At 39.0% G+C, this 57,671-nt stretch carries 48 protein-coding genes and 2 pseudogenes (1 of these 50 running past the window's edge); 32 read left to right on the top strand and 18 right to left on the bottom strand.

The window, feature by feature from the left end:
- Positions 1-2 carry a 2-nt sliver of a hypothetical protein gene (locus I6F65_RS13755; RefSeq protein WP_197113377.1) on the bottom strand. It extends 445 nt beyond the left edge of the window, so only 2 of the gene's 447 nt are visible here; only part of the start codon is in view: it crosses the left edge, with 2 bases visible at positions 1-2; its stop codon lies off the left edge, out of view.
- A 6-nt stretch (positions 3-8) separates the two neighbouring features.
- A complete protein-coding gene (locus I6F65_RS13750; protein ID WP_024612659.1) occupies positions 9-347 on the bottom strand; it encodes a hypothetical protein in 339 nt (112 codons plus the stop codon).
- Between the two features lie 487 nt (positions 348-834).
- Between I6F65_RS13750 and mraZ the strand changes: the two genes are divergently transcribed.
- The 16 genes from mraZ (at position 835) to lpxC (ending at position 18,581) form a co-directional block, all read left to right on the top strand.
- On the top strand, positions 835-1,293 hold the full coding sequence (mraZ, locus tag I6F65_RS13745) for a division/cell wall cluster transcriptional repressor MraZ (protein ID WP_197113375.1): 459 nt from the start codon (positions 835-837) through the stop codon (positions 1,291-1,293).
- A gap of 33 nt (positions 1,294-1,326) precedes the next feature.
- Positions 1,327-2,265 (top strand): 16S rRNA (cytosine(1402)-N(4))-methyltransferase RsmH, encoded by a 939-nt coding sequence (gene rsmH, locus I6F65_RS13740; protein WP_024612661.1) that lies wholly within the window; start codon positions 1,327-1,329, stop codon positions 2,263-2,265.
- The gene (gene ftsL / locus I6F65_RS13735) at positions 2,262-2,591 is read left to right on the top strand and encodes a cell division protein FtsL (protein WP_024612662.1); all 330 of its coding nucleotides are present in this window, start codon (positions 2,262-2,264) and stop codon (positions 2,589-2,591) included. Before rsmH ends, ftsL begins: the two co-directional genes overlap by 4 nt.
- Positions 2,588-4,405 (top strand): penicillin-binding protein 2, encoded by a 1,818-nt coding sequence (locus I6F65_RS13730; protein ID WP_024612663.1) that lies wholly within the window; start codon positions 2,588-2,590, stop codon positions 4,403-4,405. The genes ftsL and I6F65_RS13730 overlap by 4 nt, the downstream gene beginning before the upstream one ends.
- Positions 4,398-5,876, top strand: coding sequence for a UDP-N-acetylmuramoyl-L-alanyl-D-glutamate--2,6-diaminopimelate ligase (murE, locus tag I6F65_RS13725; RefSeq protein ID WP_197113373.1), 1,479 nt, complete (start codon positions 4,398-4,400; stop codon positions 5,874-5,876). Before I6F65_RS13730 ends, murE begins: the two co-directional genes overlap by 8 nt.
- Positions 5,873-7,255: a UDP-N-acetylmuramoyl-tripeptide--D-alanyl-D-alanine ligase gene (gene murF / locus I6F65_RS13720; RefSeq protein WP_166109678.1), complete on the top strand. Its 1,383-nt coding sequence runs from the start codon at positions 5,873-5,875 to the stop codon at positions 7,253-7,255. The genes murE and murF overlap by 4 nt, the downstream gene beginning before the upstream one ends.
- Positions 7,255-8,337, top strand: a complete 1,083-nt coding sequence (gene mraY / locus I6F65_RS13715; protein WP_024612666.1) for a phospho-N-acetylmuramoyl-pentapeptide-transferase — start codon at positions 7,255-7,257, stop codon at positions 8,335-8,337. The genes murF and mraY overlap by 1 nt, the downstream gene beginning before the upstream one ends.
- Positions 8,338-9,672: a UDP-N-acetylmuramoyl-L-alanine--D-glutamate ligase gene (murD, locus tag I6F65_RS13710; protein WP_197113371.1), complete on the top strand. Its 1,335-nt coding sequence runs from the start codon at positions 8,338-8,340 to the stop codon at positions 9,670-9,672.
- Complete coding sequence (ftsW, locus tag I6F65_RS13705) at positions 9,669-10,844, top strand: cell division protein FtsW (protein WP_024612667.1); 1,176 nt, start codon at positions 9,669-9,671, stop codon at positions 10,842-10,844. Before murD ends, ftsW begins: the two co-directional genes overlap by 4 nt.
- Positions 10,841-11,917 carry an undecaprenyldiphospho-muramoylpentapeptide beta-N-acetylglucosaminyltransferase gene (murG, locus tag I6F65_RS13700; RefSeq protein WP_197113369.1) on the top strand — a complete coding sequence of 359 codons (1,077 nt, stop codon included), beginning with the start codon at positions 10,841-10,843 and terminating at the stop codon, positions 11,915-11,917. The genes ftsW and murG overlap by 4 nt, the downstream gene beginning before the upstream one ends.
- Positions 11,918-13,369, top strand: coding sequence for a UDP-N-acetylmuramate--L-alanine ligase (murC, locus tag I6F65_RS13695; RefSeq protein WP_166109687.1), 1,452 nt, complete (start codon positions 11,918-11,920; stop codon positions 13,367-13,369).
- The gene (locus I6F65_RS13690; RefSeq protein WP_024612670.1) at positions 13,366-14,286 is read left to right on the top strand and encodes a D-alanine--D-alanine ligase; all 921 of its coding nucleotides are present in this window, start codon (positions 13,366-13,368) and stop codon (positions 14,284-14,286) included. The genes murC and I6F65_RS13690 overlap by 4 nt, the downstream gene beginning before the upstream one ends.
- A gap of 1 nt (position 14,287) precedes the next feature.
- Positions 14,288-15,067 (top strand): cell division protein FtsQ/DivIB, encoded by a 780-nt coding sequence (locus I6F65_RS13685; RefSeq protein WP_024612671.1) that lies wholly within the window; start codon positions 14,288-14,290, stop codon positions 15,065-15,067.
- On the top strand, positions 15,064-16,296 hold the full coding sequence (gene ftsA, locus I6F65_RS13680; RefSeq protein WP_024612672.1) for a cell division protein FtsA: 1,233 nt from the start codon (positions 15,064-15,066) through the stop codon (positions 16,294-16,296). Before I6F65_RS13685 ends, ftsA begins: the two co-directional genes overlap by 4 nt.
- Before the next feature lie 21 nt (positions 16,297-16,317).
- Entirely contained in the window at positions 16,318-17,565 is a 1,248-nt protein-coding gene (ftsZ, locus tag I6F65_RS13675; RefSeq protein ID WP_197113367.1) for a cell division protein FtsZ, read from the top strand.
- A gap of 104 nt (positions 17,566-17,669) precedes the next feature.
- Positions 17,670-18,581: a UDP-3-O-acyl-N-acetylglucosamine deacetylase gene (lpxC, locus tag I6F65_RS13670; RefSeq protein ID WP_024612673.1), complete on the top strand. Its 912-nt coding sequence runs from the start codon at positions 17,670-17,672 to the stop codon at positions 18,579-18,581.
- 127 nt (positions 18,582-18,708) lie between these two features.
- Here the strand turns inward: lpxC and yjjG are convergent, their stop codons facing one another.
- The 3 genes from yjjG to I6F65_RS13655 form a co-directional block, all read right to left on the bottom strand.
- The gene (yjjG, locus tag I6F65_RS13665; protein WP_024612674.1) at positions 18,709-19,383 is read right to left on the bottom strand and encodes a pyrimidine 5'-nucleotidase; all 675 of its coding nucleotides are present in this window, start codon (positions 19,381-19,383) and stop codon (positions 18,709-18,711) included.
- 13 nt (positions 19,384-19,396) lie between these two features.
- Positions 19,397-19,942, bottom strand: coding sequence for an inosine/xanthosine triphosphatase (gene yjjX, locus I6F65_RS13660; RefSeq protein WP_197113366.1), 546 nt, complete (start codon positions 19,940-19,942; stop codon positions 19,397-19,399).
- A 78-nt stretch (positions 19,943-20,020) separates the two neighbouring features.
- Positions 20,021-20,920 (bottom strand): phosphoribulokinase, encoded by a 900-nt coding sequence (locus I6F65_RS13655; RefSeq protein ID WP_166109696.1) that lies wholly within the window; start codon positions 20,918-20,920, stop codon positions 20,021-20,023.
- A 116-nt stretch (positions 20,921-21,036) separates the two neighbouring features.
- Here I6F65_RS13655 and I6F65_RS13650 point away from each other — a divergent pair, with 116 nt between their 5' ends.
- Complete coding sequence (locus I6F65_RS13650; protein ID WP_197113365.1) at positions 21,037-21,912, top strand: hypothetical protein; 876 nt, start codon at positions 21,037-21,039, stop codon at positions 21,910-21,912.
- 105 nt (positions 21,913-22,017) lie between these two features.
- Positions 22,018-22,383: a hypothetical protein gene (locus I6F65_RS13645; RefSeq protein ID WP_007579906.1), complete on the top strand. Its 366-nt coding sequence runs from the start codon at positions 22,018-22,020 to the stop codon at positions 22,381-22,383.
- 81 nt (positions 22,384-22,464) lie between these two features.
- Here the strand turns inward: I6F65_RS13645 and I6F65_RS13640 are convergent, their stop codons facing one another.
- The 6 genes from I6F65_RS13640 to I6F65_RS13615 all read right to left on the bottom strand — a co-directional run bounded on the left by I6F65_RS13640 (position 22,465) and on the right by I6F65_RS13615 (position 27,966).
- Positions 22,465-25,038: a M1 family aminopeptidase gene (locus I6F65_RS13640; RefSeq protein WP_197113363.1), complete on the bottom strand. Its 2,574-nt coding sequence runs from the start codon at positions 25,036-25,038 to the stop codon at positions 22,465-22,467.
- Between the two features lie 127 nt (positions 25,039-25,165).
- Positions 25,166-25,846 carry a hypothetical protein gene (locus tag I6F65_RS13635; protein WP_024612679.1) on the bottom strand — a complete coding sequence of 227 codons (681 nt, stop codon included), beginning with the start codon at positions 25,844-25,846 and terminating at the stop codon, positions 25,166-25,168.
- A 170-nt stretch (positions 25,847-26,016) separates the two neighbouring features.
- Positions 26,017-26,367, bottom strand: coding sequence for a DUF2750 domain-containing protein (locus I6F65_RS13630; RefSeq protein WP_197113361.1), 351 nt, complete (start codon positions 26,365-26,367; stop codon positions 26,017-26,019).
- A 17-nt stretch (positions 26,368-26,384) separates the two neighbouring features.
- A complete protein-coding gene (locus I6F65_RS13625; protein WP_197113359.1) occupies positions 26,385-26,963 on the bottom strand; it encodes a glutathione S-transferase family protein in 579 nt (192 codons plus the stop codon).
- Between the two features lie 62 nt (positions 26,964-27,025).
- Entirely contained in the window at positions 27,026-27,307 is a 282-nt protein-coding gene (locus tag I6F65_RS13620) for a peptidylprolyl isomerase (protein ID WP_024612682.1), read from the bottom strand.
- A gap of 83 nt (positions 27,308-27,390) precedes the next feature.
- Positions 27,391-27,966, bottom strand: a complete 576-nt coding sequence (locus tag I6F65_RS13615; RefSeq protein ID WP_166109708.1) for a glutathione peroxidase — start codon at positions 27,964-27,966, stop codon at positions 27,391-27,393.
- Positions 27,967-28,048: 82 nt separating this feature from the next.
- On the opposite strand from I6F65_RS13615, the gene I6F65_RS13610 reads away from it, so the two are divergent.
- From I6F65_RS13610 to I6F65_RS13600, 3 genes are all read left to right on the top strand, one after another.
- Positions 28,049-28,537: a GNAT family N-acetyltransferase gene (locus tag I6F65_RS13610; protein ID WP_024612684.1), complete on the top strand. Its 489-nt coding sequence runs from the start codon at positions 28,049-28,051 to the stop codon at positions 28,535-28,537.
- 119 nt (positions 28,538-28,656) lie between these two features.
- Positions 28,657-30,651 carry an ATP-binding protein gene (locus tag I6F65_RS13605; protein ID WP_197113356.1) on the top strand — a complete coding sequence of 665 codons (1,995 nt, stop codon included), beginning with the start codon at positions 28,657-28,659 and terminating at the stop codon, positions 30,649-30,651.
- A gap of 50 nt (positions 30,652-30,701) precedes the next feature.
- The gene (locus I6F65_RS13600; protein WP_024612686.1) at positions 30,702-31,829 is read left to right on the top strand and encodes a PleD family two-component system response regulator; all 1,128 of its coding nucleotides are present in this window, start codon (positions 30,702-30,704) and stop codon (positions 31,827-31,829) included.
- A gap of 47 nt (positions 31,830-31,876) precedes the next feature.
- On the opposite strand, the gene queG is transcribed toward I6F65_RS13600, so the two are convergent.
- From queG to I6F65_RS13580, 4 genes are all read right to left on the bottom strand, one after another.
- Positions 31,877-33,010 carry a tRNA epoxyqueuosine(34) reductase QueG gene (queG, locus tag I6F65_RS13595; RefSeq protein ID WP_197113355.1) on the bottom strand — a complete coding sequence of 378 codons (1,134 nt, stop codon included), beginning with the start codon at positions 33,008-33,010 and terminating at the stop codon, positions 31,877-31,879.
- Between the two features lie 66 nt (positions 33,011-33,076).
- Entirely contained in the window at positions 33,077-34,294 is a 1,218-nt protein-coding gene (locus I6F65_RS13590) for a methyl-accepting chemotaxis protein (RefSeq protein WP_166109717.1), read from the bottom strand.
- Between the two features lie 49 nt (positions 34,295-34,343).
- Positions 34,344-35,048: a glycerophosphodiester phosphodiesterase family protein gene (locus tag I6F65_RS13585; RefSeq protein WP_166109719.1), complete on the bottom strand. Its 705-nt coding sequence runs from the start codon at positions 35,046-35,048 to the stop codon at positions 34,344-34,346.
- Complete coding sequence (locus tag I6F65_RS13580) at positions 35,045-35,911, bottom strand: DMT family transporter (protein ID WP_024612690.1); 867 nt, start codon at positions 35,909-35,911, stop codon at positions 35,045-35,047. Before I6F65_RS13580 ends, I6F65_RS13585 begins: the two co-directional genes overlap by 4 nt.
- Before the next feature lie 318 nt (positions 35,912-36,229).
- Between I6F65_RS13580 and I6F65_RS13575 the strand changes: the two genes are divergently transcribed.
- The 5 genes and pseudogenes from I6F65_RS13575 (at position 36,230) to rlmB (ending at position 42,140) form a co-directional block, all read left to right on the top strand.
- On the top strand, positions 36,230-37,318 hold the full coding sequence (locus I6F65_RS13575) for a sensor histidine kinase (protein ID WP_197113353.1): 1,089 nt from the start codon (positions 36,230-36,232) through the stop codon (positions 37,316-37,318).
- Positions 37,319-37,348: 30 nt separating this feature from the next.
- Positions 37,349-37,963, top strand: coding sequence for a DNA-binding response regulator (locus I6F65_RS13570; RefSeq protein ID WP_024612691.1), 615 nt, complete (start codon positions 37,349-37,351; stop codon positions 37,961-37,963).
- Between the two features lie 155 nt (positions 37,964-38,118).
- Positions 38,119-38,708 (top strand): annotated as a pseudogene (locus tag I6F65_RS22065) (enoyl-CoA hydratase/isomerase family protein).
- A gap of 199 nt (positions 38,709-38,907) precedes the next feature.
- Complete coding sequence (gene rnr / locus I6F65_RS13560; RefSeq protein WP_166109727.1) at positions 38,908-41,400, top strand: ribonuclease R; 2,493 nt, start codon at positions 38,908-38,910, stop codon at positions 41,398-41,400.
- Positions 41,397-42,140, top strand: a complete 744-nt coding sequence (gene rlmB / locus I6F65_RS13555) for a 23S rRNA (guanosine(2251)-2'-O)-methyltransferase RlmB (RefSeq protein ID WP_024612694.1) — start codon at positions 41,397-41,399, stop codon at positions 42,138-42,140. The genes rnr and rlmB overlap by 4 nt, the downstream gene beginning before the upstream one ends.
- Positions 42,141-42,588: 448 nt before the next feature.
- On the opposite strand, the gene I6F65_RS13550 is transcribed toward rlmB, so the two are convergent.
- Together I6F65_RS13550 and I6F65_RS13545 are read right to left on the bottom strand one after the other, a co-directional pair.
- Positions 42,589-44,745, bottom strand: coding sequence for a TonB-dependent receptor (locus tag I6F65_RS13550; RefSeq protein ID WP_197113350.1), 2,157 nt, complete (start codon positions 44,743-44,745; stop codon positions 42,589-42,591).
- Positions 44,746-44,957: 212 nt separating this feature from the next.
- The gene (locus I6F65_RS13545; protein WP_024612696.1) at positions 44,958-45,803 is read right to left on the bottom strand and encodes a LysR family transcriptional regulator; all 846 of its coding nucleotides are present in this window, start codon (positions 45,801-45,803) and stop codon (positions 44,958-44,960) included.
- 126 nt (positions 45,804-45,929) lie between these two features.
- On the opposite strand from I6F65_RS13545, the gene I6F65_RS13540 reads away from it, so the two are divergent.
- The 5 genes from I6F65_RS13540 (at position 45,930) to I6F65_RS13520 (ending at position 55,618) form a co-directional block, all read left to right on the top strand.
- Positions 45,930-46,529 carry a hypothetical protein gene (locus I6F65_RS13540; RefSeq protein ID WP_197113348.1) on the top strand — a complete coding sequence of 200 codons (600 nt, stop codon included), beginning with the start codon at positions 45,930-45,932 and terminating at the stop codon, positions 46,527-46,529.
- A 97-nt stretch (positions 46,530-46,626) separates the two neighbouring features.
- Positions 46,627-47,709, top strand: coding sequence for a glycine cleavage system aminomethyltransferase GcvT (gene gcvT, locus I6F65_RS13535; RefSeq protein ID WP_197113346.1), 1,083 nt, complete (start codon positions 46,627-46,629; stop codon positions 47,707-47,709).
- Positions 47,710-47,782: 73 nt separating this feature from the next.
- On the top strand, positions 47,783-48,172 hold the full coding sequence (gene gcvH, locus I6F65_RS13530) for a glycine cleavage system protein GcvH (RefSeq protein ID WP_024612783.1): 390 nt from the start codon (positions 47,783-47,785) through the stop codon (positions 48,170-48,172).
- A 175-nt stretch (positions 48,173-48,347) separates the two neighbouring features.
- Positions 48,348-51,239, top strand: a complete 2,892-nt coding sequence (gene gcvP, locus I6F65_RS13525) for an aminomethyl-transferring glycine dehydrogenase (protein WP_197113344.1) — start codon at positions 48,348-48,350, stop codon at positions 51,237-51,239.
- Positions 51,240-52,933: 1,694 nt separating this feature from the next.
- Positions 52,934-55,618: an NACHT domain-containing NTPase gene (locus tag I6F65_RS13520; protein WP_197113342.1), complete on the top strand. Its 2,685-nt coding sequence runs from the start codon at positions 52,934-52,936 to the stop codon at positions 55,616-55,618.
- A gap of 214 nt (positions 55,619-55,832) precedes the next feature.
- Here the strand turns inward: I6F65_RS13520 and I6F65_RS13515 are convergent.
- Positions 55,833-56,612, bottom strand: a pseudogene (locus tag I6F65_RS13515) (hypothetical protein); the annotation flags it as partial.
- A 319-nt stretch (positions 56,613-56,931) separates the two neighbouring features.
- Here I6F65_RS13515 and I6F65_RS13510 point away from each other — a divergent pair.
- Entirely contained in the window at positions 56,932-57,273 is a 342-nt protein-coding gene (locus I6F65_RS13510) for a hypothetical protein (protein WP_166111746.1), read from the top strand.
- The last annotated feature ends 398 nt before the right edge of the window (positions 57,274-57,671 follow it).

Below are 57,671 nucleotides of genomic sequence, written 5' to 3'. Positions count from 1 at the left end.
ATCACAAGTTACTTACGGCGAAATAACGATGTAATAAGCATGCCCGCAGCAAAGGCGATACCTGCAGTTGCTAATGGATTTTCAGAGGCAAAGGCGCGTGTTTTTGCTGTACATTCACTTAGCTTTTCACGAGCAATAAGTTGCTTTTCGCTTAATGCTTCAGCTGAACTAGACGCCCCTTTTCTCATACTACTTTCTGCTGTTGCAGCTTTTCCAGATAGAGCATCCACTGCATCGTGTGCAGCTGATGTGGCTTTATCGGTCAAAGGTGCTTCACTATTTGTTTGCTTAATCTCAGACTTCGCATCTGTAGGTACAGTCGATTTAGTATTTGTTGCAGTAGCCATAATCAATCCTTAATAAATTAAAATATTTAAATAGTGATTTTAGATATGCAATGACTGATCCAAATATGTTTTTAATTTTAGTTTATTGATTATATTAGTTTTTATTTTTACTTCTCGTTTTTTATATTTTGTAATTAAAAATAAATCGTAACTATTACTACCTATCTGGGTAAATTTTACAAAATAGTGAAAAAGGGTTAAAAATTTATAAATATTCACTGTTTATTCAGTAAGCAGAGCTTGTAAACAAGAAGTTATCAAAAGCGAGAAAAGTTTTTTCTGCGTTGTTATTCCACTTTTTCCCACGTAATTCAATCGCTTTGCTTAAACCCTTATTTTTTCTAGCTTTGGGACTTGTTAAAGCTGGTCAGCTTACTTGACAAAAAGGCTTGTCAAGCCATAAACTGGAGCACTGTGGTGAAAAGTGGTTTTTAGTGGATCAAATTGGATCAAATGTTGATTAAAATAATTTTAAAATAGGCTTTTTATGTTTCGTGGCGCAAGTTCGCTGAGTTTGGATGATAAAGGACGCTTTGCGGTACCCACTAAGTACCGAGAATCCTTGTTATCTGAAGATCAGGGAACAGTGATCTGTACCGTTGCATTAAATGAGCCCTGTTTATGGTTATATCCACTAGCTGAGTGGCAAGAAATAGAGAATCGCTTAGCTAAAATTTCTAATATGGATCCACGAGCCCGTCGAATGCAGCGTATGTTGCTCGGGAATGCTACTGAATATCAACTTGATAAAAATGGTCGAATTTTGTTAGCGCCTTCGTTGCGCGCACATGCAGAGCTTGGCAAAAAAATCATGCTGGTTGGTTTGATGAATAAATTTGAAATATGGGACGAGGCGCGTTGGAACGAACAGATGCGTCAAGATACTGAGTTAGAAAGACTTGGTGATTTTGAGCCAAACCCAATTTTAGATAACTTTACACTTTAACTAACAGCACAATAAAAAGGCAAAGAATAGCTAATGACAGCGCAATTTGAACACGTATCCGTTTTGATGGACGAGACCATAGATGCCCTTGCAATTAAGCCAGACGGCATATACATGGATGGCACTTTTGGACGTGGTGGTCATTCAGGCCAAATTTTAGCGCGCCTTGGTGACGAAGGACGCTTGCAAGCAATAGATCAGGATCCACAAGCTATTCAATCAGCTGAAAAGTTTGCTGATGACCCGCGTTTTGCAATTGCACACTCTCGCTTTTCAAAACTTTACGAAGTAGCAGAGCAAAACGATCTCATTGGCAAAGTAGATGGTATTTTATTAGACATTGGTGTGTCGTCGCCACAACTTGATGATGCCGAACGTGGTTTTAGCTTTATGAAAGATGGCCCACTTGATATGCGCATGGATCCTACTTCGGGTCGCAGTGCAGCACAATGGTTAGCCGAAGCTGAACTAGATGATATAACCCATGTTATTAAAAAGCTGGGCGAAGAAAAGTTTGGCAAACGTATTGCGCATAAAGTACTCGAAATACGTGAACACACACCAATCACAACTACAAAGCAGCTTGCTGATTTAGTTGACGAAGCGGTACCAGTAAAAGATAAATTTAAACATCCAGCTACACGTACCTTTCAGGCTATTCGTATTTACATAAACAGCGAGCTCGAAGAGATTCAAACTGCATTGCAGTCCGCAGTTAAAGTACTAAAGCCAGGTGGGCGTTTAGTGGTTATTTCGTTCCACTCATTAGAAGACCGTATCGTAAAACAATTTATTAGAAAACAGAGTCGGGGAGAGATTTTACCTAGAGGTTTACCTTTAACTGATGCACAAATAAATAAAAATTTGACGTTAAAAGCAGTGGGTAAAGCAATTAAACCAAGTGCTGCAGAAGTTCAGCGTAATCCACGTTCTCGTAGTTCAGTACTTAGGATTGCACAGAGGCTTGGATGAGTAATAAAGCGAATCATCGTCAACCACCCAATTTATTCTTTGAAATAATTAAAGGCCTGGGAGCTAACAAGCTTACCTCGGTTTTGTTGGTTGTGATATTCGCTTCAAGTTTAACGGTTGTACAAACAACTCATCTTGCTCGTGGGCAGCTAATTGAGCAAGACACGTTATTAGAAGAGCGTGATGAGCTTGATTTAGAGTGGCGTTATTTATTAGTTGAAGAAGAATTTTATTCGCAGCATGCGCGCATTGAAGAAGTGGCTATATCGCAGCTAAAAATGAAACGGCCAACAAGCCAAGATGAACAGGTAATAGTATTACAATGAGAACTCGAGGCAAAAAACCAGCAAATAATTTAATCACATGGCGCTTTATGTTGGTGTGTGGCGTTGTGTTTATGGTGTTTGTAACACTGGTATCTCGAGCTGCTTACTTACAAGTAATTGAACCAGATAAGGCGCGTTCGGAGAGTGACAAGCGAACTGTACGTGTCGAAAAACTTCATGTGCAACGCGGAATGATTTTTGACCGCAACGGTAAAGAACTTGCTGTTAGTGTACCTGTAGTAAGTGTGTATGCTGATCCTAAAGCATTGCGTAAGTCACTTGTTTCTAAAGTGGTTAAACAAGCGCGCAAAGATGGCGAAGATCAAGTGTCTTTAGCTGAAAACGCAGTTGAGCTTGATAAACGCACTGCGCTTTATTATAAAAATGATCTACGTTGGCGTGAACTTGCCGATGTTTTACGCACTGATCCTAAAAAAATAAATACTCGACTTTTAGACGATCCTACTCGTCGTTTTGTGTATTTAAAACGCCAAGTTACACCTGCCGTTGCAAATTACATTGCTGATTTGCGCTTACCGGGTATTCACTTATTAGATGAATCTAAACGTTATTACCCTGCGGGTGAAGTTACTGCCCATGTTATTGGCTTTACCAATATTGATGGCAAGGGAATCGAAGGCATTGAAAAGCTTTATGAAAATGCATTAACGGGCGAAGAAGGCCGTCGTACTATTCGTAAAGATGCACAAGGGCGTGAGGTAGAAGTACTCGATGAGCGCGAACGTGTAGAGCCCGAAAGTATTCAGCTTAGTATTGATCAACGTATTCAGGGTATTGCTTACAAAGCAGTAAAATCTGCTGTACTTACTTATAAAGCGACATCGGGATCGGCCATGGTGGTTGATGTTAAAACTGGTGAAGTACTTGCAATGGTTAATAGCCCATCATTTAACCCTAATAATTTAAATGATGCTGCTCCTCACAAGCGCCGTAATCGCGCAATTACCGATTTGTTTGAACCAGGCTCAACTGTTAAGCCACTAGCCATTTTAGCTGGGCTAGACTACGGCGCAATTAAAGCAGATGACACAATTGATACCTACCCAGGTTGGATGCGTTTAGGCGGAAGCCTAGTACGAGATACTCGTAACCATGGCGAACTAACCTTACGTGAAATATTAAAGTATTCCTCAAACATGGGTGTTGCGAAAGTGACGCAACTTGTACCTAAAGACTACTTAGTCGGTTTATACCAAAAAGTAGGATTTGGAAGTGACACAGGTACGGGCATGGTGGGCGAAAGTAGTGGATTATTTTATCCAAACCGTCGTTGGTCTGACTTTGAAATTGCGACCTTATCGTTCGGGTATGCTATTTCGGTAAGTACTGCTCAAATGGCACGTTTTTATACCATGTTAGGTGCAGGTGGGGTTAATCGCCCTTTGACTATTTTAAAACAAGATAGTGTGCCTGAAGGCGAACGCATTTTTAAGCAAAAAGACGTAGAAGCCGTAGTAAGCATGATGGAAAGTGTGTTTGAAAAAGACGGTACTGCACGAAATATAAAAGTTGATGGTTACCGTGCAGCTGGCAAAACAGGTACTTCTAAAAAAGCTGTTGCTGGTGGTTATGGTGATGAATACGTAGGTTATTTTGCGGGTGTAGCACCGGCGAGTAATCCTCGTTTAGCAGTGGTAGTTATGATTAATGAGCCAGGCGGTGATGTGTACTATGGAGGTGCCACTGCGGGACCTGCATTTGCAGAAATCATCTCTAACGCATTAAGAATATTAAACGTAGCGCCAGACAAGGAAGAGGTTGCGTACGTAAAAGGTAAAGATAACGATGCGTGATTTAAAGGATATTTTAAAATACATCGAAATAGATGCACCCTCGCAACAGGTTAAGCATTTGCGTCTAGATAGTCGTGAAGTAACTCCTGGCGATGTATTTGTTGCAATTAAAGGTCATGAATTAGATGGCGGTCACTTTATTGCCAAAGCAATTGAAAATGGCGCAATAGCTATCATAGCTGATAGATTATGTGAGTTTGAAACAAATTTTGAACCGCTGTTTCTAGTAACAGAGCTTGATAAAAAACTGCCAGAATTGGCTAGTCGTTTTTACAATCAACCAAGTCGGAATCTTGATTTAATTGGTGTAACTGGAACTAATGGTAAATCGACGACCACTGCAATGATTGCCCATTTGGCGCAATTTTGTAGTACTGAATCAGCTATTATTGGCACACTAGGTTATGGGCATCCCGATAGCCTAATTCCGCTTATTAATACCACACCTTCTACGGTCGACTTACAACACATTTTAAATGACTTAAGCTCGCAAAATAAAAAACTAGTGGCGATGGAAGTATCATCCCATGGTTTAGTGCAGCACCGTGTTGCAAAGTGTGAGTTTAAAGCCGCTGTATTTACAAACCTTTCTCGCGATCACTTAGATTACCACGGTGATATGGCAAGTTATGGTGACGCTAAACTAATGCTGTTTCGTGATTTTGAGCCAGAGGTTGTAGTACTCAATCAAGACGATTCTCAAGCTGAGCAATGGCTTGAAAAATATGATTTTGAGAACCTTATTTGTTACGGGCGTAAAAGCCTGCCTCCTAAAAATGCGAAATTTGTATATTTTTCTGACGTTAAATATTCAAGTGAAGGTATTTCGGCGCAATTAACTACAAGCTGGGGTGATGTTGCAATCAAATCTCCATTGTTTGGGGAATTTAACTTATACAACCTGACTGCGGCTATTGCCACATTATTAGGTTTAGGTTATTCGCTTGAGCAGTTAATTGCTGGTTGCGCGCAATTACAACCAGTTGCTGGGCGAATGCAATCATTTAGCCAAGCAAATATGCCAACGTGTGTTGTTGATTACGCACACACTCCAGATGCACTTGCACTTGCATTACAAGCATTGCAGCAACATGTGCCAGGTGGAGTTAGTTGTGTGTTTGGTTGTGGTGGCGACAGAGATAAAGGTAAACGGGCATTAATGGCACAAGCCGCAGAGCAAAATGCGAATAAAATAATTATCACAAGTGATAACCCTCGCTCAGAAAACCCGAATGATATTATTGCTGATGTAGCTGGCGGTTTAACACATCCTGAAAAAGCGCATTTAGAAGCAGATAGAGCCACAGCAATTAGCTACGCCATTGAAAATGCAACGGCAGATGATGTGATTTTGATTGCAGGTAAAGGTCACGAAGATTATCAAATAATAGGCGATAAGCGCATCGATTTTTGTGATCGCCGTTATATACAAGAACAACTAAAAAAAGCAGTAAGAGGGACTCAAGCATGATCCCAATGGATTTTGATTGGTTAGCCAATGTGCTAGCAACCGATTATCAAGGTGATAATCAACAAGTGCTAAATATAAATACTGATACTCGCACAGTATGCGAAGGCGAAGTGTTTTTAGCGCTTAAAGGACCAAATTTTGATGGTCACAAATTTATAGCAGAGGCTAAACAAAAGGGCGCTATTGGCGTTATTGTTCAGCATAAAGTAGATGTAGATATTCCACAATTTATAGTTAGCGATACGCGTATTGCACTAGGTGTAATTGGCACAGCAGTTATGGCGCAAGTTGCGCCTAAAACAATTGCCATTACAGGAAGTGTAGGCAAAACCACGGTAAAAGAAATGTGTGCGGCAATTTTATCGGTGCACGGTGATGTACTTGCTACTAAAGGCAATTTTAATAACGATATTGGCGTGCCACTAACATTGTTACGCTTAGAGCCACAACATCGCTTTGCTGTTATTGAGCTTGGCGCAAACCACTTAGGCGAAATAGCATATACCACAGCAATGACAAAGCCAGATGTAGCGGTAGTATGTAATGTAGCTGCAGCCCACTTAGAGGGTTTTGGTAGTTTGATGGGGGTCGCGAAAGCAAAAGGTGAGATTTTTGATGGTCTTAAAGGCGATGGTGTCGCCATTGTTAATTGTGACAGTGAATTTAGTCAATATTGGTTAGATAAACTTAAAGGGCGTGATGTTAAGCGCTTTTCAACAACCGAAAAACTCGATATTTGGGCAGAAGATATAACACTTGATGCCAACGCTCGCGCAAGCTTTACGCTTTGTACTAAAGATAAGCAGGTCCCTGTTACTTTAGCATTGCCTGGTAAACATAATATTGGTAACGCGCTTATTGCAGCCGCATTAACTAGCGAGTTTGATGTAACTCTTGAAGACATAGCCAATGCACTTGCCACTATGGGAGATGTAAAAGGTCGTGTAAATTTAATTGAAGTATCTGATTTACTTACCGTAGTTGATGATACATACAATGCCAATGTTAAGTCGGTAAAGGCAGCTATTGATTTGTTAAGCGATATGCAGGGTCATCGTATTTTAGCACTCGGAGACATGGGAGAGCTCGGTGAAGATGCACGTAAATATCATCAAGAAGTAGGTGAATATGCACTGCAAAAAGGTATTGATGAGCTATTTACGTTAGGTGTATTGAGTAAATATGCTAGTGATGTATTTGAAATACCTAATCGCCATTTCTCGAGTCGAGAGCAAATGCAACAAAGAATACAAACGAGTATTAATGAAGTGAATAAAAAAACAACGATAGTAGTGAAAGGATCGCGTAGTTCTCGCATGGAATTATTAGTAACAGATTTAGTTAATGGCCAGCAACAAGCCATCAATGGAGTATCATAATGTTAGTTTGGCTGGCTGAGTATTTAACACAATATTTTAGTGGTTTTCATGTTTTTTCGTATTTAACGCTCCGTGCTATTTTAGGTATTTTAACTGCGTTGGTTATGTCTCTTTATTTAGGTCCTAAATTAATCCGTGGCTTGCAGCGTATGCAAATAGGTCAAACAGTTCGTGATGACGGTCCACAATCGCATCTATCTAAGTCAGGTACACCGACTATGGGTGGCTTACTTATTTTAGCGGCTATTTTTACCAGTACATTACTGTGGGCTGATTTATCGAATAAGTATGTATGGGCAACACTGTTTGTAATTGGCTCGTTAGGTATTGTTGGTTTTGTTGATGACTACCGTAAAGTTATTCGTAAAGACCCTAAAGGTTTAATTGCTAAGTGGAAGTACTTTTGGCAATCGGTAATTGCGCTAGTTGTGGCTACTGCATTGTACTTTACCAGCGCACAAGCTTCTGAAACATCGTTAGTTGTACCATTTTTTAAAGATGTATTACCGCAATTAGGTTTGTTTTACATAGTACTTACGTATTTTGCGATAGTAGGTACTTCTAATGCTGTAAATTTAACAGATGGACTAGATGGACTTGCAATTGTACCCACTATTTTAGTGGCTTCTGCACTGGCTATTATTGCGTATTTAACGGGTAATATTAACTTTTCAGCTTACTTACATATTCCGCATTTACCACTAGCGAGTGAGCTTGTAGTTGTGTGTACTGCTATTGTTGGTGCCGGGCTTGGCTTTTTATGGTTTAACACTTACCCAGCCCAAGTGTTTATGGGCGATGTAGGCTCATTAGCCCTTGGTGGTGCATTAGGTATTATTGCTGTGTTAGTTCGCCAAGAATTACTGCTTATTATTATGGGCGGTGTGTTTGTTATGGAAGCATTGTCGGTAATTTTACAAGTTGGTTCGTATAAACTGCGAGGGCAACGAATTTTTAGAATGGCACCAATCCATCATCATTACGAATTAAAAGGTTGGCCAGAGCCGCGTGTTATTGTGCGTTTTTGGATTATTTCTATTGTGCTAGTACTTGCTGGCCTAGCGACATTAAAGATTCGATAAATGCAGTATTTAAACGAGATAAAAAGCAAACAAATAACAGTGCTCGGACTCGGTGTAACCGGTCTGGGCATTGTGCGTTTTTTATTATCTCAAGGCTTTACACCCAAAGTAGTTGATAGCCGAGCAAACCCACCAGGGATTGATTGGCTAAAAGAGCATGCACCAATGCTAAATACGCACTTTGGTAATTTAGATGACGCAGCACTTAGCTCAAGCGATATAATTATTGTAAGTCCGGGGCTTAGCTTAAAAATACCGGCTATTGCGCACGCAATTAATAGCGGTGTTGAAGTTATTGGTGATGTTGAATTATTTGCACGTATAAACACCAAACCTGTAGTTGCAGTAACGGGCTCTAATGGTAAATCAACCGTAGTTACACTTGCTTATGAAGTACTAAAAGAAGCTGGTTACAAAGTTGCATTAGGTGGAAATATTGGCACTGCGGTACTTGATTTACTTAGTGATGATTTTGATGTGTATGTACTTGAGTTATCAAGTTTTCAGCTAGATACCACTACAAGCTTAAAGCCAATTAGTGCGACTGTACTTAATGTGTCGGAGGATCACCTTGATCGATACGATAGTTACCAGGCTTATATTGACTCAAAACTAAGTATTTATAACTCTGCAGAGCGTGTTGTTGTAAATACCGACGATATACAAACATACCCAATTAATAGCGGTGTAGCACCTCAAGTTAGCTTTGGGGCTCAACATGGTGATTACCATTTAGCGCCACACAATGGTGAAACTCATTTTATTGTTAAAGGCGAAGCTTTTTTACCTGTGAGTACACTTGCGGTAGTGGGTAAGCACAACTATTTAAATGCGCTTGCAGTAATGGCACTTTTAAGCTCGTTTGAAGTAAATAAAGAGCAATATAAAAACGCGTTAAGTCAATTTAACGGCTTGGCTCATCGTTGTCAGTTTGTAGCTGAGCAAAATGGCGTTAAGTATTTTAACGATTCAAAAGCGACTAATGTTGGGGCAACTATTGCAGCAATAGATAGTTTAGCAAGTGACGGTGAGAATCTTATTGTTATTGCGGGTGGAGATTCTAAAGGTGCTGATTTAAATGCCCTTAAGCCTTACATAAAACAACATGTTAAAGCGCTAATTTGTTTTGGTAAAGATGCAAATGAGCTAGCTGCAATTACTAATAAAAGCTACTTAACTAATAATATGGAAGAAGCCGTTACTTTGGCTAAAGTACTTAGCCGTAATGGTAATATTGTTTTATTGGCACCGGCTTGCGCGAGTATTGATATGTACAACAATTATATGCAGCGTGGTGAGCATTTTGTTGAGTGTGTTATGGCGGAGCAATTATGATTGCTTTTGCCGATATTAAAGATGCATTAACACCTAAGCCTTCTGGGCAGCTATACGATGTACCGCTGTTGTACTGCGTAATAATGCTAATTGGTGTTGGTTTTATAATGGTAACCAGTGCATCAATGCCGACAGCTGAGCGATTGTTTAATGACCCTTACCACATAACAATTCGTCATAGCATGTTTTTAGCGATGGCTTTTGTACTTTTTTGGATCACTGTTTGTGTACCAATGGATTGGTGGAAACGGTCAAATCCTTATTTACTAATATTAGGAATGGTGCTGTTAATAGCAGTATTAATTATTGGTAGAGAGGTTAATGGTGCAAAACGATGGATCCCCATTGGACCGGTTGGATTTCAGGTGGCTGAAGCCGCTAAGTTATACTTTTTTAGTTATATAGCGGGCTACTTAGTTAGAAAGCGCGAAGAAGTACAAGAAAATATTAAAGGGTTTGCAAAGCCAATTGCTGTTTTTGCTGTGTACGCACTGCTTATTTTATTACAGCCAGACTTAGGCACCGTGGTTGTTATGTTTGTAACAACTGTTGGTTTATTGTTTTTGGCAGGCGCTAAGCTATGGCAGTTTTTTGTACTTATCCTAACCGGCATTGGTTTGGTTGTATTACTTATAATTGTTGAACCGTATCGAATGGCGCGTGTTGTTGGCTTTTTAGATCCCTGGGATGATCCCTTTGGCAAAGGCTATCAATTAGTACAATCGTTAATGGCGTACAGCCAAGGCGGTTGGTTTGGTCAAGGCTTAGGTAACAGTGTGCAAAAGCTCCAATATTTACCAGAGGCGCATAATGACTTTATTTTTGCTGTAATAGGCGAAGAACTTGGCTTAATCGGCGTAGTAAGTATTTTAGTTGTACTAGGCACTTTAGTGTTTAGAGCATTATTAATTGGGCAGCAAGCACTTAAATGTGGCAAAGAATACGAAGGTTACTTTGCGTTTGCCATTGGTATTTGGTTTGCGTTTCAAACCATGGTTAATGTAGGCGCAAGTGCAGGTATATTACCAACAAAAGGGTTAACGCTGCCGTTTATTTCTTATGGTGGATCAAGTCTATTAATAATGACAATAGCCACCGGTATTTTATTGCGCGTAGATTTTGAAACCAAAATGGCAACCAAACAAGCCACCTCACGCGGAGGTAAACGATGAGTAAAAAATTAGTAGTAGTGGCTGGTGGTACCGGCGGACATATTTTCCCAGGTATTGCAGTGGCTGATTATTTAAAGCAGCAAGGCTGGCAAGTTAGCTGGATTGGCACGCCCGATAGAATGGAAGCGACAGTTGTTCCTAAGCATAATATTGATATTGATTTTATTAATGTTAAAGGCGTTCGTGGCAACGGTTTAAAGCGCCTTATTAAAGCCCCATTCATGGTACTTAATGCAATATTGCAAGCGCGTAAGGTATTGAAAGAACAGCAACCAGATGTAGTACTTGCAATGGGCGGTTATGTTACTGGTCCAACAGGTATTGCTGCTAAAAGTTTGGGTATTCCATTGGTTATTCATGAGCAAAATGCAGTTGCCGGTATGAGTAACAAATGGCTTGCTAAGTTTGCTAATCGAGTATTAGCTGCTTTTCCTAGCGCGTTTGCAAAGGGACAAGCTGAGCTAGTAGGTAATCCGGTTCGCCAAAGCGTTATTGATATAGTTAAGCGCGATGTATCAAGCCCTATCAATATTTTAGTGGTTGGTGGTTCGCTTGGCGCACAAGTGCTTAATCAAACATTACCAGAAGCATTTAAAGTACTTGGTAATACCACGCCAATAAGTGTGTGGCACCAAACAGGTAAAGGGCACTTAGACTCTGTAGAAACGGCTTATAAAGCGCATGAGTTTGCTGATGCAGGTATAAAAGCAGCAGAATTTATTGATGATATGGACGCCGCTTATAGTTGGGCTGACATTGTAATTTGTCGCGCAGGCGCATTAACGGTTAGCGAAATTGCCGCTGCAGGAAAAATGGCTGTTTTTGTACCATTTCCTCATGCGGTGGACGATCATCAAACAGCAAATGCACAATATTTAGTGATGGCTAATGGTGCATTGTTAATGCCACAAGGGCAGTTCAATAAACAATCAATAGTTGAACTTTTAAGCCCATATTTAGCCCAACCTTCATTAATCACTGAAATGGCTGCTAATGCTAAAAAACAAGCCATTTTAGATGCCACAGCAAGCGTAGCTGCGCACTGTGAGCAAGTATCAAATAAGAGAGTGTAAGTGAAACAAACGTCAGTACAAGAAAAACACACACGACCTGCAATGCGTCGAATCGAGACTATCCATTTTATTGGTATAGGTGGTGCGGGTATGGGCGGTATTGCTGAAGTACTCGCTTTTGAAGGCTACCGTATTACAGGTTCAGACATTGCTCACAGCGCAATGACTGAGCGCTTAATTAAAGCGGGCGCAGAAGTATTTATTGGTCATCATGAAAATAATGTAAAAGATGCCAACGTGGTTGTTGTTTCAAGTGCTATTGACGAAACAAACCCTGAAATTATTGCCGCTAAAGCAGCAAGAGTTCCCGTTGTACGCCGTGCAGAAATGCTAGCTGAACTTATGCGTTTTCGACACGGTATAGCTATTGCGGGTACGCATGGGAAAACAACAACAACAAGTTTAATTGCAAGTATTTATGGGCAAGCAGGGCTCGATCCAACATTTATTATTGGCGGTTTGCTAAATAGCGCAGGTAGTAATGCCAAAGTTGGTAAAAGCGACTTTTTAATAGCAGAAGCTGATGAAAGTGATGCGTCGTTTTTACATTTACAACCAATGGTATCGGTGATCACAAACATTGAAGAAGATCACATGGAAACCTATGGCGGTAGCCTTGAGAAAATGAAAGACACTTACGTGGATTTTATTCATAACTTACCGTTTTATGGTTTGGCCGTTGTATGCATTGACTCTGAAGTTGCTAAAGATTTAATTCCTCGTTTTGGTCGCCCTGTAATTACTTACGGTGAGGCGAGTGATGCAGACTATCGCATGAGCGATTTTAGCCAATCGGCTAATACGTGTAAGTTTACGGTTACTAACAAACAAGGCGAGAGCTTAACGGCAACCTTGAACATGCCAGGTAGGCACAATGCACTTAATGCAACCGCTGCTATTGCGGTTGCAAAAGATCAAAATATTGCTAACTATGCAATTTTAGAAGCGTTGCAAAAGTTTGAAGGGATCGGTCGACGTTTTCAGCATTACGGTGACTTTGAAAACGAACGTGGCAACATTATGTTGGTTGACGATTATGGTCATCATCCATCAGAAGTAGCTGCAACAATTGCAGCAGTACGTGAAGGCTGGCCCGATAAGCGCTTAGTAATGGTTTATCAACCACATCGGTTTACGCGTACTCGCGATTTGTATGAAGACTTTGTAAAAGTATTAGCTGATGTTGATCAGTTATTATTACTTGATGTGTATAGCGCTGGTGAAGAGCCAATTGTAGGTGCAGATAGCAAAAGCCTATGCCGTAGCTTACGCCAACGTGGTAAAGAGCCGTTACATGTAGCTTCAAGTTCAGAGCTTGCAGGCGTGTTGGCTGACTGTTTGCAAAATAATGATTTAGTATTAACCCAAGGTGCAGGTAATATAGGGCAATTAGTAAAAGCTTTAGCTGCAACGGGTATGTCGATAGAAAAACTTAAACAAGGTGAAGTATGACTCAGGCAAATGCACAATTTGGAAAAGTAGCGGTGTTGCTAGGTGGAAACTCAGCAGAGCGTGAAGTGTCATTAAAATCTGGTCAGGCTGTTCTAAATGCACTGCAAAATTGCGGTGTTGACGCGATTGCGTTTGATCCACAAAGTCGTTCTTTATGGGAATTAAAAGAGTTAAATGTAGAGCGTGTGTTTATTGCTCTGCATGGTCGTGGTGGCGAAGACGGTACGGTACAAGGTGCACTTGAATTTATGAACCTACCTTATACAGGCAGTAACGTATTAGGTTCGGCACTTGCTATGGATAAAATTCGCTGTAAGCATCTATTTAAATCAGCGGGCTTGAGTACCGCGCCTTACGCGGTAGTTGATGCCAAAAAAGGTTTTGATGCAACCGCGATAATGAATAAATTTAAAAAAGTAATGGTTAAGCCATCGCACGAAGGTTCAAGTATAGGCATGGCACAAGCAAGTACAGCACAAGAACTTGAAGATGCACTTGTTAATGCATTTAAGTTTGACAGCCAAGTACTTGTTGAACAATGGATTACAGGCAGAGAATTTACTGTCACAGTGTTAGGTGACGATGTACAGCCTGTGATTGAAATGACGACACCAAATGGTTTTTACGATTACCAAGCTAAGTATCAGTCAAGTACAACGCAATATCATTGCCCTGCTAATTTATCAGAGCAAGATACCAAGTATTTACAAGCAATATCGCTTGATGCATTTGACCTTGTAGGTGCAAGTGGCTGGGGTCGGGTAGATGCAATGCAAGACGAGGAAGGCAACTTTTACCTGTTAGAGGTAAATACAGTGCCAGGAATGACTGAGAAATCGCTAGTGCCTATGGCGGCAAAAGCAAATGGGGCAAGTTTTGAGCAATTAGTTGTTCGCATTTTGGAGCAAACGCTTTAATATGCATCCCCTTTTAGAAAAAGCGCTACAAATCAAACAGCAACTAAATTGGTCGCTGATTTTTGGGGTCAGTTTTTTTCTGGTTGTCGTTATTAGTTTGGTACAAATAACCACGGGTGTATCTGATTGGTTAGTAGAAAATAAAGATGCCCAAATAAAGCATTTAACGGTGCAAGGGAACCCAAAGTACACAGACGAAACTGCAATAATAAAAGCTATAAAAAAAGCAGACTTAAGTAGTTTTTTTGAATTAGACGTAAAGCACGTGCAGCAACTTGTACAAGATTTACCTTGGGTTGCTACTGTTTCGGTACGCAAACAGTGGCCCGATACAATACAAGTATATGTGGTTGAACATGAAGTAGTTGCACATTGGAATAGTGATTTATTGCTTAATCAAAGTGGTGAAGCTTTTCAAGCGAGTAGCGATAAGTTGAGTGATGATTTACCTCAGTTATTTGGACCTGAAGGCAGCGAAGAAGAAGCGTGGGTTGCCTTTAAACAGTTTGATGAAATGCTTAAGGTAAACTCTTTAAAATTAAAGAGTTTAGCGTTATCAGAGCGTTTCTCGTGGCAGTTGTGGTTAGATAGCGGAGTGCGTTTAAATTTAGGGCGCAAAGATAAAGCCAAGCGTGTACAACGTTTTATAGACGTTTACCCACGAATGGAACAACGTGCAGATGCACAAGTAGATACAATCGATTTACGGTATGATACCGGCCTTGCAGTGAGCTTTAAGCCAGTGCAAGAAGAACAATTACAAAATAAGAGTAAGGCATGACTAAGTCAGCAGAAAGAAACCTCGTGATTGGATTAGACGTTGGTACCTCGAAAGTGGTTGCCACGGTAGGTGAAATCACCGCAGATAACAAGCTCAGCATTGTTGGTGTGGGTAGCCAAGTATCCCATGGTATGGATAAAGGTGGTGTTAACGATTTAAACTTAGTGTCTGAATCTATTCGCCGAGCAATAGACGAAGCCGAATTAATGGCTGACTGTCGTATTAGCTCTGTGTACCTTGGTATTTCTGGCAAGCACATACAATGTCAAAACGAAAGCGGTGTGGTGGCAATTAACAACACTGAAGTAACTGATGAAGACATTGAAAATGTGATTCATATTGCGCGCTCTGTGCCTATTTCGGCTGAGCGAAAAATGCTGCATGCATTACCACAAGAATACAGCATTGATATGCAAGAAGGGATTAAAAACCCACTAGGCATGAGCGGTGTTCGAATGGAAGCACGTGCACATATTATTACGTGTTCAAACGATATGGCTAAAAATATCGAAAAATGCGTAGAGCGTTGTGGCTTAGAAGTAGACCAGCTTATTTTTACTGCGTTAGCTTCATGTTATTCAGTGCTTACTGCAGATGAAAAAGAATTAGGTGTAGCGGTACTTGATATTGGTGGCGGTACAATGGATATCACCATTTATATTAATGGTGCACTTCGTCACTCAGCTGTAATACCTGTAGCGGGCAATCAAGTTACTGGTGATATTGCAAAAATATTTCGTACACCTATATCACATGCAGAGTCACTCAAAGTACAATACGCATGTGCTAGTAGCCAAATGGCCAGTAGTGAAGACACAATTGAAGTGCCAAGTGTAGGCGGACGTCCAGCACGACTTATGTCTCGTCACACATTATCAGAGGTTGTAGAGCCTCGCTTTAGAGAATTATTTGAACTAGCGATGGAAGAAATTCGTCGTTCAGGTTTAGAGGATCAAATTGCAGCAGGTCTCGTTATTACTGGCGGGACAGCTAAAATGACTGGTGCGATGGAAGTGGCTGAAGACATTTTCCAAATGCCAGTAAGAATAGGTAAACCAATCGGGATAGTTGGTTTAACAGACTACGTAGATGATCCCTCGTACGCAACCGTTGTTGGTTTGTTACAATACGGGCGTACTATGCGAACGATGAATGCACAAAAATCGAAAGCAGAGGACAACAATAATTGGTGGAACCGCATTACTAAATGGTTTCAAGGCGAGTTTTAGTACTCAAGTCGGAGAGTAAACATGTTTGATATAATGGAACAACACAGCGAAGAAGCTGTAATCAAAGTAATTGGTGTGGGCGGCGGCGGCGGTAATGCTGTTGAGCACATGGTAAAACAACAGATTGAAGGCGTACGTTTTATTGCTGCAAATACGGATGCGCAAGCATTACGTAATTCATCTGCAGATATTACAGTACAACTAGGTACGCAAATAACCTCTGGGTTAGGTGCGGGCGCAAATCCTGATGTAGGTCGTCAATCGGCTGAAGAAGATGCAGATACTATTCGTGCAAGCCTTGAAGGCGCCGATATGGTATTTATTGCGGCCGGTATGGGTGGCGGTACAGGTACTGGTGCAGCACCAGTAGTTGCAAAAATTGCTAAAGAGCTTGGTATTTTAACTGTAGCTGTAGTAACACGTCCTTTTGATTTTGAAGGTAAGAAGCGTGCAGCAGCAGCTGAACAAGGCATTAATGAATTGTCAGAAATTGTAGACTCTCTTATTACAATTCCGAACAATAAACTGCTTAAAGTTTTAGGAAAAGGGACTACACTTCTAGATGCCTTCGCTAAAGCAAATGACGTATTATTTGGTGCGGTTCAAGGTATTGCAGAATTAATTACACGTTCTGGTTTAATTAACGTGGATTTCGCCGACGTAAGAACTGTAATGTCAGCGATGGGTACTGCAATGATGGGGACGGCGTCTGCGTCTGGTCCTGATCGTGCACAAGAAGCTGCTGAAGCGGCTATCTCAAGCCCACTACTAGAAGACGTTGATTTAACAGGTGCTAAAGGTATCTTAGTTAATATCACCGCTGGTATGGATATTGCGATTGAAGAATTTGAAATTGTCGGTAACCACGTTAAAGCGTTAGCATCAGAAAACGCAACAGTAGTTGTTGGTGCAGTAATTGACCCAGAAATGACAGATGAACTACGTGTAACTGTTGTTGCAACTGGTTTAGGCGGCGATCGTCGTCCACAGTTTGGTATTGTTGATAACGGCTTTAAAAAAGCATCAGGTTCTGATGTCGATAGCTCATCAAACCAAACAAGTAGCATGTACGTACCAAGCTTTGCAAGTCAAGGTACAAGTTCTGAAGAAAGTACTACTAATGCGCAAACGCAAAGCAAAGAGAAAGTTGCTTCAACTAGCTCAAGTAGTAATACAGGTTCTTCAGCACAAAATAGCAAAAAAGCGGATAAATCAGAAGGCGGTGATTATTTTGATATTCCAGCTTTTTTACGTAAACAGGCTGATTAATAAAAATAGCACTTTTGTTTGTAATTTGAACAAACATTGGAAATTAAGCTTATTTATGTTAATATCTGCCGTCTAACTGTAACTAATTTTAAGTGAGCGAACCTATGATTAAACAGCGTACGATTGCCGAAGTAGTCAAAGCCATAGGAATTGGACTTCATAAAGGTGAGAAGGTCACAATAACTCTCCGACCTGCGAGCGCAAATACTGGGATTGTATTTCGTCGTGTCGACCTTGATCCGGTTGTTGATTTTGAAACAACACCTGAAGCCGTTGGTGATACGCAGTTGTGTACCTGTTTAATTAACAAAGATGGTGTTCGCTTATCGACTACTGAGCATCTTATTGCCGCTGTTGCTGCAATGGGAATTGATAATCTAATTGTAGAATTAGATAGCTCAGAAGTACCAATAATGGATGGTAGTGCATTACCATTTATTTACTTGTTACAAAAAGGCGGTATTGAAGAGCAAAACGCTGCCAAGCGCTTTTTACGTATTAAAGAAAAAGTACGCATTGAAGAAGGTGATAAATGGGCTGAAGTTGAACCATATGATGGTTTTCATATCGACTTTGAAATTGCCTTTGATCACCCAGCTATCAACGAAAGCCGTCAACGTGTTGCTTTAGATATTACAACACGTAGCTTTACAGAAGAAATTAGCCGTGCGCGTACTTTTGGTTTTATGAAAGATATTGAATATATGCATGCAAATAACCTAGCTTTAGGTGGCAGCATGGATAGTGCAGTAGTGCTAGACGAGTTTAAAGTTTTAAACCCGAACGGTTTACGCTACAGCGATGAGTTCGTTAAGCACAAGATACTAGACTGTGTTGGTGACATGTTTATGACAGGTCACAACCTTTTAGGTAAAGTAACTGCGTTTAAATCAGGTCATGATTTAAATAACAAATTACTTCGTAAAATTATGGCTACAGAGTCAGCATGGGAGTGGGCTACATTCGAAACGCCTGTGACGATGCCTGCACCCGGCCTTGAATTAGCGCCAGCCTAATTTACTACCTGTACTTAATAAATACAGAGCTCACAAACAGTTATAAAAAAGACGCTAATTAGCGTCTTTTTTTTGCCTTAAATTTAATAATTTATAACATTATTCGTTTTTATATTTTATTTCAAAATTACAGTTCTAAAATAGCCTGTAACTGATTTAAATTAGTGACTGAATATGTAGGCTTTATTCCTTCAGGTAATTGCTCACCAGGGTGTTGTAACCAACAGGTATCAATACCGGCATTGTTGCCGCCAAGTATGTCACTTGCGGCTGTATCGCCCACCATTAATATTTGGCTTTTATCTGGGTTGCCCATTAATTCAAATGCATGTTCAAAAATAGCTTTATTAGGTTTTGCTATACCTACTAGTTCAGATATTACTAACCATTCAAACATATCTTTTAAGCCTGTGTGCTCAAGGCGTACGGTTTGTAAACGAGCAAAACCATTAGTGATAATACCCAGCTTAGCATTCGGCTTAAGCTTATTTAAAAGCTCAATAGCACCAGGCAAAGGTTCACAAATTTGCGCCATTGCATCTAAAAATGCATCGTTTAGCTCTTTTGCTGGCACACTTAGTTTTGCCGCCCATTCGTTAAAGCGGGTTACTTGTAAGTAATCAGCAGTTATAGAGCCGTTTTGATAATCCACCCATAGTTGCTTATTAGTTTTTTGATAATGAATGTAATCGTCTTGGCTAAAATTTACATCGTAGGCTTTAAACATACGAGTCATGCCCGCTAAAATATCAAACTTAAATAAGGTTTCGTCTGCATCAAACAATACATAGCTGTATTTCATTAAACTTCCTAAATTAATTTGTTTGGCTGTAAAGCTCAGAATGTAAAAAAGGTGCCATTGCTAAAGTCAGCGCTTGAGTGTAAGTACTTTCACGCGTGGCATGATGATTAGTGAGTAGACCTATTGCGCCACCTTGTTGCTTAATATTGGTGGTATTAAATGCTTTATCCATTACATCACCAAGTTCTTCACCTTTAAGTAATGCGTTATAAAGTATTTGGGGTAAGGGGAGGTTACTACTACGCCCTACAACTTGATTTAAGCCATTATCAATTACTACATAAGCAAACGTTGTGGGTCCATAGCTAAATTGCTCTGCACCGCCTTCCATTGCCACATAGTAGTGAGCCTGATGGTCAGTTTTGCAGTAATTTACACGGTTTTGAGCGCCGATTCGGGTTTCGTCTTCACCAATAGGTTGATCAGGTACATTAGAAGGAGCGTTAACACCTTCGCAATCAATAATGTGTTCTGGAAAATACATAGTAAAAATATGTTTGGCTGCATTTATTTTTACAGGATTTTTAGAACCGACAATAATTTTTAATTGTTGCGACATACTGATCTCACTTTAAGCAAAATCAGCAGTGTACGTGAGTTAGCTTTAACAAAAAAGAGCAATACGACTAACTTAATATTAAATCGGTAAATCCAGAGGAGCTAGGTTTTCTAATGCGCGTTTCTTTAAAATAATATCTTTAATAAGTGGTGTAAGTACAAGTTCCATAGCTAAACCCATTTTACCACCAGGCACTACAAGTGTATTAATACGTGACATAAAGCTGCCTTCAATCATGCGTAAATAATAAGGAAAATCAACATCCTCAATCCCTCTAAAACGAATAACTACAAAGCTTTCATCTAGCGATGGAATATCTTTCGCGCTAAATGGGTTTGATGTATCAACTGTTGGTACTCGCTGAAAATTAATATGGGTGCGAGAAAACTGAGGGGTTATATGATTAATATAATCATCCATACTGCGTACAATAGAGCCCATAACCGCTTCGCGAGAATGCCCTCGCTCCGAAGTATCGCGTATTAACTTTTGAATCCATTCAAGGTTAATAATAGGCACCATGCCTATTAGTAAATCGACATGCTTAGCCACGTCTACATCTTGATCGACTACACCACCGTGTAGTCCTTCATAAAATAAAATATCAGTACTGTGATCAAGCTCTTGCCAAGGAGTAAATGTGCCTGGCAGTTGATTGTAAGGAACAGCTTCATCGAACGTATGTAAATAACGGCGCAGCTTACCTTGCCCTGTATCACTGTAATGACCAAAGAGGGTTTCTAAAGCGCTAAAGTCATTGGCTTCTCGACCAAAGTAGCTAATATGCTTACCTTCTTGTTGAGCTTCTCGTACTTTTTTATCCATTTCAGGGCGAGTGTAACGGTGAAAGCTATCCCCTTCGATAAAAGCCGCTTTAATATTTAGGCTACGAAAAATATGTTTAATTGCATTGGTCGTGGTAGTTGTACCCGCACCAGAGGAACCCGTTATTGCAATGATAGGATTTTTAGCTGACATGTTATTTCTCTTTTTTAGGACCAAGTTAGTTATAAAGAGCTTACTGACTCAGGTCAAGTGACGTCATCAGCAAATAACGTTATCATGAGGTGCTTAAAATTAAAACGAGAGAAAGCATGAAACTTATTAAACCACTGATTGGCTTCTTTTCATTAAGTGCTTTAACCTTAGGTGTAGCACAGGCTAGCATGCCAAAAAGCCAAATATTACTTGCAGATTTAAACACCCCTTATGGGTTACAAGTAAGCATAGTAAGCGACAAAAACAGTTATAATAATCAACCTAATTTAATTGATAATGGCGTGTATTTTACGCATGAAGTAATTACTAATGGGCAAAGTCAAACCGATATCGTCTATTACGATTTAACAACAAAGCAAATTACCAACATAACAAACTCGCCTGTAAGCGAATATTCGCCAACCATTATGCCAAATAAAAATAACTTATCAGCTATTGTTGTAGAAGCTGACGGTAAGCAAAAACTGTGGCAATACCCTCTTAAAAGCGAAAATGCACCAAGTCGAATTTTTGATTGGATTGAACCTGTTGGATATCATGCATGGGGTGTTCAAAATGATTTAGTGATGTTCATTTTAGGCAAGCCCCATACACTTCAATATACTTCTGTTGAAGAAGCTAAGGGACAAGTAGCTGCGAGTAATATTGGACGGACGCTTATTTATAACAAGTCGACGGCTACATTTTTATTTAGTTATACCAAGAACGAGCAACATATTTTAGCTAGTTTTAATCCACAAGATAAGCAAGTTGAAGATTTACTAAGATTACCGGCTCAAGTTCAAGATTTTATTTTAAAAGATGATACGACTATTGCCTACGCCATTAAAAATCGTGTTTATCAGCGTAAGCTCGATGGAAGTGACGAAGTATCGCAATGGCTTAATTTAAGTACTTACTGCGAAACAAACATTACAAGAATGAGCTACAACAATGAAAAGCTCGCTTTTGTGTGTGATGTAATTAAGTAAAACAGCATAAATAAATACAGACTTCATACAAATTGCATTAAATTAATGCTCTAACAATACGTATACGTTAAGGTAATGCGTAAATTTAACTAATAGGGATTACACGTGGCTTATAGTGCAGACGAGCTAACAGAACAGCTCATTAAATTACAGTGCAGAAGTAATTTTAAGATTAAAAACATTGCAGAGTACATGTTAGTAAATTCTAAAGAAGCTTTTTATACCCACAGCGAAAGCGGCAAGGGTAAAATAGTAATTCGCCCCGCATTTGAAGTGTTTAGTGATGATTTTAGTGATATTGATGGCGTAACTCGTGCGCAAGGCTACTTTCATAGCAGCGAGATGACACGCTTTCCTACACGTATTTTTAAAAGTGCTCAGCCTATTCACTACGGTGTTGCATTTAAAATAAATTCTGAGCAAGCGGCAAAAGACTTTATTGCTAAGCTAACGATGATTATTGGCAACTAATAAAGCTAAATATAAACGTAAAAAGCCGCTGAATTTATATTCAGCGGCTTTTGTATTTTTATAGCTTAATAAGCCTAAGAGTTACTTACTTTTTAAGAAGCTATTAACCGATTCAAGTTCGCGTGTTTTAAGCGCAATACAATCGTTTGTGCTTTCTTCAAGCTTACTCAATGTACGTGCGTAGCCAGCTACATCAACTACCTTTTTGTTAAAAAAGGTAGTTGTTTTAGCTAAGCTTTCTGCATCACAGCTTGCAGTTGTAAAGTACGGTAAGTTAGGTATAAAGAACGGCGGTAAACTTGCTGTTACTTTATCGTAGTTACTGTAAACCCAATCAATAAATAATGCTTGGCGCTCATCTGTGTAACTTTGACCCGATAAAATAGTACGCATGTCAGATGCTGTTACTTCATCCGTTAAGCTGTAAGCTAATACCGCTTTTTGTAATTCAGGTTTACCAAAAAAGCCCATTGCAGCAAGCATGTTAGTACGTACTTGTGGATCTTTAGTCGTTTTAAACGTTGTCATGAATTGATCAAGCAGTGCTTTGTCACCATGAAAAGCAGCAAGAGTTAAGTACGTGCCCGCCAAGTAAGGGTCTACTTTTTGTGGGTCATTTAAATAAACTTGTGTTTGCTCTTTCGCTTTACTGATTACGTTTTTATCTTCACCATCAAAACCTAAACGCGATACAACTGCAGCACGAAGCTGTGCAATAGCACCGTCTTCTCCTGCTTTAGCTTCAAGACCATATTTTTTAGCCGCAGGCGTTACTGCACCACGAATAAATTCAGGCCATAGGTCTTTATTACTATCGTCTTTAAAAGTGCGTTGTTGCGATACTAAGTAACCTAGTGCCGTATTTGCTACGCGAGGATGGCTGTCACTTACGAACACTTCAAGAGTTTGCATTAATTTAGCAGCAGATATAACACCAGCATCAAGTAGTGCATCAGTAGCCGATAATAATGCTAAGCGTTCACGGTCACTAAGTACGCTCGGCGCCTTTTTAATAAGCGCGCTAAACTGTGCATCATCCATTACCCAACGGTAGTAGCCTAGAGCACCTTGGTCTGGATAAATCCACTCTGGTTCAAAGTCTAAATCTAGCGTTTGGCTTTGCTTATTAAGTAATACGTTTGCAGTTTTTACTTTATCGCCAGCGCCATATTTAATTGCAACTGGTACATTCCATAATTGCTCTGGTGCATTAACGCCTGCATTTACAAAACGACTTTGTGAAATAGTTACTTTGCTACCTTGCTGAGTTACTTTAACTAGCGGGAAAGAAGACTGTTCAATAAACGATTTTAAAACACTTGCTACATCTTTGTTTGATGCTTTACCAAGTGCTTCCCATAAGTCAGCCGCTTCAGCATTTTTATATGAAAACTCTTTTAAGTAGCTTTGAATACCTTTTTGGAATGCATCTTCGCCAATCCAATTTTCAACCATAGCAAGTACTGAGCTACCCTTGCTATAAGCAAGACCTAAACCATCCATAATGTCGGCTTCGGTTTTAATTGGCTTACGAATAGGCTTAGTGCTTAAACGTGCATCAAGTGCCATTACGTTATTTTGTGGCAAGTCTAAGTGTGATTCAAACTCAGGATTAAGCTGCTTAGTAATTTTTGCAGCCATCCAGCTAGCAAACGCTTCGTTTAACCATAAGTCGTTCCACCATTTCATGGTTACTAAGTTACCGTACCATTGGTGAGCAAGTTCGTGAGCAATAATTGATACATTACGTTGTTTTTTACTGCGTGTTGCAGCAGCTAAATCAACCAATAAAATATCTTCTCGGTAGGTTACTAAACCTGAGTTTTCCATTGCGCCAAATGGAAATTCTGGTACAGCTACTGAGTCTAATTTTTTGTAAACGTAAGGAATACCAAAGTACGCTTCAAGTGCGCCCAGTACTTTTGGCATGTTTTCTTTTGCGTATTCAGCTAAGTGAATTTTACCCTGAGGGGTAATAACACGACCAGGAATTGGCATACCTTTAATATCTAATTCTTCAAACGGACCAACAGCCATCGCTACTAAGTACGAAGGGATTGGCGGTGTTTTATCAAAAAAGTGTGTCGTCATATCGCCATTAACTGTTGTTTTTAGCTCTGGCGTATTTGAATATACTTTTTGTGATGTAGGCGCAGTAATTGTTAACTGAAATGGAATTTTATAACTTGGTTCGTCAAAAACAGGAAATGCACGACGTGCATCACTCATTTCAAACTGAGTAAATAAGTAAGGTGTGCCTTGGTCTAACGTTTTGTATAAACCAACACTTTGACGATTATATGGCGCTGAAAAATCAACTTTAAGGGTGTATTTACCTGGTTGAATTTGCTCATCACAGCTAAATTTAACTTTACCCGTTTTAAGCATTTCGTTGTTTAAATCACAGTTTTCTTCGCCTAGCAGTTGCGCCATTTTAACTGCGTAAGCCACGCCATTTAATTCAATATATTTTGTTGGCTTAAGTACTTCTAGGGAAATTTCAGTCATCCCTGTAAACGTATCTTGGCTCGGGTCGAGTGTTAACGACACTTTTTGTGAGTTTGGTTTTGCGAGTTTTTCAATAACGAATTCGTTAGCGTTTGCAGTATTCATTGCAAAAGCAACGCTTACTGTTAAGAGGCTTTTAAGAAACATAGTGATCCCTAGATTATTGTTGTTAGAAACTTCCCAAATAGATTGGGTACAGCTTATCGTACCAGCTTTTTTAAATGGAGTAATTGATTATGCCCGTGGCTTCAAGGGTAAATGGTAACAAAGTTTGTCAGTTGCTTTCGCGTGCTATAAAACGCTGCCAGCTTAACTGAGAATTTATAATACGTATTTGCTGAATAACGGTATTTAGCAAAGTGATATCGCTAAACGTATCGTGCTGATACTCGTTAAAGCCCATTAAGTAATTAAATGCGCCTTTAGAGTTTGCCTGTAAGGCATAAATACGAACTTGTTGTTCAAAATTAAGGCGTAAGCTACTAATGGCCGTTTTCATTCCGAGCTGATCTATATTAGGGATGGCGCATTTTTGTAAGTAACCAGCACGCTCACCTTCACCTGAAAACCAAATCCGAACTTTTTCACTATATCTACCTGTTTTAGCAGGTAGATCGAACATCAATCGATGATGGTTTTGTGATTTGATCAAATTTATATAGTCGTTAAATCCGGCATTAATGAGAGCTTTATGGACAGGTACAAGTCGAGGTTTTATTTTTCCATGGGTATGGAAGTTAAAACATAAGGTATTTTGCTCAAGAGATAGGTCATCTAGTGTTAAACAGCCAATTTCATCGCTGTAAGCACCACTATAATAAGCAATTAAAGGCAGCCAAAAATGCCAATGCTTTGCTTGTTCACGCGCAAGCTTAAAATCACCGTATATATATCCATTATAAAGAGTATGCAGCTCCATGGCTGAAAAAGGGCGGCGACCAAGATGGGTTTTCAACGCAATACCTTGAAAATAATGACATGTTCTATTTTATACTTAAACTGCTTAAATATGCGAGTTTGGATTTGAATAACTTAAAATATTTATATAGATTAAAATATGCAGCTTAAACAAAAACACCCTGCACATTAAAATATGCAGGGTGTTTTTATAGTCATGTAGCTAAATTATTCGCTTAAAGCGCGAGCCAAACCTACAGGTTCAATTTCTACACATACTTGGTCGTCATTCCAGTTAATGCCTACTAATGCACTATCTTCGTTTAAGTCTTCAACCCAAGTATCTAAAAATTCATCAAGGTTAATTTCTACAGGAGTGTATTCTTTCCATTCATCTTTACATTGGGCTTTAGCGGCTTCTTCACTTTCCCAAAGTAGTAATACGTCAGTCTCATCAAATTGATTTGAATCGCACACTACAAAGCCATTATCGTCTGCACCTAGTGCCCAAATTACTTCGCTAATACGTACTTTTTCAACAAAGTTGACTAGTTGTGATTCAATTTCGATATCGCTCATGTATTTACCTTTTTAAATTAGTGACGAGGATTAGTGTCTATTGCTGCTTGGCGTTTGCTGTATTGCTGATGAAAAGCAACAAGCGCTGAATGCTGACTGAAATCAGTCAACTCACGAAAGCAAATCCAATCAAGCAGGCAGTATAAACTGATGTTGAGGCATTCACAGCTTTTAAATTCATCATCAGTTAAATGGGTATTTAAATAGCTTAATGTTTGTGCAATACGTTCGTTTTGTAAATTAAAAAATAATTTATCACTTTGCGTATCAAAACCAGAGCGCTTACATAAAACCATTTCAACTAGAGAGTCATTACAGGCATTGATAATTGTAAGTAGGTTTTCTTGCACCCAAGTTAATTTTTCTTGAGCTGTTTTTTCAAGTAAATAACGCAATATTGAATTTGAATCACCGAGTGTTAAATCACCATCAATAAGGATAGGGATTTTACGAGCTGGGTTTTTACTTATCATTGTAGGGCGATCTTGCTCTGAGAAAATATCTAAAGTGACAAGCTCTAGATCACAGTTGTTTTCAAGCGCCCATATTCTAATTCTACGAGCATAAGGTGAGGCTACAGTGCTAATTAGTTGCATAATTACTCCATAAAAAAGCCGCATAAGCGGCTTTATTTAAAAACGTGCGGTTTCAGACTAATTTATTCTGAACGGCTGGTAACTTCAAGTAAATGATAACCAAATTGTGTTTGCACTGGACCCTGTACTTCATTAATAGGCGCAGAAAATACTACTTTATCAAACTCAGGTACCATCATACCAGGACCAAACTCACCAAGGGCTCCGCCATCTTGACCAGAAGGACAGTTAGAATGTACTTTTGCTAGGTCAGCAAAAGCTTCACCTTGTTCAATCTTTGCTTTTAAGTCTAAACATTGTGCTTCACTATCTACTAATATGTGTCGTGCGCTTGCCACTGTCATAAATTCTCCGCTTGTATTTGATGTTTTTTTAAACTAATGAAATATCATTCTAGTTAGTTTCAACTAATTGTACCAGTATAAACCTATTTATCAGAAAGCGCATTTTCAATTGCAGCAATCATCTCATCTGATTCTGGCGATACTTTACTGTTAAAGCGTAAAATAGTTTTACGGTCTTTTGACACTAAATATTTATAAAAATTCCAATTAGGAGCACTTGTTTGTTCGTTTAAATGCTTAAAAATTGGATTTGCATTGTTTCCGCGTATTTCGCTGGTGGCAAACATAGGAAATGTTACGCCATAATTAATAAAGCAAACTTTAGCAGTCGCTTTCTCATCATTTTCTTCTTGAAAAAAATCATCAGAAGGAAAACCCAATATCACTAAACCTTGTTCTTTATAGCGCTTATAGATGGTTTCTAAGCCTTTAAACTGAGGTGTATAACCACAATTACTTGCTGTATTTACAATAAGTAGAGGTTTATTTTTAAACTGACACAGGTTTATTGATTCTTTAGATCGTAGTTTACGAATATCTACATTCGTAAAGTCTTGGCAAGTTTGTTCTAATTTATTATTACTAGCTAAGTTTTCCTGAGCTTGTAAAGAGGCATTAAAAAGTAAAACGCTTAACCCTAAAACAATTATTTTTAGCATGGCTACTACCTAAAATTTACGATTGTTTGAACTGATGATCATACGCTAATATGGGGTAAACTGATCAATCACGAAACTTCTTATGACAACTCGTTTAGCAAATATTAATGACTTAAGTGACATTGTAGCAATTTATAATGAAACCATTGCCGGTAGAATGGTAACCGCTGATACCGAAGAGGTAAGCGTTGAGGAAAAACGCGATTGGTTTAATGGTCATACAAAAGAGCGACCTATTTATGTTTACTGCGAAAATAAGCAAATACTTGCATGGTTAAGTTATAAGTCATTTTATGGACGACCTGCTTACGATGGTACTGTAGAAATGAGTATATACATCACCTCAAAAGCACAAGGTAAAGGGCTTGGTAAAAAATTAATGGAGTTTGCACAAACTCAAGCTAAGCAATTAAATATAAAAGTATTACTCGGTTTTATTTTTAGCCATAACCTACCAAGTGTAAAATTATTTAAGCATTTTAACTTTGATGTATGGGGTGAATTACCTAACGTTGCCATTATGGATAACAAACCATACAGCCTCACTATTTTTGGAAAACATCTAGAATAAAGACAGTATTCATTTTAGGTAATATTTTCTTACAAAATAAGTGCAAGAACATATGCTAACTAAACAATAATAGACTACGCTATTAACATATTAAGTTAATTAATTTTAAGTGTAGCTTGATGATTCGAAAAATATTAATTGTAGATAGCAGTAGCATAATAGCTATGCGAGTAAAGGTACTATTAGAGTTAATGGGATGTGAGGTCGAATTAATTCATTTCTCTATGCTTGATATGTACACAAATGTGAGTTGTTACGACTTAGTTGTGGTTGCGCATGGTGTTTCGGTTTCTGCTATTAAAGCTTTAGTTGAAAAAGTGCCACAAGATCGATTTATGTTATTGGCACCTAAAGCCGAAAGTGGTGAACAACTTAATGCATTTAGTGAGCTTAATCATGTTGCACCTAATGCAACGGTGGTTTACCCGTTTTTTTCTAATAAAGAAATCACCTCTTTACTAGAAAGCCTACTAGAACTTGGCTTTGATCATATTCTTCAGTTGCCAACTATTTTATTAGTTGATCATATACCTGAACGTCTCGAAAAAATGAAAAGTAATTTAGTGGGCGCACACATTAAAACCCACACCGCAACAAACTTAACTGAAGCACTAAACGTCTCAAAAAATAATAAAATAGACATACTCATTAGTGACTTTAGTTTAGATAACGGTACAGGGTTAGATATTTTCTCTGATTTAAAACGATTGCAGGCTGATTGCCGATGTTTGTTATTTACATCTCGTCCAGATCAAGTTTCGATGATAGAAGCAATTCGTAAAGGCGTAGAAGATGTATTAGTAAAACCGCTTAACGATAACGTCCTACTGCAATCGGTTCATAAGTTATGGCAAACCGAATTACTAAAAAGGCACAATGCTGAACTTGTTGAAAGACTACAAGATACTGTTGATGCACTCATTGAAAAAGACAGTTTATTACAAGTAATCTATAAACATACGCCAGATCCAATAATGTTATTTGAAAAAAATGGCGAAGTAATTGAAGCAAATGATGCTTGCTTAAAATTGTTTAATTTAACGTTTAGCGAGCTCGAACACAGGTCAGTTTTTAACTTTTTAGATGCAGATTCGATTACAGGTATAAAAGATAAAATATTAACATTAAACAGTAATCGCCAATTTAGTTGCGACTTACGCCTATCAAAGGCGGCGGGCGGGTACGTGCCGCTTGTAGGTTCATTTAATGAAATAGATCATCATGGTGAAATAGCACTCGCTGTAATCTTTAAAAATGTGACTCATTTAAAACAAAAAGAAGAGCTGCTACTTGAAGCTAAAGATGTTTTAGAGGAACAAGTTAGAGCACGAACTTCACAGCTCGAACATGCCAAAAATGTTGCTGAAGCTGCAAACCTTAGTAAATCAGAATTTTTAGCAAATATGTCGCATGAACTACGTACACCAATGCATTCAATATTAAGTTTTGCGCGCTTTGGACTTAGTAAATTAGAAGCCGGCGACTTTGCCAAAGAAAAGCTTTTAAAGTACCTATCTCGTATTGAATGCAGTGGTGAGCGATTACTTTCATTACTTAATAATCTACTCGATTTGTCTAAGCTTGATGTAGGGAAATTTCCTTTTAATCCTCAGCCTTACAACTTAGCTAATATTATTAAAACAAGCATAGACGATGTCGCTGGAACAGCGATGGAAAAAGAGATTGAAATTGTATTCACCCCGCAGCCAACCCCTATTATTGCACAATGTGACGAAGAGCAAATAAATCAGTTATTGCGTAATGTATTAGGTAACGCATTAAAATTTAGCGAACCCAAAAGTAAAATATTGATTAGTTTAGAGTCGGACGATGACTTTGCTACATTAGAAGTAATAGATACAGGTATAGGTATACCAGAAGATGAGCTAGAGCATATTTTTACCAAGTTTGTGCAAAGTAGTAAAACAAACAGTGGTGCAGGTGGCACTGGCTTAGGACTTGCCTTGTGTAGAGAATTTGTTTCTTTGCATCAAGGTAATATTACTGCATTAAATAATGAAAAGGGCGGTGCGACTATATGCATACAAATACCGCTAAAAATAAATTTAGATGAACATCTAACCGATGAAAAACTAGCAGAACAAGCGAGTTAAAAATTGGTTAGTGAGCAGAATAACCTTATTAGGAATTTGGATTATAAATTATGACGTTAACTAAAATTCTTGCTGTTGATGACGAGCCCTTTAATCTTGAAATAATTGAAGAGATTTTAGAGGATCTTGATTTTGAATTAAAAGTGGCGATGAGTGGTCCAGAATGCTTGGGGATGGTTGAAGATTTTATGCCGCAAGTAATCTTACTTGATGTAAGTATGCCGCAAATGAATGGCTACGAAGTGTGTAAAAGTCTTAAATCGAACCCTAATACAGCACACATTATTGTAATGTTTGTGTCGGCTCGCGGTACAGTAGAAGAGCGCATGGAAGGTTACTCAGTAGGTGCTGAGGACTACATTGTAAAACCATTTGGTCATGATGAACTTAAATCAAAGCTGAAAAACTTAAATCACGTATTAGTAGAAAAACAGAGTCTTGAAAAACAAGTTGAAGATGCAACATCAACCGCATTTAATGCAATGGCTAATAGCAGTGAAATGGGGAAAATAGTCAACTATGTCGAAAACATAGGGCTTATAAATGATTTTAAAAGCTTAGGCAAAGCACTGGTAGATTGTTTGCAGTCTTTTGATTTGAAAAGTAATGTAGAGTTTAGACATAACGATGAGAATGAGCATTTTGCATTAAATGGTGTTTGCTCACCTATTGTTATAGAACTGTTTGAAATGCTTAAAAACAAAGGTCGATTACATGAATTTTCACATCGGATTTTAGTTAACTATGAACTAATTAGTTTATTAATATTAAATATGCCTGATCACGATCCAGACAAGCACGGACGAATTAGAGACCACGTATGCTTTATTGTGAGTGTTACTGAGCAGCAACTACGTGCCATTATGACAAAGCAAATGCTTGAGTCACAACAAAAACAACTTAATTCTATTGCAAGTACAGTGCACAGTAAGTTTCACAGCTTAATTAGTCTGTTAAACGATAACCGCCAAAATAACGAAAAAGTATTTAAACAGCTTCAAGAAGAGCTTGAAGAACGAATACCTTCTATGGGATTAGATGAAGATCAAGAGATATTTATCTACAAAAAAGTGGATGAAACCATCCAAAAATCAGTGGCTCGGGAGGAGTCTGTTCAGCAAGTAAAAGCAGCTTTTGCTGAAATAGAACAAGATTTATCGTTACTTTTAAAAAGCTAAATAAATTTAATTAAATAATGTTACTTCAAAGGCTTACACCAATCGCATTATGCGTCTCTGGGTAAGCCTTTTTCTACAATTCTAATTAACCTTGCTGTTTTACGAAGTTTAACTCGTTGCTTATCGTTTTGCTGTACGAGTGCCCAATTAATATGCTCTAAAACAAGATCGCTACAAATTAAGCTTTTCTCTTCAAGCGCAAATATAATTGCAGGGCTAAATTGTGCATTACCCAATCCTACAGCTAAGTTACGTAACCAACGTTCGTGACCAATACGGCGAATTGGGCTGCCTTCGGTGTTTTTTAAAAATGTAGGTTCATCCCAAGCAAATAGCTCAAGTAAGTCTTTATCTTTTAATTGTGTGCGAGGGTGGAAGTCATTCTCGTCTGTAATTTGCCCATAACGATTCCAAGGGCACACTAACTGGCAATCATCACAGCCATAAACTCTATTCCCTAATAACGTTCTATATTGCTCAGGAATTGGTCCTTGGTGTTCTATTGTTAAATACGATATGCATTTACGGGCATCAACAACATAAGGCTCTACAATTGCACCTGTTGGGCACAGAGTTATACAAGCAACGCATTTACCGCAGCCTTCAAAGGTGTTTTCTGCATCAATTGGTAGTGGTAAATCAACGAATAGTTCACCTAAAAAAAACCATGACCCAGCTTCTTGGTTAATTAATAAAGAATGCTTACCACGCCAACCTAAACCTGCTTTTTCAGCTAATTGACGCTCAAGTACTGGCGCTGAATCTACAAAGGGTCTAAAGCCATATTCGCCAATTTCTTGCTCTATTTTTTGACCGAGTTTTTTTAATCGATTACGCATTAATTTATGGTAATCACGACCCAATGCATAACGGCTTATATACGCTTTTTCTTTATTTTTGAGTGTTTTTGCAAAGCCAGCATCGGGAGGAAGGTAGTTCATTTTTACAGATACGACACGTTGTGTACCAGGTACTAATTCAGCTGGGCGAGCCCGTTTCATACCATGCGCTGCCATATAATCCATTGAGCCATGAAAGCCCGCATCAAGCCAGCGTTGAAGTTGAGCTTCATGATTACTTAAATCAATATCAGTAATACCCACTTCGCTAAAGCCAAGCTCTTGCCCCCAGGTTTTTATTTGTAGGGCTAGTTTTTCATAGTCTGGGATTGGGTTGCTCACACGCTTTACACACTTAAATTAATAGCTGCGTAATTTACCATATTTACCAATAGGGTAAAACGCTTGTTAAAGCACAAAGCGTTTTAACTGTTGTTGAGTTTGTAAGCTTAACAACTGGGATTGCTCACTATCAGCTAAGGCAGTGTCTATTAGTTGTTTAGCGTGTTCACCTAGCGCTACAATTTGCTCAACAGAGTGATGAGTTTGGTTTTGTGTTTGTTCTAGCAAATGAACTGCACTGGCTATTTGCTGCAATTGTTGTTGGTTATGCTCAAACTCATTAAGCATTTTACTAAACCCGTCGGAGGTTGTGCTAATTGAGCTTTGCGCATTGTTGGAGTGGGTAATTAATTGCTCTGACTCTTTATTTGTTTCGTTTACCAACTCATTCATTTGGACAATAAAGTCACTAATTTGTCTGGTTGCCCCACTTACCTTTATAGATAGAGTACGCACTTCATCAGCAACTACAGCAAAGCCTCGACCGGCTTCTCCGGCTCTTGCTGCTTCTATTGCAGCGTTGAGCGCTAATAAATTGGTTTGATCTGAAAACTCTTCAACCATTTTTAAAATACTGCGGATATTTTCGCTGTTTTCTTTTAAACCTGCGACCGTATTTGAAAAACTCCCCAGCATATTAGTAATTAATTTAACTTGTTCAACAAGTGTTGAGAGTTCTTTAGCTGAGAGTTTTACAAACTCTAAATGTTCATTATTAATGCTGTGTACGCTATCAGTATTACCTACAATATTTTGTAAACTCTGAGTGATTTGCATGCTTGAATTAATAATACTGCTACTTAAGTTTATTTGTTGCTCGCTAGAATGCTGTGTATTTTTCATTGACTCAGCAACTGCTTTATTACTATCTGCACTTTCTTTAGCGCTACTATATGTTGTGTTTAGTAACTCGCCTAAGTGAGCGGTAAAAGTATTGTATTGTGAGCTTAAATCTCTAAACTCATCATATGAAAAGTGAGGTAATTTAGCGGCTAAATTACCATCTTGTTGATTTATTTTTATCAGCGTGTCGCGCATGGCACTAACGGGTCGCACAATTAAAAAGCGCATATAAAAAAGGGTAAATGCAAAGCCCATAATAATTACGAGAGTCAAAAGCCAAAACAGATTGGTATTTTGCTGCTCCTCCAGGCTTTGGTACAACCAAAATAAAGTAATAGCTTGAAACAAAAATACAAAACTTAAATTACCTACAATTTTACGCGTTAGTGTAAAAAAGAAGGTTTGCTCAATGTAATTATAAACTTTCATGCTGCCACTCATTTTGCTTAAACCTTAATTATTTGCATTGTTTAATTATCCAAAATTTAGGTTAATTATTAACTAATGATAGTAAACGTGTTTTTGTTTGCTCAGGATAATTGGTAAAAAGACCATCTATGCCATATTTAACCATTAATGCTATGTCTTGCTCTTTATCTACCGTGTAAGCATAAATTTTTAATCCGCGTTTTTTAGCGTCATCAACAAAGGCTTTATTAACAAAGTTTTTATCTACGTGCACACTGTAGGCATTTAAATCTTCAGCAAATTTTGCATAGTTGATTGGCATCGAAGACGTTAGTGCACCTATTTTTAACCATGGTAAACGCTTTTTAAGCCACTGTAGTTGATGATGATCAAACGATGATACTAAAATATTAGCACATGATATTTTTCCAGTACTTATGTTTTGCTCAAGTTGAGCCACAAATTTTTCAAGTTCAAAAGCATGTTTAAGCTCTAGGTTCAGTAGTGTTTTATCGTTATTCCAATCTATTAATTGTTGTAGCGTTGGTACTTGCTCACCATTTCCAGCATCAAGTTTAGCTATAGTTGCAGCGTTAAACTCATTTACTTTACCAGTGCCATTAGTCGTTCTATCAAGCCATGAGTCATGTATTACCATGTAATCATCAATTGCGCTTTGTATATCTACTTCAATACCATCAACGCCCACTTTTAATGCTTCTAAAATAGCGCTTTTAGTGTTTTCAGGAAAACTACCGCTGGCGCCTCTGTGTGCAAATACTTTCATTTACGTGCCTTTTGTGTGATTGACCAAGTTTCAAAGCAAGCCGCACTAACAATTAATATGCCACCTACAAGTGTCATTAGAGAAGGGCGTTCATGTATAATTATTATCGCAAGTAATGTGCCGTAAAGAGGTTGCAAACAAGCAATTAAACCAGCGGTAGCTGCCGACAAATGCTTTAAACTTGCTGCAAATAATGAATGCGGGGTTGCCGTAAAAATAACGCCTGCAATCAAAATTAAAGTAAGATCATGATTACTTACTTCATATATAGGCACTTCAATAAATGCGCATAGCATAATGCTTGCAACTAAGGTTTGATAAAACATTGTTTGCGGACCACTGTATTGGCTAAAGTAGCGCTTGTGGGTAATGTTTCTTAACGCAAAAAATAATCCCGAGAACACGCCCATTACTATTCCCATTGTTACATCGTCGCCTAAGTTTGCGCTTGGCACTAATAAATAAATACCTAATACAACAACTGCGGCACTTATTATATCTTTAGCTTTAGGTCTACTTTTATTGAAAAGCGGCTCTAAAAAAACGGTCACTACGGGGTAGCTAAAAAAGGCAAGCATACCAACTGTAATGCCCGCCATTTGCATACCCGCAAAATAAGTAACCCAATGTATACCTACAGCAACGCCTAATAATAAAACAATTAAATAATCTTTTGGTTTATTTAATTTAATCGGCTTTTTTTGTAAATACAGCATAAATAAAATAGCTATACCTGCAACCGCCGTTCTATAAACGGTAATATCTATGGCATTTAAATCAATAAGTTTGGCAAAAAGGGCGGTTCCGCCAAAAAGTAATACGGCAATGTGTAAGTAAAGTAGGCTTTGCTGCTGGGCTTGCATTTAGTTTCCTTGTTATGTTTTTTGAGCATATTAGCATTGGTTAAAAATTCTTGAGATTAATTTTTTTCATACATGACAAATGTCAGAAAAGTTGATGACATTTCACACTCATATTATTTTTAGATGCAGGCATAGTTATCGTATTCAAATGGAGGTAACTATGAATTCTTTAATTTTAATAAGTTTATCTATCTGCGAGTTTTTTGAGACACAAAGCTTTAGTATTACGTTTGGTGTTTACTTTGTGCTCTTATATATTTTTGCGTTAATTAGTAAAAATATAACTATAAATAAAAACAATATACCTAAGGGATTAATATGAGCTCACTGAGTACTTTTTCTAAGCAAAGCGATAAAGGTTTTTGGAAATATGGACATCTTATTTTTACTGGCTTTTACTTATTACCGTTAATTATTGATTTTAAAAGCTTTACGACTAATCAAATCACTATGTCTTTAGCCTTTTATATTGCTTTTATTCTTTTGTATATAAAAGCAATTAATTGCGAAAGTACAAATGTAACCAAGTTATTTTTACCATTACTCCTAATTTGTTTTAGTGCGACTTTTTTTACTTCTGGTACACCTACATTATTTGGCTTTGTAGCTTATGTGGCAGGTTACACATATAACAAAACACACAGAGTTTATGCTGCTTTAGCGATAATATTAACGGTTTTATTGAGCTCATATATTAGTGGTATGGCAAAGCTTGAGTATTTTTTATCTGTTGCTTTAATTTTATGTGCTGCGTTGTTTAGTTACGGAATTGCAGCAAAAAGAGAGCGTCAATATAAAAAACGTGAGCAAGAAAGTGCCACCCAATTAGAGCAACTAGCAGCCATTGCAGAGCGAGAGCGAATAGCCCGCGATTTGCACGATATTTTAGGTCACTCACTTTCATCAATAGCGCTTAAAGCTGAGCTTGCTAATAAATTACAAAAAGCTGAGCGGTTTGAACAAGCAGGAAGCGAAATTACCCAAGTTGCCAATTTAGCCCGTGCGCTTTTGTCTGATGTACGACATGCTGTTACTGATTTAAAACAGCAGCAATTAGCAGGGCAAGTCGAGCAATTAAAACAGCGCTTAGAAGAGCAAAATATTACAACCAATGTAGTGCTTAACTTACCAGCGCTTCCCGCAGCAATAGAAAGTGAGCTGTGCTTAATTATTAGAGAAAGCGTGACGAATATTTTACGCCACAGTAAAGCTAATAAATGCGATATAAACCTCACATCAAATAAACAAATCATAACGCTTAACTTGTTTAATAATGGCGATTGCAAAAGTATTACACCTGGCAACGGCTTAGCTGGTATTAAGCAACGTGTAGAGCAGTTAAATGGTCAAGTAGAGTTTGAAGCCAAAAATGGATTTAGACTTACCGCAAACATTCCTTTGCCATAAGTAAAATTAAAAAATAAGTGAATAAAAAGCATGATTAAAGTATTTTTAGTAGAAGACCAAGGATTAGTTCGCGATGCCATAGCTGCATTACTTGGTCTCGATTTTAATATAGAAGTGATAGGGCAAGCGTGCGACGGACAAGCCGCACTTGATCAATTATCTGGTTTATCTGACGAACTATTACCCGACATTGTGCTTAGTGATATAGAAATGCCAAATATAAATGGTATTGAATTGAGCGAAAAAATAGCTGCTAAATACCCATCTATTAAAGTAGTAATAATGACTACGTTTTCTAGAGCGGGTTATATAAGACGCTCACTTTCGGCAGGTGTTAAAGGCTTTATTTTAAAAGAAGCACCAAGTGAAGACCTAGTAAATGCGCTAAAAAAAGTAATGCAAGGTCAAAAAGTGATAGATCCTGAGCTTGCTATTAATGCTTTAGATGACTCCGATCCGCTTACCGATAAAGAACGTAAAGCGCTTAAACTCGCAAGCGACGGACTTAAAACAAGCGAAATAGCCAAGCAGTTGTTTATAAGCGAAGGCACTACACGTAATTACCTTTCAGACGCCATTGCTAAATTAAATGCGACTAACCGAATAGATGCTGCTCGTATAGCAAAACAAAAAGGCTGGCTATAAGCCAATACATAAATTAAGCCAGTACCGTACAATTTTAGCTTTTTGTTTGCTATAAACAGTGGGTTTATAAATTATAAGTAAAGTATTACTATGCTAATTATAAAAGTAACGAACAGCGCTTAAAGTTGACTTAAATAGCGCTAAAAGAGGGCTTAATGGCAAATTTAATAGAACTAACAACTAAAAATAACATCGCTATACTTACCATGAATACCGCTGAAAACCGTCACAATCCAGCATTTTTGGCTGAGTTTAATTTACATCTTGATCATATCGAAGCAGATCAAAGTATTAAATCTGTTATTTTAACGTCTGCGAGTGACAAAAACTGGTCATTAGGCATTGATCTTCAATGGATGTCTGACCCAAGTATTTTACCGGCTGCAATTTCTGACTTTATGGTGCAAATAGGCGATTTATTTAAACGAATAGTTACGTTTCCTATGCCTGTTATTGCTGCATTAAATGGTCATACTTATGGTAATGGTGCTGTACTTGCTTGCGCGTGCGTGTAGGCGCTAAGCAATTATTAGATAGCAATGTAGTTGAAGATATTTTTACAAACGACGATACCTTACAGAGCGGCGTACTTGAGTTTGCCCAGCAGTTTAATAAAAACCGCTGGATATATGGACAAAATAAAACGCAAATGAACAAACAAATTTTATTAACAATGAAAGAAGAAGATCCAAGTTTTATTGATAATATAAGTAAAATGCTCTGGAAAAACCTACAAAAAAAATAGTATAAAATAAATGTTTTAGTAACTGCTACAACATAGCCATATACACTTTGTAATTAAGGGCTCGTTAAGTCCTGTTACGCTAGATTTTTAGGCTATACAGTTAGGTAAAAGTGCTTTCTTAAAAGTTTAATAGCTTTTACCTGTCTCATTTTAACTATATGGGTTAAAATGCCTATATAACCAACTAACAAGATAGTGAATGTCAAACCAAGATCCAAATCTCAGTCGAGAACAAGAAAAGTACGAAAACCCAGTCCCTAGTCGTGAGTTTATACTTACTCACCTTCAAGAGCGTTCAAAACCAGCTAATTACGCGCAATTATGTGAAGAACTAGCCGTAAACGATGAAGAACGCCAAATAGCATTTAAACGCCGCCTTCGCGCTATGGAGCGTGACGGACAGCTGTATTTTAATAAATCTAAATGCTATGCCCTAATTGACGAAGCCGGTTTAACCAAAGGCAAAGTAATAGGCCACAGAGACGGTTTTGGCTTTTTAGAAGTCGAAGGCGAGAACAAAGATTGGTTTATTGCTAAACACCAAATGAATATGGTGTTACATGGCGACATTGTACTAGCTAAAGGCACTAAACGTGGCTCTGGCTCAAAATGCGATGCACGTATTATAAAAGTGCTTACCAATGAGCGCGCTCCTGTTGTTGGGCGTTACTTTGTTGAGCACGGTATTGCTGTTGTTGTAGCTGAAGATCCGCGCATAACGCAAGATATAATGATTTTACCAGGCAACGATAACGGTGCCCGCCATAACCAAATGGTGCAGGTTAAAATTACACAAAATCCGAGTCGTAACATGAACGCGGTAGGTAAAATAGTTGACGTACTTGGTGAGCATTTAGCCCCTGGTATGGAAATTGAAGTAGCACTGCGTAACCACGATATTCCACATGTATGGCCAGAAGAAGTTGAAGCACAAGTTGCCCACTTAGGTGAGTTTGTTGATGAAGCTGACAAACAAGGTCGCGTAGATTTACGTGATTTACCACTGGTTACTATTGATGGCGAAGATGCTCGCGATTTTGATGATGCCGTATATTGTGAGCCTAAAAAATCAGGTGGCTGGCGCTTATGGGTAGCCATTGCCGACGTATCGCATTATGTAGGAATGAACACGCCGCTTAACGAAGAAGCTATTACGCGTGGTAACTCAGTGTATTTTCCTGAGCAAGTAATTCCTATGTTACCAAAAGTGCTTTCTAACGGATTGTGTTCGCTTAATCCAAAAGTAGATCGCTTATGTATGGTTGCCGAAATAACCGTATCGAGTGCTGGCAAGCTTTCGGGTTATAAGTTTTACGAAGCGATAATGAACTCGCATGCACGTTTAACTTACACCAAAGTAAATGCTATTTTACAAAACGACGAAAAACTACGCGAAGAATACTCAGCCGTAGTGCCACATTTAACTGACTTACAGCAAATGTATATGGCACTTAAAGCAGCACGCCAAGAGCGTGGTGCAATTGAGTTTGAAACCCTAGAAACACGTTTTGTATTTAACGCTCAGCGTAAAATAGAATCAATAGTGCCAGTTATTCGTAACGACGCGCACAAACTAATTGAAGAGTGCATGATTTTAGCCAACGTATCGGCGGCTAAATTACTCGAAAAGTACGAAGCAAGCGCGCTTTACCGTGTGCATGACGAACCAGACGGCGAAAAACTAAGTAACTTTACTAAGTTTTTAGGCGAGTTAGGTATCGAAAGCACATTAAGCGACGAGCCAACGCCAAAAGAAATAACGCAAGTATTAGCCCGATTAGGCGACCGCCCAGAAGCAGAACTTATTCAAACTATGCTACTGCGTTCAATGAAACAAGCTGTTTACCAGCCAGATAACATTGGTCACTTTGGTTTAGCGTTATCGGCATATGCGCATTTTACATCGCCAATTCGTCGTTACCCAGATTTAGTAGTGCATCGTGCTATTAAAGCGGTATTAAAAGCACAAGGTCAGCAAACATCTGGCGAATATGCGTATACCGATGATGAAGTAGATCAACTTGGTGAGCAGTGTTCTACAACAGAGCGCCGCGCCGATGATGCAACTCGCGAAGTAGCCGATTGGCTAAAATGTGAGTTTATGCAAGATCACGTAGGTAGCGAGTTTAACGGTGTTATTTCGTCGGTTACCAACTTTGGTTTGTTTATTCGTTTAGACGATTTACAAATTGATGGGTTGATTCATGTTACTAACTTAGGCGAAGAGTTTTTTGCACACGATGCTGCAAAACATTGCTTAATTGGCGAACACACTAATACTGTTTATCGTCTTGGCGATAAAGTAACAGTGCAGGTTGCGTCGGTTAGTTTAGACGATCGCCGTATTAACTTAACGCTTAAAGGCGATGTTGCACAAGATAGATACTCACGCCGCCGTGCGCCAAAAGGTGCAGGCAAATCTGGTCATGCACCAGCAAGCGTACGTTCGCAACTAAAAGCAGGTAAAGTACCAGGTAAAAAGTCGCACAGCGATGACAAACCAAAAGGTAAAAAAAAACCAGCGAATAAAGATAAAGGTAAACCTGTAAATAAGTCTGCAACTAAACCCGCAGATAAAAAAGCTGCAGACACCGCAGTAAAGAAAAAACCAAAAAAGAAGGCTGTTAAAAAGCCTAAAAGAGCAGGCAAAAATGCCCGTAAACGTACTAGCCCAGGAGCAGACAATACGTGAGTAATGAATTAATTTTTGGCTTTCATTCTGTTGAAGCAATTTTAGAAAGCGAACCAGAGCGCTTTGTAGAAATTTACGCCCTTAAAGGTCGTGACGACAAACGCTCAACTCCGATTATTGATGAAGCACGTAAATTTGGTATTTCAGTACAGTTTATGCAGCGTAAAGCCCTTGATAGCAAATCAAAAGGCGAGCAACATCAGGGTATTATTGCTAACGTAAAAGCAGCCCCTACGTTTAATGAAAAAGATCTTGATGCGATCATTGCCCGTGAAGACACACCGTTTTTACTTGTACTTGATGGCATTACCGATCCGCACAACTTAGGTGCATGCCTACGTAGTGCAGACGCGGCAGGTGTTCACGCTGTAATTGTACCTAAAGATCGCTCTGCAAAGCTTAACGGCACAGCACGTAAAGTAGCCTGTGGCGCAGCCGAAACAGTACCACTTATTCAGGTTACTAACCTTGCACGTACGCTTCGTGAAATTAAAGATGCGGGCGTATGGGTTGTAGGCACCGCTGGCGAAACTGATAACCACGTATTTGACGCAAGCTTAACAGGTCCGATGGCTATTGTTATGGGTGCAGAAGGCGAGGGCATGCGACGCTTAACGCGTGAGCATTGCGATATGCTCGTTAAAATCCCTATGGCGGGTACTGTTTCAAGCTTAAACGTATCGGTAGCCACGGGTATTTGTTTGTTTGAAGTATTACGCCAACGTAACGCAAATAACTAATAAACTAATATATAAACGATAAGTTTTATGTATTAAAAAAGCCGAGATTGAAATTCAATCTCGGCTTTTTTGTGTCTGTAATTTACGCTTTTAACTTTGCACCAATTGTACTGAATTGTACTGAATTGGTGCTCTATTATAGCGATAGGAAAATAACTCTATAGCAAGGCAAAAATAACGAAATATAGTTGTTCTTATATGAGCTATTTTTAACGCAGCTAGAGAGCGATTTCTCCTATACAAAGCGCAGGTAAACGGTTTAATAGCAAGGCAATAATTTAGATGTGTAGTGCTTTTACATAAAAAATTATTAACGCTGTTAGTGAACCATTTCTCCTATACAAAGCGCAGGTAAACGGTTTAATAACAAGGCAATAATTTAGATGTGTAGTGTTCTTACATAAAAAATTATTAACGCTGTTAGTGAACCGTTTAACCAGCTTTAAGCTTAAAAGCTATAAGTGTAGCCCATCTGTACAGTACGCGGCTTACCTGGCTGAATGCCACCGTTTGAGCGGTTAGCAACGTATGTTTTATCAAACAGGTTATCAACGTTTAGGTATACTCTTTGATTATCATCAATTAAGTATTTAGCAGCTAAATCCCACACTACGCGGCTATCAATTGCGTTTAAGCCCGACTCAGTTAAGTTAGCGTGCGCATCAGACACATAACGTACTTGGCTATTAACTACAAATGCAGAAAACTCAGCACCTAACGATAACGCTACTTGGTTTTCTGGTACGTAAGGCATTGCATCGCCTTTTTCTACCGTGCCCCAAATTTCTGAATCAAAATCATTTTTAAACTCAGAGTCTGTGTAAGTGTAAGTTAATTTAACAGGGAACATTGCTGCGTCAGTTGCAAAAGTACGTGCCGCACTAAATTCAAAGCCTGTTACTTCTACTTCACCGTAGTTATATTGATCGCCAATATTCTCATCGCTACAACCAACAGCCGCAGTACAGTTACCGTGCATGTTGTCGTAGTCAGAGTAAAACGCAATTACTTCACCGCTAAAGCCATCCATATTAAAGCGAGAGCCAAACTCAATGTTTACACTCTCTTCTTCTTCTTGGTCAGCATTGCCTGGTGCTGCTGGAGCATAACCTTTTTGAATACCGGCAAGAAATGTCACGTTTTCGTTAAGAGTATAAGTAGCACCTAACGATGGAACTAAAATTTCTGTATCGTTCGACACATCTTTAGTTAAACCGTTGCTGCGAGTTGGATCTGATTTAGACCACTCTTCACGTGTAATAGTAATATCTTCATAACGAAGACCTGCACTTACTACTAATGCGTCAATTGTCCACTCGTCTTGAATAAACAAAGTACTTGCTTCTGCGCTATCTACACGGTTGCTGTCAGAGCCTGGAATGCCTTGCTCTGTAAGCGTTAAGCTTAGGTCTTGATTAAGCGTGTATGTGTCTTCCCACTGAAAACGATCCATTTCATCTTCATGGTAACGCACACCAACAGTCACATAGTGATCGCCTGCAGGAATATGTAATTCAGACTGAATCCCTTTTGCTTGGTAATCGCGGTTATTAGCTTTAATACCAATACCTTCAATGCCTTCGCTTGTAGGGTTTGCTTCAAAGTTACTGTATTGCTCTAAAACGCTTTCGCTTACTTGGCTGGCTTTATACCAGTTACGATGAAAATCGTTTAAGTAAGCCGTTGCTAAAAATTCGTAGCCATCACCAAAACGATACGCGTAGTTAAGCTGGTATGCATTGTGGCGAGTGTTCATCTCATCGTTTTGCGATGCAGCATAACGACGGTAAGGACTTTGTTGATAATCTTCGTCTGTTAAGCCCATGTATGTTTCGTCTGACGTTTCGTCAGAGTACTTAATTTTTAGCTCAAGATTATGCGCATCGTTTTGACCAAACGTGTGACCAAACTTTAATAGTAAATCTGTTTTTTCAAAGCCGGTGTTGTCATCGCCTACTGGCAGCTCTTTAAAGCCGTCTGCGCCGTAAGTAAATATTTCGATTAGACCTGCTGTATTATTTTTTTCTTTACCAAAGTAAGCGTGACCTTTGTAGTAACCGTCGCTACCAAGGGCTGCATCTACCATACCTTTTGAGCTATTTGGCTCAGTTGGTAAGCTGCGCGAAAGTAAGTTTAAAACACCACCCGTAGTACGAGGACCATACTTAACTGAGGCTGCACCTTTTAAAACTTCAATAGACTCCATACGACCCACAGTAGGGAAGTAATAAGCAGAAGGTGCAGAGTAAGGTGCTGGTGCAACTAATACACCGTCTTCCATTACCGATATTTTATCGTTACGACCAGTACCTGTGCCGCGCATACCAATATTAGGGCGCAGACCGTAGCCGTCTTCTTCTTGCACGTAAACACCTGGAACAGACGCTAAAACGCGAGAAATATCAGTAAATTTGAATTTTTTAAGTTCTTCTTCAGAAATAAATGTAGCCGAACCCGGAATATCGTTAATTGCTTGTTCTGAGCCAATAACGGTAATTTGTTCAAAGCGTTGTTCTTTATTGCTGGTGTCTTTTGCTATTGCAGTAGTACTAAAAGACAAAGCAACCGCAGTTGCAAGGGTCGATACTAAAAATTTAGGGTTCATTGTGTTCCTAATCATGTCAATTATCTCAATTGGCGTAATTTGAACACGTTAACGAATACGAATCAATGTTATTAACTGTTTAACTATCCTGTTTAATAGAACTAAAAACACCTACTTATGCAACTTTGTTAACTAAATTGTTTCTTTTGTATTGATTTGTAATTGCTTTACTAGTTATAAAGGCTGAATTTATTATATGTACTATATGAGCGCTAGCCCAAGCGTAGGGCTATAAATTCAGCGAGTTTATCTACTGCGTTCTCCGACTCACCCGAACTTTTAACTAAGCTAATACCAATATTACCAAGAGCAGGTAAATGCTTGGTTTGAACCTGATAGTTAAGCTCACTCGGCACTGTACTTTTGGCAAGTACCGTAATACCTAAGCCTTCTTTTAATGCAGCAATAAGACCGGTTAAGTCGGCGTTGCTATATACAATTCGGTATTTTATACCTGCACTTTTTAATGCATCGGTAGCGCGGCGACGGTAAATACATCCCTCAGGAGCGGTAACTAAAGTAACCACCTCGTTTTGAGCAATCGATAAATCGCCTACCCATACGAGTTTGTCTTGCATAAAAATAGGAAACTTATCGGAGTTAAGTCGCTCATTTAGCGCCAGCACTAAATCAAACTGATCTTGGCGAGACGCCGAAAGCAAATGCTTACTCAAACGAGATTTAACTTCTAGCGACACCTCAGGGTAGAGCGCCACAAAGTCGCCAATAATTGAAGGTAAAATACGCGCCGCAAATTCGCTCGGAATACCCAAGCGTACTTTACCTGCAATGTTTTCTGAGGTGAACTGCTGCAAAATAGCATCGTTGTGTTGCATCATCTGCTTTGCCATAGGCAATAATAGCTCGCCGTATTGATTAAGTACTTGGCGTTGGCCTTGTTTTTTAAATAACTTATAGCCAAGCACATCTTCTAAACGTTTTATTTGTAGGCTTACAGCGGGCTGCGATAAGCCAAGCAAGTCGCCTGCTTTAGCAAAACCACTTACCTCAACTACCATTACAAAGGTGCGTAAGCTGTCGGTTGATATGTTTTTCATATTTATAATTACAATTTATATGGCTATATATATAAGTATTATTTATCAATTGATAAATAATTACAATTTGTTGTTATACACCTCGCGCAATATACTTTTAAAATTGAAAATACATAGGTGTTTGTTATGACTTTTAATCCAATAATGTTTGCCCGCCACAGCAATGCTAACAGTGCGGTTATAAACGCTTTGCAAACAAACAACAGCAACGTTGTTATGGATTTTAGCGGCAGCGAAGCCTCTGTATTCTTGAGCACTATTTTAGGCCACGATTTAACAAAATTAACGGCCAGCGGCTTAGGATTTAAAGGCACCCTCGACGGCGACCTAAATTCTGATTACAGCTACGCCGTGTATTACTTTAGCGAAACCGCTTTTAGATTTGTATTACCGCATAGCGCAAGCCTTCAATTACAATCGCTCATAAACGAGCAACAACTTCGTTTTGATATTGATTATGTAATACGCACCGACCTAACTAGCTTTACTTTAAGTGGCGACAACGCGTTTGATACCCTAGTAAATGCTTTTAAGTTAACACCAGGTTTGCGCCTTTCTGACGCGCAACTATGTTACGGTGCGCAAAGTGGCGAGGTATTTATTACCGCTATTGATAAAAACGACGAACAACATTTTGTACTTATAGCTAAAGCGCCAGAACTACAAAAATGGCAAAGCTATATGCAAGCGCAAGGTTTTGCACTTATGCAAAACAAAGCCGCGTAACAAATATAAAAAACAGGTGAGCATAACAATGCTCACCTGTTTTTAGATCTATTTAAGCCATGCCCACTAAGGGTTAATTTAAACGTGAAGGAATGTTATGACTTCTAAAACTGTACTACATGCTAAGCACCTAGAAGCGGGCGCAAAAATGGTTGATTTTCATGGCTGGGAAATGCCAATCAACTACGGCTCACAAATAGAAGAACACAATAGCGTACGTACCGACGCAGGTATGTTTGACGTATCACACATGACTATTGTTGATATTGAAGGGCCTCAAGCAAAAGCATTTTTACGTAAGCTAGTAGCTAACGACGTTGCAAAATTAACCGTACCAGGTAAAGCGCTTTACACAGGCATGCTTAACGAGCAAGGCGGTGTAATAGACGACTTAATTATTTATTTCTTCAGTGAAACTTTTTACCGCTTAGTTGTTAACTCAGCAACGCGCGAAAAAGACCTAGCGCATTTAGCTAACGTATCGAGCGACTTTGACGTAACTGTTACAGAGCGTCCTGAGTTTGCAATGATTGCAGTACAAGGTCCTAACGCTAAAGCTAAAACAGCCACTCTTTTAAATGCTGAGCAACAAGCCGCTGTTGAAGGTATGAAGCCGTTTTTTGGTGTTCAAGTAGGTGATTTATTTATTGCCACAACGGGTTATACTGGCGAAGACGGTTACGAAATAGTAGTACCGAACGACCAGGCAGCCGATTTATGGCAACAACTGCTAGACGCAGGTGTAGCGCCTGCTGGTTTAGGTGCACGCGACACGCTGCGTTTAGAAGCTGGTATGAACCTTTACGGTCTAGATATGGACGAAAGCGTATCACCACTTGCTGCTAACATGGCATGGACCATTGCATGGGAACCAGAAGATCGCGACTTTATTGGTCGTGACGTACTTGTTAAGCAACGCGCAGAAAAAAGCACTGACAAACTAGTTGGCTTAGTGTTTGAAGAAAAAGGCGTTTTGCGTAGCGGTTCTAAAGTAATTGTTGACGGTGGGATAGGTATTATTACTTCTGGTACTTTTTCACCAACACTTGGTTTTAGTGTAGCCCTTGCACGTGTACCACGTTCAACAGGCGATACAGCTCAAGTAGAAATGCGTAAAAAATTAGTAAACGTTAAAGTAGTAAAGCCTAGCTTTGTACGTAACGGTAAATCAATAATTTAAATAATTTGGTTATACCAATCACAATAATTATTGTGATTGGTATCCTCCCAATATAAACCAAAGGACAAATAAAATGAGCAACATTCCTAGCGAGTTAAAATACGCACCTTCACACGAGTGGGTTCGTAACGAAGGCGACGGTACATTTACTGTTGGTATTTCTGAGCATGCACAAGAACTTCTTGGCGACATGGTATTTGTTGAATTACCAGAAGTTGGCGACGCAGTAGACGCTGGCGAAGACTGTGCAGTAGCAGAGTCGGTTAAAGCAGCATCAGACATTTACGCACCTATCAGTGGCGAAATTGTTGCTATTAACGAAGAACTTGAAGACTCACCTGAAACAGTAAACAACGACGCTTACGGCGATGGTTGGTTATTCCGTATTAAAGCATCTGATGAGTCTGAACTAGACAACTTATTAGACGCTGAAGGTTATTCGCACACTATCGACGAAGAGTAATCACTCTTTGTAGGTAATTAAAAGCCCCGCGTGTTTTGTTTAGATATCGGGGCTTTTATGATTTTATAGCTCACTTTCCCATACACAGTAAGCCATTAAATTATAAAAATTTTAAGTTATTGCTGTTTACCCATCAGCAGTAGCCACACTTTTTAGATCATAGGAATCTGGATTCATGTCAAACGCCAAATCTCTTGAAGAACTAGAGCAAAAGCAAGATTTTATTCGCCGTCATATTGGGCCAAGCCCAGCACAAGTAAGCGATATGCTAAGTGCTTTAGAAGTATCGAGTGTGCAAGAGCTAATCGACCAAACTGTACCTGCTAGCATTCGCTTAGAGCAGCCATTAACAGTTGGCGAAAGCCGTACTGAAGTTGAAACACTAAGCTACCTAAAATCAGTAGCAAGCAAAAATAAAGTTTTCAAATCGTACATTGGCCAAGGCTACCACCCAACTAACGTACCGCACGTAATTTTACGTAACGTACTAGAAAATCCAGGTTGGTATACAGCGTACACACCGTATCAGCCAGAGATTGCACAAGGGCGTTTAGAATCATTATTAAACTTCCAAACTATGACTCTAGATTTAACCGGTCTTGATTTAGCAAGCGCATCACTGCTTGACGAATCAACAGCGGCTGCAGAGGCTATGGGCCTTGCAAAACGCGTATCAAAAGCTAAAAAAGCCAATGCCTTTTTTATCGCCGACGACGTACACACACAAACAATCGACGTAGTAACAACGCGTGCTGAGCAGTTTGGTTTTGAAATAATTGTAGGTAAAGCAGAAGATGCCGTTAACCACGACATTTTTGGCGCATTGTTCCAATACCCAACTACATCTGGCGAAGTGGTAGACATAACTGACCTAATTGCTGGCGTACAAAGCAAAAAGGCCATTGCCTGTGTTGCTGCCGACATAATGAGTTTATTACTATTAAAAGCACCGGGTAAATTAGGCGCAGACGTAGTACTTGGTTCGGCTCAGCGTTTTGGCGTACCTATGGGTTACGGCGGTCCTCATGCTGCATTTTTTGCAACACGTGACGCATACAAACGTTCATTACCAGGGCGTATTATTGGTGTATCTAAAGACCGTTTAGGTAACGACGCACTACGTATGGCAATGCAAACGCGCGAACAACACATTCGCCGCGACAAAGCCAATTCAAACATTTGTACAGCGCAAGTATTACTTGCCAATATGGCAGCGTTTTACGCGGTGTACCACGGCCCACAAGGCTTAAAAACTATCGCGCAGCGTATACATCGCTTTGCTGATATTTTAGCAAGCGGCTTAAAAGCTAAAGGCATCGCTCTTAAGCACAGTACTTGGTTTGATACGCTAACAGTAGTAAGCGACAGCAAAGCAGACGTAACAGCGCGTGCAATTGCAAAAGGCGTAAACTTTGCAACAAACCACGAAGGCGAGTACTCAATTTCGGTATCAGAAACAACAACACGTGCCGATATTACTGAGCTATTTGATATTATTTTAGGCGAAGGCCATGGCTTAAGTGTTGACGCTATTGCAGCAGACGTTGAAACAAATGGCAGCGAGTCAATTCCTGCAAGTTTAGTACGTGACGACGAAGTACTAACGCATCCAAACTTTAACAGCTACCACAGCGAAACAGACATGCTTCGCTACATTAAGCGACTAGAAAGCAAAGACTTATCGCTTAATCACTCAATGATCTCGTTAGGCTCATGTACCATGAAACTAAACGCGACCGCAGAGATGATCCCAATTACGTGGCCTGAATTTGCAAACCTTCACCCATTCTGCCCGCTGGATCAAGCAGAAGGTTACCAAATAATGATTGGCGAGCTACACGACTGGCTAGTAAACATTACTGGTTACGATGCAGTATCACTTCAGCCAAACTCTGGCGCGCAAGGTGAATACGCAGGCTTAATCGCGATTCGTAAATACCACGAGTCACGCGGCGACGCACACCGTAATGTATGTTTGATCCCAAGCTCTGCGCACGGTACTAACCCTGCATCAGCGCAAATGGCAAGCATGAAAATTGTAGTAGTTAACTGCGACAAAAACGGTAACGTAGACATGGTTGACCTTAAAGCGAAAGCTGAAGAGGTTGCTGAAAACTTATCGTGCATCATGATCACATACCCGTCTACGCACGGTGTATACGAAGAAACAATTCGCGAAATTTGTGACATTATTCATGAGCACGGCGGCCAAGTTTACATGGACGGCGCAAACATGAACGCGCAAGTTGGCGTAACAAGCCCAGGCTTTATTGGTTCAGACGTATCGCACTTAAACTTGCATAAAACGTTTTGTATTCCACACGGTGGCGGTGGTCCAGGTGTTGGCCCAATTGGTGTTAAATCGCACCTTGCGCCATTTATGCCAAACCACAGCGTAATTAACGTACCAGGTACTAACATCGGTAACGGTGCGGTATCGGCAGCGCCTTACGGCTCAGCCGCTATTTTACCTATTTCATGGGCTTACATCACCATGATGGGTTCAGAGGGCTTAAAACAAGCCACTGAAATGGCAATCGTTAATGCTAACTACTTAACGCATGAGCTAAGCAAGCACTTCCCAATTTTATACCGTGGTCGTAACAACCGTGTTGCTCACGAATGTATTGTTGACCTGCGCCCGCTTAAAGAGCTATCAGGTATAACTGAAATGGACGTAGCTAAGCGCTTGCAAGACTACGGCTTCCATTCACCCACTATGTCGTTCCCAGTAGCTGGCACATTAATGATTGAGCCAACTGAATCTGAGTCAAAAGGCGAAATTGACCGCTTTATTGAAGCAATGGTGTCGATTAAAGGCGAAATCGAAAAAGTAATCTCTGGCGAATGGTCAATCGAAAACAACCCGCTAGTGTTTGCACCGCATACACAAGGCGACGTATTAGGTAACGAATGGGACCGCGCATACGACCGTTTTTACGCTGCATTCCCAGTGCCTGCAGTAGCTAAAAACAAGTTCTGGCCAACCGTTACACGTATTGATGACGTATACGGCGACCGCAACTTAGTATGTGCTTGCCCACCGGTTGAGACTTATCGCGATTAAGAGCAGAGACTAATTTTTGACCTTTAATGGTAAGTAAGTTCCATTATAGTTTGGAATTTATAAAAATTATAAAAGCCGTTGCAGCAATGCAACGGCTTTTTTGTGTGTGTTTAAACATTGTAGACGCACAGCTTGCTGGCGTGTTGGGCGCAGCCCAAAAGGTGTTTAATTGTTGTTGGCGTTTAGCTTGCTGACGCGCGGGCGGCAGCCCGAATAAGTATTTGAATAGGTGTTTGAGGTTATCGTCACCGATAATGTGAATGCGTTTCGCACTTTTTAAAGATAAGAAACCTTATTCAAGGTTTTTTGCCAGATTGCTGGCGGCAACCAATGGGCGGCTACCGCCGACCGCCCCTTGGAACCCCACGGCGCCCCGAGCATCACGCTTAATCCTTCAAACCACAATAGATGTGAACGTAAACGCCATGAAAGCACATCCATGTGCAAGCATGGCTTTCATTTCATCCATGAAATAAATTACTCATCAATTGCTTATTTTCAGGGCGTGATGACGGGGGAGGTTGTTAAACGTGAGATTGTTGTTTGGTCTTGGCAAGAAACAAGACCTGACCCTCTTTATTTCCTCTAGGTTGGGGAGAGTGAAAAGAAACGAAACCCAACAAATCACAAATATACTTACTCGCTTAAAAGCCAAGAGTATGTGTTATTTACTGTAGGCGTTAAGCTTACTGACGCGCGGGCGGCAGCCCGAATAAGTATTTAAATAGGTGTTTGAGGTTATCGTCACCGATAACGCGAATACGTTACGTACTTCTGAAATTAGAAACCTTATTCAAGGTTTTGTCGCGCTGGCGACAGCAGCCAAAGAGGGGCTGCCGCTGGTCCCTCTCTGGACACTCTCAGCGTCACCCGAGCATCACGCTTAATCCTTCAAACCACAATTGATGTGAACGTAAACGGCGAAGATAGGCCATCCATGGCCTAGTTTCGCCTTATCGCGCATCCGTGCGCGACATTACTCATCAATTGCTTATTTTCAGGGCGTGATGACGGGGAAGGGTGTCAAACGTGAGTTTGGTATTTGGTTTTGGAAAGAAACAAGACCTGACCCTCGCATTTCGTGACCCTCGAATTTTCGTATGGGCGTAGGTTGGGCAGAGTGAAACGAAACCGAACAAATCACAAATATACTAACTCGTTCAAAAGCCAAGAGTATGTGTTATTTATTGTAGGCGTTTAGCTTGCTGACGCGCGGGCGGCTGCCCGAATAAGTATTTGAATAGGTGTTTGAGATTATTATTACAGATAACGCGAATACGTTTTTCACTTCTAGAAATTAGAAACCTTATTCAAGGTTTTGTCGCGCTGGCGACGGCAGCCAAAGAGGGGCTGCCGCTGGTCCCTCTCTGGACGCTCTCAGCGCACCCGAGCATCACGCTATTTCCTTCAAATAATTAATTGATGTGAACGTAAACGTCATGAAAGCACATCCATGTGCAAGCATGGCTTTCATTTCATCCATGAAATGCATTACTCATCAATTGCTTATTTTCAGGGCGTGATGACGGGGGAAGGGTGTTAAACGTGAGATTAGTACTTGGCTTTAGCGAAACATTGATCGATCTCCCAGACTAGTTAATTGAAATGTATTTCTAGTCTGATAAAGCTTTATTTCAACAAGTAAAAAGGTGATATTATTTGCCTATTCAAAAATTAACAAAAAGGAATTTGTAATGAATTTTTATGTTTTACTTGGCGTTGCGATTATTTCATTAGCTCTAACTTTAACTTTTATCTGGTTGAGGCGTAAGAAGTTTACTAGAGAAAGATACGCTTTTTTTTCTACCGCATTAATCTTTACATATGCTCTGACTGTTTTAACGCATATATTCGCAGATGTATCACTATTTAAAATAATGGTAATGCTATACAACAACTTGCCAGTAGAAAGCATACCAATATCAGGAACTTCATGGACTGACAAAGCTTGGTCGATAGCGTTTCTTTTAATTTTATGCTTGTTTGTTTTTATCATGTTTGAGAGCTGGGACATTGAGGGAGGTATAAGCAAGGTAGACAAACAGATAACGGAGATGCATGAGAGCATCAGTTTTTTGAGGGCTGCTTATTTAGGTATGAGTATTTCTAAAATAGAAGTTGCAGAATTAAATAATTTGGATGAATTGCCTACTAAAAAGATGAATTTTGAATTGTGCTTTTTAGATGAACCAAGAGACTGGTCAAGTGAAAGTCGAGAGCTATTGTATATGTACACTCAGCATTTCTTGGTAAAAGAAAATGAATGGCATAAAGATAAGGGATGTTTTTTCGGTACTTATATAGACCAATCATTACTGGTTATTTGTTCGTTAAAAATGTTAAGTAACGAAGAAATTTTAGAAAAAATAATCTTCTTTAAAGGAATTAATCCAAAACAAAAACTTAAAGTTATTTTATCAGTAAGAGATTCAGAGGGGCTTGAACAACATATACAAATTGAAGAATATACTGTTGAGTGTTATACGAAAGATTTTTTGTTAAAAAACTTAATTAACTTTTCAGAATACAATAACTTTTTGTATGAACAATTTCATGAACAAGAAATTTCTGAGGGGGACACTGTAAGGTTACAAGATATCTATGTGGAGAGTAATGGGTCTTTAACTGGATTGAATAAATCAGAGGATAGTTTGGCTATCCCAAGTGTAGAAAAATACTTACTAGAATGGTCCGCAAGTGCTAAAAATGAAGAACAAATAGCACTACTTGGGGATTATGGACAAGGTAAAAGTGTTCTTTCGTTAAAGTTCGCTAATGAATTAATAAGCTCTAGTATTGAAAGGCAACCGATCATAATTGAACTAAGGGGAAAGAGTCCAAGGAATATGCCAATGGATGAATTGATTGCGGCATGGGCTTACCGGTTTAATTATAATGTTAAAGCAATATTAAAATTGCTTCAGGAAGGGAAGTTAGTAGTAATTCTTGAAGGGTTTGATGAGCTAGACATGGTCGGAGATAAGCTGAGAAGGTTAGAGCATTTTAAAAAATTGTGGGAGTTTTCCCGCTACAAGAAATCTAAAGTAATAATTACTGGAAGACCAAACTTATTTTTAAATAATGATGAGGCTCGAAGCTATTTAAAGATTGGAAATGGTGAAAGCACTACTTTTCATGTGAAAGCATTAAAATTGGAGCCATTCAATCGAAAGCAAATAGAGTCAGCACTTAGATTTTCTCCTGCAGCTATCAGAGATGGAATATTAGAGCAATATGACACTTATAAACAAGGTGAAGGTTTTGCTGATTTGATTGCGAGGCCATCTACATTGTTCCAAACAAGTATACTTTGGGACTCGTTGGATAAGGCTAATCTCAACTCTTCAAAAATAATTAACAGTTTTATAGATCATGCATATAAAAGGCAGGCTCAAAAGTTACTTTCTATAAGTGGTGCAGATTTAGAGTCTCCTGTATTAACAGCTAAAGAACGTGAATACTTTATGTTGGGAGTAGCTGTAGGGATGGTTTCTGAGGGAGGGTACTCTAATCAAGTTTCGGGGATACGACTTCAGAGAATAGTACATCGTTTATTTATTTTCGTTCCACAATGCTGCAGCGAGGACCACCATAGCGGAACTTTGAGTTTACATGAAAGGCTACAGGATGATGCTATTGACTCTGTTTATAATGATGTAAGGACATCAGGTATTTTGGTAAGGGACTTGACAAGCTATGACTCGTTCAAGTTTGCCCATAAATCATTCTTAGAAGCACTCATTGCTAGTTTTTTTAAGAATAAAATAGATCCAGAAAGTAATGAAAAACAAATTATTAGTAACACTATTGCTAAATCGTTATCTATTTCGGATATTTACAATATAGAGTTTAGTGATGAGGTGATTAGTCACGTAACCGAAAATATAGTGAACCAAGGACAAAGCTTTGGTGATAAGGAGGCTTTATCATTAATGAAAGTTTTGTCAAAAAAAGCGATTGTACTAGATAAGTTATTTTATAAAACGAGATTGAAAGTTAATATTTGGATGCTAGTAGTGATTTTTATTACTATAATTTTTTCTTATTTTTCAATTACTACAGGTTTCGCTGAAAAACTTTGGAATTTAAATTTTGAAGCTGGAAGCTTGTTGGGTACATTAGCTGCACTATTATTTTATTCTGTTATAGGGTTTCAGGTATATTCTTTTGGTAGGGCTCTTGTGTATTCTCAAGCGAAAAAGTTATACCCAGCAGTTAGCATATGGTCCAGAGCCTGTGAAGTTCAGGGGTATGACATCAACAATAATCGAATTCTAAGCAATGAGTTTTTGAAAAGTTCTAGAGCTAGTTATGATTTATTTAGTTACTTACCAGCTAAACTTTTTTACTGGTTTTTAAGAAAAAAAAGCAAAGTTTAAGTTTTTATACCAATAAGGATTCGTCAGGGGCAAATTTTAACTACACATCAAGTACCTAGATTTATAGTTTGTTGCCCATTTAATTAATTACTCTGTTGAGACCACGACGAGTAGAGTTTAAAAATGCGTTTACCATGTGATTAATCGTGGGAGAGTCCATGAGAAAAAAGGGCAATAATATTGCCCTTTATACCCTTAAATTGGTAGCTCTAAACTATAGCGCTACTAAGCTTTGCTCTAGCATTGCTTTTATTTGTTTTACTATTTTAGCTTCTGTTTTAGGTTCGAATTGTTGTATACGTGGGGTGTGAATATGCCCTGTAGGTATACTTGAATTAAGCGCATCGCGCAGGCGAATACTCCGGTACGATATTTCGTTAGACAGGTAACCACCGCCGCCGCCATTTACCGCAATACTATTTTTAAGCTCGCCGTACGAAGGCGCTTTATAGGTTTTTTCAAGCGTGGTGACTTCGTGATTGTCGATAACCTTATAAGGGCCTTTAGCTTGTTGCATGTAACTTACAGGCAAGCTAAATTTTACAAACTCGTTGCCTGGGAGTGGTCGGCCATTAAGTTTTGGTATTACTGGGCTTGTTTGCGTTCCACCATACACAATATTGGCATTATCGGGGGCGGTTACGCTGCGGCGTTTACCCGGAAAGTGCTCTAAATCAAACTCTGTTCTGCCCATACTTACGGTTACTACCATGTCTACATTATTAAGTGCGTAGTAGGGGGCAAGTAGTGACTCTATTATACCTTGGTCAAAGTCTTCGTAGCGTACAGGCACCATAACGGTGTTTATTTCTGCGCTCACGCCGTTGTAATTAATAACTTGGCCGTCGAGTAATAACGCCGCAACACCTGAGGGGTTACTTTGGTTTATGTTTTTATCAAGTAAAAATGGGTCAAAACCCGTTAGTAATATTTTTTTAGTGCTGCCTGATGAAAAAGCAAGGTCGGTACGGCCTCTGCTGCCTTCCTCAAGTATGGGGATCCCTCAGGGTCAAATCTTGACTTCATACATCAATGGTCTAGATTTATAGTTTATTGCTCATTGAGTTTATTATTATATTTAGACCGCTGCGAATAGAGTATAAAAGCCTACAAGCGAAGCTGTTAAATTTGAGGTTAATAAAACTTTAATTCTTTATGGTATTCATAATGGAATAGCTTTAGGTTTGAGTTTTATACTACCAATAATAGCTATATTTCCTGTTTCTGAATGGCTTTTATTACTCGTTATGTTTCTTGCGATATTATCCGAGTTTATCACAATTTATTTTTATATATCTCAGAAGGAACTTTAAATGATATTTAGCTTTTTTCTAATTGCTTCGCTAAGTGCTGACTTTAATCTTGCTGGAAAAACTTCGGCAGGTTTAATACTTTGTGAAAATTTAAATAATAAAGTCAGTCTCGAAAAAAGAAAAGACTATAGCAAGCTACATAATGAACTCAATAGTTACTTAAGCCCTGAGTTAGAGTCAGACTTTGATTTAAGTAATAGCTTTTATAGTGCGCAGGTTGATTACATTAATTCATTTGAAAATGCAGACAAAGATAGACCCTTAGATGAAAGCTTATTAACTAAAGAGAAATGCCAAATACACATAGATAATGCAAATCAGTTAATAAGAAAATTTCAGTGAAATGTTTTATCTCAGACTTAATTTAATCTGATTCCGAAAACCAAAGAAAACCAAAGGGGTCAAATCTTGACTTCATACATCAATAGTCTAGATTTATAGTTTATTGCTCATTGAAACCAAAGGGGTCAAATCTTGACTTCATACATCAATAGTCTAGATTTATAGTTTATTGCTCATTGAGTTTATTATTATGTCTAGACCGCTGCGAATAGAGTATGAAAATGCGTTTTATCATGTGATGAATCGCGGAAGGGGGCGTGAAAATACCTTTTTGAGAAAGAAAACCAAAGGGGTCAAATCCTGAGGGATCCCCACAATTGCTAATAAGCTACAAGCACTCACGGCAATCCTTATTTAATTGTTTGAGTGCTTCTGAAAAAATTTTCAGCTTTATTTTA

It is taken from the genome of Pseudoalteromonas sp. SWXJZ94C (assembly GCF_015864385.1).
Lineage (GTDB): Bacteria > Pseudomonadota > Gammaproteobacteria > Enterobacterales > Alteromonadaceae > Pseudoalteromonas.
This window is presented reverse-complemented; position numbering and strand designations above follow the sequence as displayed.

Excerpts from the sequence above, each read along its gene's own strand:
- rsmH (WP_024612661.1), top strand. The coding sequence starts at position 1,327 with ATGACAGCGCAATTTGAACACGTATCCGTTTTGATGGACGAGACCATA.
- I6F65_RS13750 (WP_024612659.1), bottom strand. The coding sequence starts at position 347 with ATGGCTACTGCAACAAATACTAAATCGACTGTACCTACAGATGCGAAG.
- I6F65_RS13520 (WP_197113342.1), top strand. The coding sequence starts at position 52,934 with ATGAATTTTTATGTTTTACTTGGCGTTGCGATTATTTCATTAGCTCTA.
- I6F65_RS13650 (WP_197113365.1), top strand. The coding sequence starts at position 21,037 with ATGAAACTTATTAAACCACTGATTGGCTTCTTTTCATTAAGTGCTTTA.
- I6F65_RS13655 (WP_166109696.1), bottom strand. The coding sequence starts at position 20,920 with ATGTCAGCTAAAAATCCTATCATTGCAATAACGGGTTCCTCTGGTGCG.
- I6F65_RS13590 (WP_166109717.1), bottom strand. The coding sequence starts at position 34,294 with ATGAGTGGCAGCATGAAAGTTTATAATTACATTGAGCAAACCTTCTTT.
- I6F65_RS13570 (WP_024612691.1), top strand. The coding sequence starts at position 37,349 with ATGATTAAAGTATTTTTAGTAGAAGACCAAGGATTAGTTCGCGATGCC.
- yjjG (WP_024612674.1), bottom strand. The coding sequence starts at position 19,383 with ATGAAATACAGCTATGTATTGTTTGATGCAGACGAAACCTTATTTAAG.
- gcvH (WP_024612783.1), top strand. The coding sequence starts at position 47,783 with ATGAGCAACATTCCTAGCGAGTTAAAATACGCACCTTCACACGAGTGG.
- yjjX (WP_197113366.1), bottom strand. The coding sequence starts at position 19,942 with ATGTCGCAACAATTAAAAATTATTGTCGGTTCTAAAAATCCTGTAAAA.
- I6F65_RS13685 (WP_024612671.1), top strand. The coding sequence starts at position 14,288 with ATGCATCCCCTTTTAGAAAAAGCGCTACAAATCAAACAGCAACTAAAT.
- I6F65_RS13625 (WP_197113359.1), bottom strand. The coding sequence starts at position 26,963 with ATGCAACTAATTAGCACTGTAGCCTCACCTTATGCTCGTAGAATTAGA.
- I6F65_RS13690 (WP_024612670.1), top strand. The coding sequence starts at position 13,366 with ATGACTCAGGCAAATGCACAATTTGGAAAAGTAGCGGTGTTGCTAGGT.
- I6F65_RS13730 (WP_024612663.1), top strand. The coding sequence starts at position 2,588 with ATGAGAACTCGAGGCAAAAAACCAGCAAATAATTTAATCACATGGCGC.
- I6F65_RS13575 (WP_197113353.1), top strand. The coding sequence starts at position 36,230 with ATGAGCTCACTGAGTACTTTTTCTAAGCAAAGCGATAAAGGTTTTTGG.
- ftsW (WP_024612667.1), top strand. The coding sequence starts at position 9,669 with ATGATTGCTTTTGCCGATATTAAAGATGCATTAACACCTAAGCCTTCT.
- ftsA (WP_024612672.1), top strand. The coding sequence starts at position 15,064 with ATGACTAAGTCAGCAGAAAGAAACCTCGTGATTGGATTAGACGTTGGT.
- I6F65_RS13580 (WP_024612690.1), bottom strand. The coding sequence starts at position 35,911 with ATGCAAGCCCAGCAGCAAAGCCTACTTTACTTACACATTGCCGTATTA.
- I6F65_RS13510 (WP_166111746.1), top strand. The coding sequence starts at position 56,932 with ATGATATTTAGCTTTTTTCTAATTGCTTCGCTAAGTGCTGACTTTAAT.
- mraY (WP_024612666.1), top strand. The coding sequence starts at position 7,255 with ATGTTAGTTTGGCTGGCTGAGTATTTAACACAATATTTTAGTGGTTTT.
- mraZ (WP_197113375.1), top strand. The coding sequence starts at position 835 with ATGTTTCGTGGCGCAAGTTCGCTGAGTTTGGATGATAAAGGACGCTTT.
- gcvP (WP_197113344.1), top strand. The coding sequence starts at position 48,348 with ATGTCAAACGCCAAATCTCTTGAAGAACTAGAGCAAAAGCAAGATTTT.
- I6F65_RS13545 (WP_024612696.1), bottom strand. The coding sequence starts at position 45,803 with ATGAAAAACATATCAACCGACAGCTTACGCACCTTTGTAATGGTAGTT.
- gcvT (WP_197113346.1), top strand. The coding sequence starts at position 46,627 with ATGACTTCTAAAACTGTACTACATGCTAAGCACCTAGAAGCGGGCGCA.
- I6F65_RS13600 (WP_024612686.1), top strand. The coding sequence starts at position 30,702 with ATGACGTTAACTAAAATTCTTGCTGTTGATGACGAGCCCTTTAATCTT.
- I6F65_RS13550 (WP_197113350.1), bottom strand. The coding sequence starts at position 44,745 with ATGAACCCTAAATTTTTAGTATCGACCCTTGCAACTGCGGTTGCTTTG.
- I6F65_RS13605 (WP_197113356.1), top strand. The coding sequence starts at position 28,657 with ATGATTCGAAAAATATTAATTGTAGATAGCAGTAGCATAATAGCTATG.
- I6F65_RS13615 (WP_166109708.1), bottom strand. The coding sequence starts at position 27,966 with ATGCTAAAAATAATTGTTTTAGGGTTAAGCGTTTTACTTTTTAATGCC.
- rnr (WP_166109727.1), top strand. The coding sequence starts at position 38,908 with ATGTCAAACCAAGATCCAAATCTCAGTCGAGAACAAGAAAAGTACGAA.
- ftsL (WP_024612662.1), top strand. The coding sequence starts at position 2,262 with ATGAGTAATAAAGCGAATCATCGTCAACCACCCAATTTATTCTTTGAA.
- I6F65_RS13630 (WP_197113361.1), bottom strand. The coding sequence starts at position 26,367 with ATGAGCGATATCGAAATTGAATCACAACTAGTCAACTTTGTTGAAAAA.
- I6F65_RS13640 (WP_197113363.1), bottom strand. The coding sequence starts at position 25,038 with ATGTTTCTTAAAAGCCTCTTAACAGTAAGCGTTGCTTTTGCAATGAAT.
- murE (WP_197113373.1), top strand. The coding sequence starts at position 4,398 with ATGCGTGATTTAAAGGATATTTTAAAATACATCGAAATAGATGCACCC.
- ftsZ (WP_197113367.1), top strand. The coding sequence starts at position 16,318 with ATGTTTGATATAATGGAACAACACAGCGAAGAAGCTGTAATCAAAGTA.
- I6F65_RS13540 (WP_197113348.1), top strand. The coding sequence starts at position 45,930 with ATGACTTTTAATCCAATAATGTTTGCCCGCCACAGCAATGCTAACAGT.
- murD (WP_197113371.1), top strand. The coding sequence starts at position 8,338 with ATGCAGTATTTAAACGAGATAAAAAGCAAACAAATAACAGTGCTCGGA.
- murF (WP_166109678.1), top strand. The coding sequence starts at position 5,873 with ATGATCCCAATGGATTTTGATTGGTTAGCCAATGTGCTAGCAACCGAT.
- I6F65_RS13585 (WP_166109719.1), bottom strand. The coding sequence starts at position 35,048 with ATGAAAGTATTTGCACACAGAGGCGCCAGCGGTAGTTTTCCTGAAAAC.
- murG (WP_197113369.1), top strand. The coding sequence starts at position 10,841 with ATGAGTAAAAAATTAGTAGTAGTGGCTGGTGGTACCGGCGGACATATT.
- I6F65_RS13610 (WP_024612684.1), top strand. The coding sequence starts at position 28,049 with ATGACAACTCGTTTAGCAAATATTAATGACTTAAGTGACATTGTAGCA.
- I6F65_RS13620 (WP_024612682.1), bottom strand. The coding sequence starts at position 27,307 with ATGACAGTGGCAAGCGCACGACACATATTAGTAGATAGTGAAGCACAA.
- lpxC (WP_024612673.1), top strand. The coding sequence starts at position 17,670 with ATGATTAAACAGCGTACGATTGCCGAAGTAGTCAAAGCCATAGGAATT.